This is a genomic window from Chryseobacterium sp. PMSZPI (assembly GCF_002835665.1).
Taxonomy (GTDB): domain Bacteria; phylum Bacteroidota; class Bacteroidia; order Flavobacteriales; family Weeksellaceae; genus Chryseobacterium.
The window spans coordinates 1-46,044 of sequence record NZ_PIZV01000069.1 but is presented as its reverse complement, the minus strand read 5'-3'; the positions used below and the strand labels follow the sequence as shown (position 1 = coordinate 46,044).

General features: G+C 34.5%; 40 protein-coding genes and 11 tRNA genes. 39 read left to right on the top strand and 12 right to left on the bottom strand.

Going from position 1 to position 46,044, the window contains the following annotated elements; translation table 11 throughout:
* The first annotated feature begins 288 nt into the window (after positions 1 to 288).
* The 4 genes from CW752_RS13740 to CW752_RS13725 all read left to right on the top strand — a co-directional run bounded on the left by CW752_RS13740 (position 289) and on the right by CW752_RS13725 (position 5,425).
* On the top strand, positions 289 to 1,158 hold the full coding sequence (locus CW752_RS13740; protein ID WP_228401778.1) for a helix-turn-helix domain-containing protein: 870 nt from the start codon (positions 289 to 291) through the stop codon (positions 1,156 to 1,158).
* 333 nt (positions 1,159 to 1,491) lie between these two features.
* The gene (locus tag CW752_RS13735) at positions 1,492 to 2,415 is read left to right on the top strand and encodes an alpha/beta hydrolase (protein ID WP_101240269.1); all 924 of its coding nucleotides are present in this window, start codon (positions 1,492 to 1,494) and stop codon (positions 2,413 to 2,415) included.
* A 371-nt stretch (positions 2,416 to 2,786) separates the two neighbouring features.
* Positions 2,787 to 4,367 carry a Na+/H+ antiporter gene (locus CW752_RS13730; RefSeq protein ID WP_101240268.1) on the top strand — a complete coding sequence of 527 codons (1,581 nt, stop codon included), beginning with the start codon at positions 2,787 to 2,789 and terminating at the stop codon, positions 4,365 to 4,367.
* Positions 4,368 to 4,372: 5 nt separating this feature from the next.
* The gene (locus CW752_RS13725) at positions 4,373 to 5,425 is read left to right on the top strand and encodes an MBL fold metallo-hydrolase (protein WP_101240267.1); all 1,053 of its coding nucleotides are present in this window, start codon (positions 4,373 to 4,375) and stop codon (positions 5,423 to 5,425) included.
* A 107-nt stretch (positions 5,426 to 5,532) separates the two neighbouring features.
* Here CW752_RS13725 and CW752_RS13720 read toward each other — a convergent pair whose 3' ends face one another.
* Both CW752_RS13720 and CW752_RS13715 read right to left on the bottom strand, forming a co-directional pair.
* Positions 5,533 to 6,186, bottom strand: coding sequence for a response regulator transcription factor (locus CW752_RS13720; RefSeq protein ID WP_101240266.1), 654 nt, complete (start codon positions 6,184 to 6,186; stop codon positions 5,533 to 5,535).
* 4 nt (positions 6,187 to 6,190) lie between these two features.
* Positions 6,191 to 9,202 carry an ATP-binding protein gene (locus tag CW752_RS13715; RefSeq protein ID WP_101240265.1) on the bottom strand — a complete coding sequence of 1,004 codons (3,012 nt, stop codon included), beginning with the start codon at positions 9,200 to 9,202 and terminating at the stop codon, positions 6,191 to 6,193.
* A gap of 227 nt (positions 9,203 to 9,429) precedes the next feature.
* Between CW752_RS13715 and CW752_RS13710 the strand changes: the two genes are divergently transcribed.
* On the top strand, positions 9,430 to 10,146 hold the full coding sequence (locus CW752_RS13710; protein WP_101240264.1) for a hypothetical protein: 717 nt from the start codon (positions 9,430 to 9,432) through the stop codon (positions 10,144 to 10,146).
* 186 nt (positions 10,147 to 10,332) lie between these two features.
* Here CW752_RS13710 and CW752_RS16940 read toward each other — a convergent pair whose 3' ends face one another.
* Both CW752_RS16940 and CW752_RS13700 read right to left on the bottom strand, forming a co-directional pair.
* Positions 10,333 to 11,172 (bottom strand): DUF4822 domain-containing protein, encoded by an 840-nt coding sequence (locus CW752_RS16940; protein WP_185117631.1) that lies wholly within the window; start codon positions 11,170 to 11,172, stop codon positions 10,333 to 10,335.
* 215 nt (positions 11,173 to 11,387) lie between these two features.
* A complete protein-coding gene (locus CW752_RS13700) occupies positions 11,388 to 12,866 on the bottom strand; it encodes a serine hydrolase domain-containing protein (protein ID WP_101240263.1) in 1,479 nt (492 codons plus the stop codon).
* 166 nt (positions 12,867 to 13,032) lie between these two features.
* Between CW752_RS13700 and CW752_RS13695 the strand changes: the two genes are divergently transcribed.
* Both CW752_RS13695 and CW752_RS13690 read left to right on the top strand, forming a co-directional pair.
* Positions 13,033 to 13,686, top strand: a complete 654-nt coding sequence (locus CW752_RS13695) for a hypothetical protein (protein ID WP_101240262.1) — start codon at positions 13,033 to 13,035, stop codon at positions 13,684 to 13,686.
* A 372-nt stretch (positions 13,687 to 14,058) separates the two neighbouring features.
* Entirely contained in the window at positions 14,059 to 14,844 is a 786-nt protein-coding gene (locus CW752_RS13690) for a TatD family hydrolase (RefSeq protein WP_101240261.1), read from the top strand.
* Positions 14,845 to 14,945: 101 nt separating this feature from the next.
* Here the strand turns inward: CW752_RS13690 and deoD are convergent, their stop codons facing one another.
* Entirely contained in the window at positions 14,946 to 15,656 is a 711-nt protein-coding gene (gene deoD, locus CW752_RS13685) for a purine-nucleoside phosphorylase (protein WP_101240260.1), read from the bottom strand.
* Between the two features lie 278 nt (positions 15,657 to 15,934).
* On the opposite strand from deoD, the gene CW752_RS13680 reads away from it, so the two are divergent.
* From CW752_RS13680 to CW752_RS13580, 23 genes are all read left to right on the top strand, one after another.
* Complete coding sequence (locus CW752_RS13680; RefSeq protein WP_101240259.1) at positions 15,935 to 16,324, top strand: VOC family protein; 390 nt, start codon at positions 15,935 to 15,937, stop codon at positions 16,322 to 16,324.
* A gap of 305 nt (positions 16,325 to 16,629) precedes the next feature.
* Complete coding sequence (locus CW752_RS13675) at positions 16,630 to 17,277, top strand: hypothetical protein (protein WP_228401776.1); 648 nt, start codon at positions 16,630 to 16,632, stop codon at positions 17,275 to 17,277.
* Positions 17,274 to 18,407 (top strand): AAA family ATPase, encoded by a 1,134-nt coding sequence (locus tag CW752_RS13670; protein WP_101240258.1) that lies wholly within the window; start codon positions 17,274 to 17,276, stop codon positions 18,405 to 18,407. Before CW752_RS13675 ends, CW752_RS13670 begins: the two co-directional genes overlap by 4 nt.
* Positions 18,380 to 19,123 carry a hypothetical protein gene (locus CW752_RS13665; RefSeq protein WP_101240257.1) on the top strand — a complete coding sequence of 248 codons (744 nt, stop codon included), beginning with the start codon at positions 18,380 to 18,382 and terminating at the stop codon, positions 19,121 to 19,123. The genes CW752_RS13670 and CW752_RS13665 overlap by 28 nt, the downstream gene beginning before the upstream one ends.
* Positions 19,114 to 21,492, top strand: a complete 2,379-nt coding sequence (locus CW752_RS13660; RefSeq protein WP_101240256.1) for a hypothetical protein — start codon at positions 19,114 to 19,116, stop codon at positions 21,490 to 21,492. Before CW752_RS13665 ends, CW752_RS13660 begins: the two co-directional genes overlap by 10 nt.
* Positions 21,482 to 23,179, top strand: a complete 1,698-nt coding sequence (locus CW752_RS13655; protein ID WP_101240255.1) for a hypothetical protein — start codon at positions 21,482 to 21,484, stop codon at positions 23,177 to 23,179. The genes CW752_RS13660 and CW752_RS13655 overlap by 11 nt, the downstream gene beginning before the upstream one ends.
* Positions 23,172 to 24,191: a hypothetical protein gene (locus tag CW752_RS13650; RefSeq protein WP_101240254.1), complete on the top strand. Its 1,020-nt coding sequence runs from the start codon at positions 23,172 to 23,174 to the stop codon at positions 24,189 to 24,191. Before CW752_RS13655 ends, CW752_RS13650 begins: the two co-directional genes overlap by 8 nt.
* A 153-nt stretch (positions 24,192 to 24,344) precedes the next feature.
* The gene (locus CW752_RS13645) at positions 24,345 to 24,473 is read left to right on the top strand and encodes a penicillin-binding protein (RefSeq protein ID WP_101240253.1); all 129 of its coding nucleotides are present in this window, start codon (positions 24,345 to 24,347) and stop codon (positions 24,471 to 24,473) included.
* 575 nt (positions 24,474 to 25,048) lie between these two features.
* Positions 25,049 to 25,121, top strand: a tRNA-His gene (locus CW752_RS13640).
* Positions 25,122 to 25,130: 9 nt separating this feature from the next.
* Positions 25,131 to 25,204, top strand: a tRNA-Arg gene (locus tag CW752_RS13635).
* Between the two features lie 4 nt (positions 25,205 to 25,208).
* A tRNA-Arg gene (locus CW752_RS13630) sits at positions 25,209 to 25,282 on the top strand.
* 6 nt (positions 25,283 to 25,288) lie between these two features.
* Positions 25,289 to 25,360 (top strand) — tRNA-Asp (locus CW752_RS16775).
* Positions 25,361 to 25,427: 67 nt separating this feature from the next.
* A tRNA-Pro gene (locus tag CW752_RS16770) sits at positions 25,428 to 25,499 on the top strand.
* A 99-nt stretch (positions 25,500 to 25,598) separates the two neighbouring features.
* A tRNA-Ile gene (locus tag CW752_RS13620) sits at positions 25,599 to 25,672 on the top strand.
* Between the two features lie 6 nt (positions 25,673 to 25,678).
* Positions 25,679 to 25,750, top strand: a tRNA-Asn gene (locus CW752_RS13615).
* 273 nt (positions 25,751 to 26,023) lie between these two features.
* Positions 26,024 to 26,105, top strand: a tRNA-Cys gene (locus CW752_RS16765).
* Positions 26,106 to 26,596: 491 nt separating this feature from the next.
* A tRNA-Glu gene (locus CW752_RS13610) sits at positions 26,597 to 26,668 on the top strand.
* A 252-nt stretch (positions 26,669 to 26,920) separates the two neighbouring features.
* Positions 26,921 to 26,993: transfer RNA gene (locus tag CW752_RS13605), tRNA-Phe, on the top strand.
* Between the two features lie 98 nt (positions 26,994 to 27,091).
* Positions 27,092 to 27,163, top strand: a tRNA-Gln gene (locus CW752_RS13600).
* A gap of 88 nt (positions 27,164 to 27,251) precedes the next feature.
* The gene (locus CW752_RS13595) at positions 27,252 to 27,737 is read left to right on the top strand and encodes a ribonuclease H-like YkuK family protein (RefSeq protein WP_101240251.1); all 486 of its coding nucleotides are present in this window, start codon (positions 27,252 to 27,254) and stop codon (positions 27,735 to 27,737) included.
* 86 nt (positions 27,738 to 27,823) lie between these two features.
* Complete coding sequence (locus tag CW752_RS13590; protein WP_101240250.1) at positions 27,824 to 28,201, top strand: cyclic-phosphate processing receiver domain-containing protein; 378 nt, start codon at positions 27,824 to 27,826, stop codon at positions 28,199 to 28,201.
* Positions 28,198 to 29,211, top strand: coding sequence for an RNA ligase, Rnl2 family (locus CW752_RS13585; RefSeq protein WP_101240249.1), 1,014 nt, complete (start codon positions 28,198 to 28,200; stop codon positions 29,209 to 29,211). Before CW752_RS13590 ends, CW752_RS13585 begins: the two co-directional genes overlap by 4 nt.
* 88 nt (positions 29,212 to 29,299) lie before the next feature.
* A complete protein-coding gene (locus tag CW752_RS13580) occupies positions 29,300 to 29,851 on the top strand; it encodes a 3'-5' exonuclease (RefSeq protein ID WP_101240248.1) in 552 nt (183 codons plus the stop codon).
* A gap of 285 nt (positions 29,852 to 30,136) precedes the next feature.
* Here CW752_RS13580 and CW752_RS13575 read toward each other — a convergent pair whose 3' ends face one another.
* Genes CW752_RS13575 through CW752_RS13565 form a run of 3 tightly spaced genes read right to left on the bottom strand, consistent with a single transcriptional unit; the run spans position 30,137 to position 31,345 of the window.
* The gene (locus CW752_RS13575) at positions 30,137 to 30,565 is read right to left on the bottom strand and encodes a DUF1330 domain-containing protein (protein ID WP_101240247.1); all 429 of its coding nucleotides are present in this window, start codon (positions 30,563 to 30,565) and stop codon (positions 30,137 to 30,139) included.
* A 5-nt stretch (positions 30,566 to 30,570) separates the two neighbouring features.
* Positions 30,571 to 30,912, bottom strand: a complete 342-nt coding sequence (locus tag CW752_RS13570) for a GIY-YIG nuclease family protein (protein ID WP_101240246.1) — start codon at positions 30,910 to 30,912, stop codon at positions 30,571 to 30,573.
* Between the two features lie 7 nt (positions 30,913 to 30,919).
* Positions 30,920 to 31,345 (bottom strand): MarR family winged helix-turn-helix transcriptional regulator, encoded by a 426-nt coding sequence (locus tag CW752_RS13565; RefSeq protein ID WP_101240245.1) that lies wholly within the window; start codon positions 31,343 to 31,345, stop codon positions 30,920 to 30,922.
* A 543-nt stretch (positions 31,346 to 31,888) separates the two neighbouring features.
* Between CW752_RS13565 and CW752_RS13560 the strand changes: the two genes are divergently transcribed.
* The gene (locus CW752_RS13560; RefSeq protein ID WP_101240244.1) at positions 31,889 to 34,588 is read left to right on the top strand and encodes a DUF6493 family protein; all 2,700 of its coding nucleotides are present in this window, start codon (positions 31,889 to 31,891) and stop codon (positions 34,586 to 34,588) included.
* A gap of 3 nt (positions 34,589 to 34,591) precedes the next feature.
* Positions 34,592 to 35,935: an SWIM zinc finger family protein gene (locus CW752_RS13555; protein WP_101240243.1), complete on the top strand. Its 1,344-nt coding sequence runs from the start codon at positions 34,592 to 34,594 to the stop codon at positions 35,933 to 35,935.
* Positions 35,936 to 35,995: 60 nt separating this feature from the next.
* On the opposite strand, the gene CW752_RS13550 is transcribed toward CW752_RS13555, so the two are convergent.
* The 3 genes from CW752_RS13550 to CW752_RS13540 all read right to left on the bottom strand — a co-directional run bounded on the left by CW752_RS13550 (position 35,996) and on the right by CW752_RS13540 (position 37,388).
* Positions 35,996 to 36,445 carry a VOC family protein gene (locus CW752_RS13550; RefSeq protein ID WP_101240242.1) on the bottom strand — a complete coding sequence of 150 codons (450 nt, stop codon included), beginning with the start codon at positions 36,443 to 36,445 and terminating at the stop codon, positions 35,996 to 35,998.
* Between the two features lie 165 nt (positions 36,446 to 36,610).
* Complete coding sequence (locus CW752_RS13545; protein ID WP_228401774.1) at positions 36,611 to 36,979, bottom strand: helix-turn-helix domain-containing protein; 369 nt, start codon at positions 36,977 to 36,979, stop codon at positions 36,611 to 36,613.
* Positions 36,960 to 37,388 (bottom strand): helix-turn-helix domain-containing protein, encoded by a 429-nt coding sequence (locus CW752_RS13540; protein ID WP_101240240.1) that lies wholly within the window; start codon positions 37,386 to 37,388, stop codon positions 36,960 to 36,962. Before CW752_RS13540 ends, CW752_RS13545 begins: the two co-directional genes overlap by 20 nt.
* 586 nt (positions 37,389 to 37,974) lie before the next feature.
* Between CW752_RS13540 and CW752_RS13535 the strand changes: the two genes are divergently transcribed.
* Positions 37,975 to 39,513 carry a SulP family inorganic anion transporter gene (locus CW752_RS13535; protein WP_101240239.1) on the top strand — a complete coding sequence of 513 codons (1,539 nt, stop codon included), beginning with the start codon at positions 37,975 to 37,977 and terminating at the stop codon, positions 39,511 to 39,513.
* A gap of 135 nt (positions 39,514 to 39,648) precedes the next feature.
* The gene (locus tag CW752_RS13530) at positions 39,649 to 40,656 is read left to right on the top strand and encodes a TerC family protein (protein ID WP_101240238.1); all 1,008 of its coding nucleotides are present in this window, start codon (positions 39,649 to 39,651) and stop codon (positions 40,654 to 40,656) included.
* Positions 40,657 to 40,715: 59 nt separating this feature from the next.
* Here CW752_RS13530 and CW752_RS13525 read toward each other — a convergent pair whose 3' ends face one another.
* Positions 40,716 to 41,723 (bottom strand): catalase, encoded by a 1,008-nt coding sequence (locus CW752_RS13525; protein ID WP_101240237.1) that lies wholly within the window; start codon positions 41,721 to 41,723, stop codon positions 40,716 to 40,718.
* Positions 41,724 to 42,132: 409 nt separating this feature from the next.
* Between CW752_RS13525 and CW752_RS13520 the strand changes: the two genes are divergently transcribed.
* From CW752_RS13520 to CW752_RS13500, 5 genes are all read left to right on the top strand, one after another.
* Positions 42,133 to 42,567, top strand: coding sequence for an FKBP-type peptidyl-prolyl cis-trans isomerase (locus tag CW752_RS13520; RefSeq protein ID WP_101240236.1), 435 nt, complete (start codon positions 42,133 to 42,135; stop codon positions 42,565 to 42,567).
* Positions 42,568 to 42,717: 150 nt separating this feature from the next.
* Positions 42,718 to 43,668, top strand: coding sequence for a hypothetical protein (locus CW752_RS13515; RefSeq protein ID WP_101240235.1), 951 nt, complete (start codon positions 42,718 to 42,720; stop codon positions 43,666 to 43,668).
* 66 nt (positions 43,669 to 43,734) lie between these two features.
* Entirely contained in the window at positions 43,735 to 44,145 is a 411-nt protein-coding gene (locus tag CW752_RS13510) for an Rrf2 family transcriptional regulator (RefSeq protein WP_101240234.1), read from the top strand.
* 54 nt (positions 44,146 to 44,199) lie between these two features.
* Positions 44,200 to 44,853, top strand: coding sequence for an NAD(P)-dependent oxidoreductase (locus CW752_RS13505; protein ID WP_101240233.1), 654 nt, complete (start codon positions 44,200 to 44,202; stop codon positions 44,851 to 44,853).
* 16 nt (positions 44,854 to 44,869) lie between these two features.
* Positions 44,870 to 45,970 (top strand): MBL fold metallo-hydrolase, encoded by a 1,101-nt coding sequence (locus tag CW752_RS13500; protein ID WP_101240270.1) that lies wholly within the window; start codon positions 44,870 to 44,872, stop codon positions 45,968 to 45,970.
* Positions 45,971 to 46,044: the final 74 nt, after the last annotated feature.

The following is a 46,044-nucleotide window of genomic DNA, read 5'->3' as shown; positions in this document are numbered from 1 at the left end:
ATTCTTTTTAATAAGTCTGATGTTAACTTTCATAATAAATTGATCTTATTTTAGTCAACTTATTTCAGGGACGTACAACGTACATAACTTCCAGCCTCCCTCTTCCAGTTTCCAATAACCTAAATCTTAATTTCCTTAACCCAAACTCAGGCTATATTAGTATTTATTATACTGAGAATTGTGAAATAGCTTTTTTAGTAAACCGTAAAATGTATCCTTTTTTCCTTAATTTGTATCATAGGGAGATGATTCAAAATATGTAATTTTACTTTATTATTGGGAAACTGTATGATGAATACAAAAATATTAAGCATACCGGAATTCAGTCGATACCTGAACGTTGACGGATTAAAAAGTGATGATCTCCACATTGTGGACTTTCAGGAACATCAGGATTTAAGGTTGAAGTCCGAACCGGTAACAATAGATTTCTATCTTTTGGCAATCAAACCACCTATGGATCAAAAGTTGGTCCCTTATAGTTTGTTGGAAGACCAATCCGATTCATCCTATCTGTATGCCGACTGTCCTCAAAATACCTTAGAATGGGAGATTGCTCCCCCTTTTTCCGGTCTTTGCATTATGATGAATGCCAAATATCTTGAAAAATATGCGAAAGATTACAGCTTTGTTCATTACAACAACCATGAAGCCCTTTTTTTAACGAAGGAAGAAGAAATGATTTTGGGAGATCTGTTCAGAAAAGCTAATCATGAATTTCAAAAAGAAAACTACTCAAGAACGGTTATTATCTCATATGTTAACCTGATTTTGACCTATGTAAAAGAATTTTATGACAGACAATTTGATACCCGAAGCAATATATACCACAAAGTAATCGATGAGTTTTATAAAAATCTGGACAATTATTTCCGTGAAAATGATAATGTGGCAGGATTACCTTCAGTAGCTTATTTTGCACAGAAAAGTAACCTTTCACCCAATTATTTCGGCGATTTGATCAAGCACTTTACAGGAAAATCTCCATTAGACCATATCCATGATTATGTGGTAAAACTGGCAAAAGATAAATTGAAAAATACCACTCTTTCCGTAAGTGAAATATCCTATAACCTTGGATTCGATTACCCCAACTATTTCGCCCGATTCTTCAGAAAAAAAACAGGACTATCCCCCAAGATTTTCAGAAATCAATAAAATACATCAAGGCCGTTTTGATTTTTTAAGGAGCTTTATCCTGCTATTCACTCATACACCTCGCTCCATGCTGTATCCCGGCCATGCTGCGGGGTAACCGTTGCTATCAGAGCAGGGATATATACTCAGATATGTGGTCGCCTATGATCTGGAATCCATGTTATTCGTAGCTCATATAAAATAGGTAAAATGTATCCGTCTTCAGGTAAACTGTCTCCGTTTTAAGGCTATATTTCTATCTACCTTTGACTTATCAAAAAATGAAAAGTAGAGACAAAAAAATTAGTTTCATGCTTCTCTCTAAAATACAATAACAAATAAAAATACAAAGTCATGTCACAAGAAAAAATCAGTATTAAAAACGGAAACGGGCAGGGAATTATCCTATCAGCAATTATTAATTATCCTGAAGGATTTGATTCCAATAAAAAATACCCGGCAGTAGTTGTTTCTCATCCCGGTGGTGGAGTGAAAGAACAAACAGCAGGTTTATATGCCAAAAAACTATCTGAACACGGGTTGGTCACCATTGCTTATGATGCTTCTTTTCAAGGAGAAAGTACAGGAGAACCCCGCCAATTGGAGAATCCATATATCAGAACAGAAGATGTAAGTGCTGTGGTCGATTACCTTACCACATTGGCTTATATTGATACGGATAAGATTGGAGCAATGGGGATCTGTGCAGGAGCCGGCTATACAGCAAACGCTGCAATTAATGATCATAGAATTAAAGCAGTGGGAATGGTAAGTGCAGTAAATATCGGTTCGATGTTCAGAAATGGCTGGGAAAATAATGTTAAGGATGCAGAAGCATTACCTTATTTATTAGCAGGCTCCAATGCCCGAACAGCAGATGCAAACAGTACAGAAATACAAAAAATTCCGTTGGCTCCAATGAAAGAGGAAGATGCACCCAATGAAGAATTAAGAGAAGCTTGGGAATATTATCATACGGATCGTTGTCAATCCCCTACAGCTCCCGGATTTGCAACAACAAGAAGCCTTTCTCAAATAATTTCTTATGATGCTTATAACAAGGCGGAAGCGTTCTTTACACAACCATTATTAGCAATCGTAGGAAGTGTGGCGGGAAGCGCATGGATGAGTGATGATTTGCTAGGGCGTGCTGCATCTGCAGACAAAAGAAAATATATAATAGAAGGTGCCAACCATATGTCTTTATATGACAGAGAAAATTATGTGAATGAAGCCGTTGGAGAACTTGTTCCATTCTTTCATGAAAAATTAGCTTAAAAAGCTTTATAAATACTGCTGTACGGCAGTTATTTTGATATTTTAACGTCAGCTCAGAGTAAAGTGGTTTTGAAGCCGGGAGCTGGAAGTGATGAAGGCTATAAAGAATAACTATTCATCTTTTTTATTGATCTTAAGGCAAAATTAATGATGTCATAGGCTATCAATCATGATAACTGAAAGTAACTTCCAGCTTCCAACCCTTTTCTTACCCCGATCACAAGTGATTTTAGCTCAAAATGCACAACGGGTAGTAGTATATAAGACTTAAAAAATGTGAATTTTTCCAAAGCGAATGCTTATATTTATTTTTCTATTGAGATTAAAGCCAAAAAATGATATAATTGGGTTTAAAAATTAATTGAAAGACAATGGTGGAAAATTTTATTTATTACTTAGGATTGGTTCTGGTAATTATTGGCTCTATTATGCTGGCCAATCGTTTAAGAGTTGCATATCCCATTATACTGGTTATTGCAGGATTGTTGATTAGTTTTATTCCCGGCTTACCGCCTATAACGATTGATCCTGAACTCATATTTATTATTTTTCTTCCACCACTTTTATATGAAGCTGCTTTTGCCGTTTCGTGGAAAGAAATTTGGAAAATGAGACGTATCATTACCAGTTTTGCCTTTATTGTAGTTTTTCTTACAGCAATATCAGTTGCTTTTGTAGCTAATTCATACATCCCGGGTTTTTCCCTGGCATTAGGCTTTGTGTTGGGAGGAATTGTCTCTCCGCCGGATGCAGTGAGTGCGGGAGCTATTTTAAAATTTGTAAAAGTTCCCAAAAACGTTTCAACAGTTTTAGAAGGAGAAAGTTTATTCAATGATGCATCATCATTAATCATTTTCAGATTTGCCATGCTGGCGGTAGCGACAGGACAATTTGTGTGGCAGGATGCTACTTTGAGTTTCGGGTGGATGATATTCGGCGGGCTGGGAATCGGTGTGGTTCTCGCTTATATCTTCTTGAAAATTGAAAAAATATTTCCTACAGATGTCAATATGGATGCAATACTTAGTCTGGTAGCTCCTTATGTGATGTATATTGCTGCCGAAGAAGTCCATGCCTCCGGAGTATTGGCTGTTGTAAGTGGTGGGCTGTTTCTTTCCATACGGAGACATGAAATTTTCAGAACTTCAGAATCAAGATTGAAAGGATCCAATGTCTGGGAAAGTTTTGTATTCCTGATCAATGGGATTGTGTTTTTACTGATCGGATTAGACCTTCCTGAAATTATGGTAGGTTTACATAAAGAAGGTATTAGTTTATCTGATGCTATCGGGTACGGGCTTATCATTACAGCAGTACTGATTGTAGTTCGTTTTCTGGCCTCTTTCGGAGCACTCTTTACCACCTTGATCATGCGAAATTTTATCAATGTAGCGGATAGGAATCCGGAGATGAAACTCCCGGTTTTGATGGGGTGGACCGGAATGCGTGGAGTAGTTTCCCTGGCGGCAGCATTATCTATTCCGGTGATGATGGAGAACGGGCAGCCTTTTCCGCACCGTGATTTAATTCTCTTTATCACTTTTGTAGTGATTTTGGTGACTTTAATTCTTCAGGGATTAACATTACCAACGCTGATCAGAAAGCTCAATCTATCCGAATCCAAAGAAAACCATATGTCCGAAGAAGAATCAGAACACTTTTTGCGAAAGGGAATGCGTAATGTTGCTTATGATTATCTTAACGAAAACTATAAAGAAAGAAGAAATGAAAATGAATATTTTAACAGATTAATGGATCGATGGGAGCAGGAAGATAAAGAAGATGCTACCCATATATTGTCTGACGAAGCGAAAGAAATCTACTTCGAAACACTGGAACAACAACGAATCTGGCTTCGGGAAGAAAACCGAAGAAACATGAATATTGATGAAGAATATATCCGACATTATTTAACAAGGCTGGATCTGGAAGAAGAAAGACTTAGAATGTAAAAATTATGGGAACGAATTTAGTAAAACAACTTGGGCAATTTCCCGATGAAAAAAGAAAAAAATATTTCAGTACACTTCCCAATTATGCCAACGGGAAATTTCAGAATATACTGCCAACGCCTGCTTTGTTGGAAGGTGAGAGCATGACTAAAGTTCTTTTGGATACTTTGTGTAAAGTAGAAAATACATCACCGGGAATGACTCTTCCTTTTGTGGTGACAGATCTGAAAAAACTCGCCCGTGAAGAAAATATTCTGGTATGGTTTGGGCACAGCTCATATTTCATACAAATTGATGGTAAACGTTTTTTAATTGACCCTGTTTTCAGTGGGAATGCTTCCCCTATGCCGGGATCCATAAAAGCATTTCCTGGGTCCGATTATTATAAACCGGAGCATATACCCGATATAGATTTTTTGCTTATTTCCCACGATCATTGGGATCATTTGGATTATAAAACCGTTCAGACTTTGAAAGAAAAGGTAGGAACGGTCATCTGTGGTTTAGGAGTAGGTCAGCATTTTGAATATTGGGGATGGAATCCTGAAAAAATTATTGAAAAAAACTGGTGGGAAAGTATTGACCTTACAGAAGGCTTTACATTGACCCTGACACCTGCAAGACATTTTTCAGGCAGACTATTAAACAGAAATATCTCACTCTGGACTTCCTATGTTTTGAAAACCCCTACGAAAAATCTCTTTCTGGGTGGAGACAGCGGCTATGGAACCCATTTTACAGAAATAGGAAAGAAATACGGGCCATTTGATTTAGCCATAATGGAATGTGGGCAATACAATGAAAAATGGCCATATATCCATTCTTTACCGGATCAGATTATAAAGGAGGTGGAAGAGCTGAAAGCTAAAAACTTTATTCCTGTACACAATTCAAAATTTAAACTGGCACAGCATCCTTGGTATGAGCCTCTAGAACTGGTTTCAAAGTCTGCGGAAGAAAACCATCAACGGATCACCCTGCCGGTGATAGGGGAGAAAGTTAGTCTAGACAATCTGGAGCAGACCGTGTGGAAAAAATGGTGGGAAGAATATTGGTAAACCATATTTTAATTCATAAAAATGAAGAAGCCATAAGATAAAATATTACATTATCCGGATAGGTTAGAATACACATTCGATCCAATCCGGATAACATAAGAAATCGACTAGGCTACATCATGAGATGATTGGATAATTTTCTCTATAGTTGTACGATGTTTTTCGTAGAGTTTGATGATATCTACGATGGTTTTGATATGAAGCTTTTCAAAAATTCTTCTTTTAAAAGTACTTACCGTTGACATTTTAAGGTTCAGAATATTGGAAATCTCGAGATTACCATTGCCTTCAGCAAGAAGCTGGAATACCTGAAGTTCTCTTTTCGATAGATTATAAATAGAAACAGGTTCTTTTTGTTTGTTGACAAGGAGATAGAGAACCTCCTGTGGATAATAATTCCCCTCTCTAAAAATTAAAGTAACCGCATCTACTACTTTTTCACTTTGTTGCTTGTTGAGGTATCCATCAGCACCTTCATGGATGTATTGTACAGCTGTTTTCTCGTCGTAGGCAGAAAAAATCAAAATTTTACTATCCGGAGATAATTCCTTTAACTCTTTAATCATACTCAGGTACAAGCTTCCGGGCATATCAATATCAAGGATAATCAGATCATACAATGTAACTGAAACTTTTGTTTTTACATTTTCGTAGTGTTCGGCAAAGTCTATTTCAAGTCCTTCATACGTGGAGTGCAATAGCAGTGAGGTTCCCATTCTTACAACATAATGGTCGTCGGCAATAAGTATTTTTTTTTGCATTTGGTTATGGTTTTTGTATTGTTATTTCGACTCTTGTTCCTTTAGGATGATGAGGTTTAAACCGAATACTTCCATCAATCTTTTTCAATAGCTGAATAACGAGATGGAGCCCAAGCCCCTGACTTTTGAAGGAAGAAGGTTTATTTTTTATATTATTGATCAGGCTATTATAATATTCCAATACATCTTCTTTCATTCCAACTCCGGAATCGGTTACACTGATTATAATCTGATATTCTTTCTCTTCAGCATTCAGAATGATTTCACCTTCAAAAGTGTTCTTTACAGCATTGTCCACAAGATTATGGATAATGGCAGACATCATACTTTCATTGATATTTAATACAATATTAAGGGGCGCAATATTATTAATTATAATGTTGTTTTGAGCTGCAATCTGTGCAAACAGATTTTTTTTCTCTTCCAATATCTCTGAAATGGAATATTCATTTTCCTGATACTTCTGAGCTTGGCTGCTGAAAAGCTCAGTATAGTTTTTTAAGTTTAAAGTAAATTTATAAAGCTCTTCAGAAGATTTGTGAATAGTATCAAAATATTGTTTTTGTAGATTGATATTATCAGTTTCAGAAAGTTTTTGAGACATCACGGACAGATATTTAATCGGTGTGGTAATATCGTGATTAATGGTTTGGATGAGGTCTTTTTGATATTCCGCTTCATTTTTCAACTGATCTTGTGTGATCTTTAGTTCGTCATTTTTCTGATGAACGATTTTCTTCAATGTGGTATTCTTTTTTTGAAGGAATTGAGTTCTTAATCTGATTAGAAAAATAATTAGCCCTATAAAGATAAGGATGACCACAGTGCGAAACCATGTTGTTTGATAAAATAATGCCGGAACATTGATTAGTATTTTTTTATAGGTAAAATGGCCTGTTGGAGAAATCAAAGTTCTGATATATAAAGTATAGAGCCCGGGCGAGAGATGGGGAATACTATATTCTCTGTTTCTCAGCTTATTCCATTTAATATTATTCTCTTCATTCCGAAATCCTGCTTCCATATAAAGATTATCATTATTTGAAAAATAAGGAGTATCTATAAAAACAGAAGTATCTTCAAAATCATTTTTCAAATTCAGGGTATCTTTGAAATAAATAAAATCGCTATTTTTTATTTTGGCTCTTTCAATATAAATGTTCTTTGCTTTTGGATAATAAGATGGAGTTTGCAACGGATTAAAAAATACATATCCGTCCATTGAAGGCAATACAAAATCTCCATTTTCAAGCTCGGCAAAGCAGGAAGAAGTACCTGCTCCATTGAATTCATTAATTTTAAAACCGTCATCCTTGGTATACCGATAGTAAAAAACTTTCTTTGTATTGTTTTTTGCATACTCCAGGAGACTGCTTTCGGGAACTTTAAATAATCCATTATTAGAAGGAATCCAGAGAAATCCCTTTTTATCTCTGATCACATTATGGGGATAAGAAAGATAAGCGTTTTCATCATAAGGCATCTTGATAAGCCGGTTGTTTTTGAATAAATAAAAACCTTTACCTCTCGTAATGATCCAGACATTTCCACTTTCTGTACTTATAATATTTTTGACATTCAATGATGGAGTACGAATCTTTTTAATGGTTCGTTTCGACTTGGAGACAAGATAAAGACCATCGATGAGTCCCACAAGAAGACGATCATGGTCAATGTGCATGGCGCTATAAATAAGATTGTCGAATGGGAAAATATATTCCGGTTTATCAAAATTGGAATCTTTATAAATTACCAGGTAAAATCTTATATTATCAGAATGAAGCTGCATATAAGATTCCCGGTCTTTAAATACTAGTATTGGAAAACGTGTTTTATCAGATGATAGAGAGTCATACTTTTTATAGTCGGGAGCATATCTTCTATAAATTCTATGATTACTGCTGCTTACAAATAAAATATTTTTTTTCTCATCATATAGAGCTCCCAGCTCATCAAAGGTATTGAAGTGATAATCTTTGACTAGTGAATGTCTTTTAAATATCCTTCCCTGAATGTTGATGATCTGATCTTTACCAAAAGGAAGCATGGTATATTGTACCCTGTATTCTACAGTAGGGGCCAGTTCGGGAGTGGTGAAAGAAGGTATTTTGATGATATTCAAACCTTTGTTTACAGTTCCCAAATAAATAGATCGGCTTTCTTTGTCAAACAGAATACTGTAAATAGAAGCAATGTCTATATCTGAATTTTTGAGGCGAATGAGTGGAATTGCTTTTAATGTCCCGTTTTGTAATGTTGAAATATAGATAACCCCTTTGTTGATGATGAAATTTTGATTTATTGTTTTTTGCCAGTAAATTCTACTTGCAGGGTCTGTATAAAGAGGATCATCACATGGGAAATCAGATATTTTATCCGCTTCAAATTGAATTATCTTTTTCCTTTCAGGATCTCTCAGAAATAAAGTTTCCCCAAATCCAAAAAAGTTTTTCAGATTTTTCATTTTAAATAAGAAAGGAATTGTGATTTCTTCAGAGGAATTCTTTTTTAAATAAACAATATTCTTCCCATCTTCAAAAAGGTACATTCCTGATTTGAATCCTATAAATGCTCTTGAAGGTGAAGTGATCGCGAACTGTGAATTATTTTTGCTGAAAAAAATATATTCTTTGCCTTGATGATAGATTCTGTTGACATCTTCTTTTATTTCCTGTGAATCCGGTTTATAAACTTTTATTTTCCGATTCTTAATCACCAGATATTCCCGTTCTGCTGCATTTGGAATAACAATATGATCTGTTTGAGGCTGGCCAAGAAAAAAGAAGAAATTAAAATTGGAAATCTTAAGGTTTTTATAGGTGATAAAATCTTTCCCATCATACCTTACAATACCACCATCTGTTGAAAGCCATATAAATCCGTACTTATCTTTGATAATATCTTTGATACTGTTTTGCGGAAGCCCATTGTCTGTATTATACCAGAAAGACTGATACTGTTGCCCTAACAAAAGCAGAAAGGGAAATAGGCTAAACAATAATAAAAATCTTTTCATCTAAGAAAAATACACTTTGTAATAGCAAATTTAATGTTAACATTTAATATAATGTTCGAATTTATTAGGATTTTTTCTACAAAAGGTAGTTTTTTTCTTACGATCCACATACCATATTTTTTTCCTTTGAAAACTAATTTTACACACGATTTATCGAGCTTGAAATACTTAGAAATTAAAAAGATGTTGTTTTAAAGAAATGATCAAAAAATTAAAAACTTTACACTATGAAAAATAAATTTGTTTTGCTGGTTTCCCTTCTTATTTGGGGAATCTCTATAGCCCAAGTTGGGGTAGGAAACAATAATCCCAAAGTAAATCTGGATGCCAGGACTTCCGGAAATTCAGCCATTGCATTCGGAGACACAAATCAAACGGCAACGATTGCAGGAGAAGGGGCCATGAAATATGATACCACTACCAAACAAGTCTATTACAGCGATGGAACAAGCTGGATGCATATGGCCGGAGCTCCTAATAATGCATTTATTCCTAAAGTGGTAGCAGCAGGAAAGACAACTGTTGTTCAAAATACACTACCAGGAGGTGCATTTTATAAATGGAATTTTGGAAGTATTTTGGCTGATGATGGTAACTGGAGTGCTGGCAGCAGTATTTATACAATCCCAGTTTCAGGTTTTTATCAGTTTTCACTGGCAGGGGGAATTACTTCGAACAAACTTCAGAATACTTCAAATCTTGTAGTCAACATTAATGACAGTAGTAATACTCAGGCTTATGTTTTTGCTACTACTGCCAATTTTGCACCAGACGCTATCTCATATAAAGGTGGAACTATTGTTCTTTATATTAATACTAACTCAATAGTGTCTTTTGGTTCTACGCATTGTAATGGGTGTAACAATACAGGGCAAGGGGGAAATACAGAAACTTATAGTTCACCTGTTGGAGCAACTTTTTCAATTTCATTCTTAGGATCGTAATAAAGGAATGTTCTTAATATTTCTTGAAAAATACAAGCGTTTTCATGGCATGATAAATCTAAAGATAGCTTAGTATTTATATGCTTTTAATTAGTCCCGAACCTGCTGAAAGGCAGGTTTTTTTAAGAGGTGAAAACAGAACCCTGCCAAAGTTGGCAGGGTTCTTCCTTATTATAAAAAATAATACTATGATGGTTCCTTATGGCTTACCTTAGTATGGATGATATCATAAAATACAGCCGGATTGGTAGCATCGGGTGTAATTCTGTAAGTGAATGTCGTTTCATTCAGAACCAGAATATCAACAACACGGGTAAAGGTTGGAGTTGTAAGCGTTCTCTTTTTTCCATCCGGAGAGATAGACCATGTACCTTCAGAACGAAGAACATCATTTAGTCCAAAGATTTTGAAGGTTCCATTAGCTTTAAAATAAGAATATCCTACATATCCGGCTACGTTGTTATTATCTAATGCTACATTGTTCCCGTCTTTATCTTTAGCTCCTGTGGTTTCCCAAGGCGTAGATGCCAAAGTAAGTTGACCATTGCTTGGCTCGGCATGAGAAGTTCTTGTATGGATGATGTCATAATAAACAGATGGATCAGCAGCATTAGGGCGGATTCTGTATGTGAATTCATTTCTATTTAAAACAAGAATTTCAACATCACGAGTGAAAATAGTCGTTCCGTCCGGGTTTAAGGAGGCAATGGTTCTTGTTTTTCCCTGGGCGTCTACAGACCATGTTCCCATTGATCTCAACACATCATTCAGTCCATAGATGGCAAAATTTCCATTGGCTTTGAAATAGGCAAAACCTACATATCCTGCCACGCTAGCATCTGTTAACGCAACATTTTTTCCGTTTTTATCTTTAGCTCCTGTGGTTTCCCATGGCGTAGAAGATAAGACTTGTGAGGGAGTCTGCTGGTCGATAATAATCTCATTGTTATCATTTGAACATGATACAAAAGATGCTGATAAAAGTACTGCTGCAGATAAGTAACATAATTTTTTCAGTGTATTCATAAAGGGTATTTTTAAGTCTGTGCAAACATATCCCTTATTAAAATCAAAACTTTGTATAAAATATCTCTTTTGTTGTAGAAAACATAACTTCAGGTTTTTAGTTTTATTGAATTTGCAAATAATGTCGATGGAATGTATGTAATAATTAGATGGGAAGTTGGACGTAAAGAAAAGGAGAGGCTGTCCCGTAATCTGACAAACGTAACCGCTTAAATCTATTGTATTGTTGTGGCTTTTGATTCAGACTTTAATATTTTAAGCTGTTCCTCAGCATTTGCATTTGCTGGATTTAGCTTGAGCGATATCTCATAATTTTTGATAGCAGCTTCTTTTTGCCCATCGATCATTAAAGCTTCCCCATAACTGTCAAATACATTCCATGCACTTGGATATTCTTCTGTATTAATTCTAAAAATGGCAATTGCATCTTTTATCCGGGTTTTATGAATAAGAGAATATCCAAGGCTATTTAGTTCTGTTTCCATATTTGTGAAATCATATTTGTCTTTTTCTTTAGATTTTATTTGTTGAAAAAATGAAATAGCCTTTTCGATAGACCCATTATAAGCGATTTCTCCTACTTTATCTATAGCTGAGGCTTTAGGCTGTTCATAGGGCAGATCATGGAGAATTGAAAATATCCTGTTACCGATTGGATTTAGATCTATTTCATAACTATTGTTGATAACTGTATTGGAAAGAAGGATGATCGTTTCATTATCTTCCATATTATGTAGTATTAGAGACCGAAACCCATTAATGCCTCCTGTATGGGTGGCAAATGTAACGTCATGATCCATCCCGGGTACTAAAATTTTATTGACTATGATACCACAAGCATACTTATTGATATAAGGGGTAAACATAATTTTTTTATTTTCCTGAGATAATAATTTTCCTCCATAAAGAGCCTCATTCCATAGCAAGAGATCTTCAATGGTTGAATAAATACCTCCTGCCGAAAAAATACTTGAATTAATATTGATATAATCTGCGTTGGAATATGTTCCATAACTGTAATTATATCCTTTAGCTTTGTATTTTATTAATGCTTCTTGGGTTTCTAGCCCACTGTTTTTCATTCCAATAGCATCAAATATGTTTTCTTGGAGTACTGTAGCATAAGGCTTTTTAGTGATCATTTCAATAATTATCCCTAGAATATAATAACCAGAGTTGCTATATGCATATTTTGACCCTGGTTCAAATTGAAGATTTTCGCTACAAAATCTTTTTACAAATTCTTCCCGTGGGTAATTGTGGAAAATAATTTCAGAAAAAAAATCAGTTCTATTAGCATAATCCGGAATGCCGGAACTGTTAGTTAAGAGTTGATGAATCGTTACTTTTTGCCCGATATCTTTTCTGTAATAAGGCAAAAATGCAGATATAGGATCGGTAAGTTTCAGTCTTCCTGATTCTTTAAGCTGCATAATCAGCATGGCCGTAAATTGCTTGGTAAGAGATGCTATCCTGAATTTTGTATCAACAGTATTTGGAATAGAAAATTCCCTATCTGCATAACCATATTCTTTTTTGAAAATGATTTTGCCATGTTTTGATACAAGTATATTTCCGCTAAATTGTTGTAAATTACTATACGATTTTAGCAATTCATCAATTTGTTTAGCTTTATTCTGAGCATTGAATGGAATAAAACAAATAAATACCAGAATAATAAATGTTGTTTTCATCGGAATACATTTAATGATTACTAATAGAAATAATTTTATCCTTACAATATTGGATAATCTAATTTGTAATATATTGTTTATCAATAGGTAATGGTTTTGTATGGAAATGTTACAATGAAATTTGCCTTTTAGAAAAGAAAAACAGTATTTTGGCTAAAATTTTTTAATGACCAGGTTAAAATTGTACACACCATTAATTTCAGAAGCCTGGCAAAGGACGTATCAGAATATCTTATCAGAAGAGCATTTGGGAAGATTAGAAGAAAACCTCCAATGGTTTAAAACCAATCTCCGGGTATGGGATTTGCCCTATTTTAATGAAGAAATACAAATCAACAGACAGGAAATCTTTGAAAAGTTTATCTCTATTCTTGAAAGCAATCATTCTGATGAGGTAAAAGCACAACTTTTAGAATTAATTCCCTTTGAAAACTGGCTTATTGTATTAGGGCAAAGGCTGACTTCAGCAAGTATTTGCGATGAAAATGCAATTCCACCTCCTAAATCAGTTTTGATTAAAGCTTGCCAGGAACCTTTTAATAATGAAATTACCATTGCACAAAGAGCCTGGGAAAAACATGTTGGAAGGATAGATGATGACTTTTGGGGTGAAATTAAGGGAAACAATCAACAGAAGCAGGAAAAAGTGATGGGTAAAATTCATTACATTCTTGAACATTCAACCTGGTGGAATGTTTTCTATCATTATAAACATGAACTGGTTTTTGAAGTCAGAGAAAAAGAAGGACATGGAATTCGTTGGAGCCATGGCGGTACAAAGCTGATTGGCTTTCTTGAAACATTCATTACAGACGAATGATAATTTCATAGAGATTAAAAAAATACCCCACAGTATAAGAAAAATTTGTAGACAAAAATCTACAAAAATCAAGTATAATTCTACATGTTTTTATCAAAAAAAACGGTTGATATTGAGGATATTTGTTCTGAAAAAATTTATTAAATCAATCAGGCATTAACTTCTAAAAACACACAAACATTTATCGTAATAATTAATTATACTCTATGATAAAAATGAATACGTTGTAACCCTCGACAGCTGTATAATAATCAAGTAACAGCTTGATTTCATCAGGGATATTTTTTATTACGTAAATACATTGCGTATTGTTTTGGTAATTTTGTGGCATTAACTTTTCACAAAATGAATAACAAAACAATATAAAAACAAATGAATATTTACATTGATATTGGCATAAATCTGACCAATAAACAGTTCTTTAATGAACATGATGAAATTATCAACCGAGCCCTGGATCATGGCGTAGAGCATATGGTTCTCACAGGAACAAGTATCCGGGGAAGCAAAGAATCTGCTGAAATAGCAGAAGAATATCCTGATATCTTATTTTCAACAGCGGGAATACATCCTCACGATGCAAAATCTTTTAATCAGGAAAGTATCAGCGAACTCCGGAAATTATTGAAACAGAATCATGTGATTTCTGTAGGAGAGTGCGGACTTGATTTTGATCGTGATTTTTCTCCAAGACCTATACAGGAGAAATGTTATAAAGCTCAGCTTGAATTAGCTATAGAAGTCCAAAAACCTCTTTTTCTTCATGAAAGATCAGCTTTTAAAAGGTTTAATGAAATTACTGATGAATATCTTATTCAATTACCGAAAGTCGTAGTACACTGTTTCACCGGAACATTGAGTGAAGCGAAAGTATATCTGGATAAAGGATTTTACTTAGGATTTACAGGTGCAATCAGTGATGAAAGAAGATTTAAGCATTTGGAAGACGTTATAAAATACATTCCGCTCGACAGAATGATGATTGAAACCGATGCCCCGTTTATGCTTCCGAAGAATATGCCCCGAATTCAAAACAGACGAAATGAACCTTCCTTTCTGCCTTATGTGGCACAAACCATTGCTCATTTAAAAAGAATAGACATTTCTGAAGTTGCAGATGAAACTACAGAAACTGCCAGACAATTTTTCAAATTATAAAAAAGAGCTCTACTCATCAAGTAAAGCTCTTTTTAGTACATTATATTGATACATCTGCTTTGTTAGCTTTCTCAGCTTCCTTAGCATTTTTACCTCTTATCTTATAAACTCTTAATTGCTGATTCTAAAGCCAATTCCATCATTGGTTTTAAAGCTGTTTCCCTTTCGTCAGCAGAGATTTTTTCATGAGTTGGGATAATGTCAGTTACTGTAAGGATTGTAGCTGCATTTTTTCCTAAATGTTGAGCGTTTGCAAATAGTCCGAAAGCTTCCATTTCTACCGCAGGGCAGTTGTACTTTGTAGCAATTTCAGGAGTAGCAGGGTCTTTTCTGTAGAAGATATCACTACTGTGAATGTTGATCGCTTTAGCGCCTAAAGATAATTCCTTAGAAGTCTCATTGATGGTATTAAAAATATTTCCTTGGTGAGAAAGGATCTCATCTTCAATTCCCCATGCATACTTGGCATAAGTACTTTCGCTGGCTGCATTTTCAATATTTAAAATATCAAAAAGTTTAAGATCCGTGTTATAAGCACCACAAGTTCCGATTCTGATGATCGTATCTACTTCATATTCTGTAAATAACTCAAAAGAATAGATTCCGATACTTGGGAATCCCATTCCACTGGCTCCTACAGTAATTTCTTTACCTTTATAAAGTCCGGTAAAATAAAAGATTCCTCTGGTTTTACTTACCAGTTTGGCATTTTCTAAATAATTTTCAGCGATATACTGTGCACGAAGCGGATCCCCCGGCTGTAATACTACTTTGGCAATTTCTCCTTTTTTTGCACTGATGTGAATACTCATAATTTTATTTTGACTGGCGCAAAGATAATAACTTTTAGATTGTTCCCGTCATTGCAGGGAGTGAAACAACCAAGCGATTTTAAATAAACAGAACATATAAGATGTTCGGAATAAATATTTTAAATAACGTGATATTGAAAGTCTTTTAAAAATATCATATTCTTTAGGTTAAAATTTAAATCCGGTAAATACAGAACAATAATAGAATAATACAGAGCAGGTATGGTGAAATGAGGGCTATTACTTTTGCAGTATTCAATCAATTAAAATTCAATAAAATGAAAATTGAGCACATTGCCATCTGGGTAAAAGATCTTGAAAGATCCAGAGCATTTTACCAGAAATATTTTGGAGCAGCTTCCAATGAAAAGTACCATAATTCTGTCAAAAATTTCCAATCCTACTTTTTAAGTTTTGATAATGGTTGCCGAATTGAAATTATGACGAGACCAGATATTAAAGAAAGCAATAATTCTTACGAAACCCAGCAGTTTGGAATTATACACTTGGCATTTTCAGTAGGAAGCAAAGAAAAAGTGGATGAACTTACGGAAACTTTAAGAAAAGATGGATATAAGGTTGCCGGAGAACCCCGCACAACAGGAGACGGTTACTATGAAAGTGTAATCCTCGATCCGGAAAACAATATCATTGAAATAGTCGCTTAATCTGTCATTACGAGGAGCCTTGGGCGACGAAGTAATCTCATACAATATTTGTTGAAAAGTAAATAAGAGACTTTATAAAGTATTCCACTTTTAAGGTACGACTAAAATTTCAACAAATATGATATTCCATATTTATTACCACGAAAGCACGAGTGATTTTATTCGTGCATTAGTGGCAATAATCTGCAACCTTTCTAGCTTTAATTTATTTCCCATTTCTTGTTATTAAAAAAACAAAATACCATTTAACGCCAATACTTTAGTTAAAAATTTTATTCTCTGCGAAATAATTTTATTTTTGTTAGATGATGGAAACCAAGTCACCGTTTTTAGATACAATCTTTTTACTTCGTAAAGAAGAATGTATAACTCTTTTTTCAAATTTACAGACAGTTTCGCCTCAGGAAGAAGCGGAAGCAGGAGATTATTTTGAAACAGAATTTGAAAAAGAAAGGCTTGAATTTTTATCCGACCAGCTGATCTGTAATAAAGATACAGCCATATGGGCCGCAAAAATTCTCTATCATAGTGCACAGCTTTATCTCATTAGAGAAAATACACAAAAAAATATCGAAAACCTTATTCCTGAATATAGGGGAGTAAGGGATATTTCCTGTATCCTTTCGGCAGATCTGTCACTGAGATTTTTACCCCAGATAGTGACAGCCTTATATTCGATAGATCCGGAGGATCCTTTGATTCCGATGCTGGAAAATATTCTGACCGAATTTCACTATTCCGGAATTGGATACGACCTTAATCTTGAAAAAATAAATTGGGAAGAAGAACTAAAAGACAAAACGTACAGGAAATTATATCTGGAAAGAATCGTTGAAAAAAAAGATTATAAACTGGCGGAAATCCCGTTGATCAATAAATTGCTTATCGCAGAATTTGGAATGCATAAAGAGGCATTCTGGAGAGAATTAAAAATAATAACTGACAATCAATGACCCAAAATATTAATAAACTCAATACAGTCCTTGCCTATGTAAAAGATACTTTCGTGGGTAAAAATGATGTGGTGGACCTGCTTGGAATTTGCCTTTTGGCAAGAGAGAATGCTTTTTTGTATGGACCTCCCGGAACTGCAAAATCTGCCATTGTAAGAACTCTGGCAAAAACTGTAAAAGATGGGAAAAACTTTGAATATTTATTAACCCGTTTTACAGAACCCAACGAAATCTTTGGTCCTTTTGATATCAGAAAATTAAAAGAAGGAGAACTCCTCACCAATACGGAAGGGATGATGCCTGAGGCTTCTATGGTTTTCCTGGATGAAATTTTCAATGCCAACTCGGCAATTTTGAATTCACTTTTAATGGCTCTTAATGAAAAGATATTCAAAAGAGGAAAAGAAACCAAACACTTACCGGCATTGATGTTTGTAGGGGCAAGTAATGTTTTACCGGAAGATGAAGCGTTGAATGCTTTATTTGACAGATTCCTGGTAAGAATCAACGTAGACTATGTGAGTCCTGAATTATTGCAACAGGTACTTCTGGCAGGAAGAAAGCTTGAAAATGAAGAAGAAACGGAAATTCCGGAAATTCATGCAGAAGAGATCAAAGAACTTCAGAATTGGTGTAGGGCAATAGATCTTAAACCTATTTATGAAGTATATCTGAATACAATTATGAGTTTGAGAAATACGGGAGTTACCATTTCAGACCGTAGAGCCGTAAAACTTCAAAACCTGATTGCAGCAAGTGCCTTAATTTGTGGGAGAAATGAAGCCGTTGTTTCTGATCTTTGGGTATTGAAGCATATTTGGGATACTGAAGAACAGATTGAAATTCTGGAGGGAATCATTAATAGAATTATCGAAAAAGATGATCACCCGAATTCCCATCCACAGGCTATGCAAAACAAAACTCCTAATCCGGAAGAAGTAATGAAAGATGTGAAAATCCTTGTAGATAAATGGAATGAAGGAATGCTGAGTTTTGAAGAGCAAAATGTAATTAAAGACAAACTGAGATACCTGCAAACCCGTTGTGATTGGATCAGAAATCAGGAACAAAAGCAATATATTCAGCAAGAAATTGAAAACTTATGGCAGAAGATTCTTCAAAGCATATAAAAGAATTTTGGGCAGAACTTCCCCGTGCAGACGAAGACTTTCTGGGCTCAATCAGAGACTGGAAGAATATTCATATTGCAGTGGATGATGAAACAGTTTGGCTAAAAGGATTTACCGATGAGCAGGCAATATCTTCAGAGATACATCAGATGCCTAAGTTTTTGTTGTATGAATTGCGGGAAGGTCTTCTTTTCAGAAAAGATGCTCTGGTTCCAAGTAAAAGAATGAGAACAGGTTTGCTTTGGACACCGATAGATAAGGCCTTACAATTAAGTTTTCCGGCTTCTAACCAAAACTATTTTGGAATCGAAGAAAAAGTTCAGATCAGATTAAAAGAAAGCAATGAAGAACAACCGGTAATCGCTTTACTGTGCAAAATAGCTGATAGTAAAGAAAGTGTAATGCAGTTTCCAAAATTTAAGCTTGAAAAAATAGAATGGACAACAATAGGAGATAAGGCTTTATTTCTGGGAACTCCACTATTAAGCCTTCTCGGAAAAGCATATTGGACAAAAGACAAACATTTACTACCGGCGGGTTTTGATTTTGAATTTAAAAACCTGAGTATCTATTTGCAACAAAAATATAATGAAATGTCAGACGGTTGGCTTTTATGGGATGAAAACGGAAATTATCTTCCAATAAAGGATAGCGATTTCCGTACATTATCCATAAGCTCATTCCGTCTTACTGAAAAATCAAGAGAATGGAATTAAAGGCTTATTTTCAATCCTATGATCATTATTTCTGGGAATGGAAAACTGATGAAGATGTTCCCGGAGATTCGGGATATCATGACAATAATCTCATCTCGGTTCCGGGAGTGGGAGCTATTGCCTACAGACCCTATGTGATAGAGGTTCTTAAAGAACTTCAACCACAGGGATGGCCCCCATTCGGTGCATTGCTTATGGTTCTATATGCAATGCAGGAAGGATATACAGATTTTGCAGGACCTTTAAGACGGACAGCAGGTTTATACAGTGTTGGGAATTTTAATTTCAATGTAGACAAGGAAATTGAATTCCTTGAAAAAATAAAACAGCTGCCTAAGACTTACAAACAAGGACAGAATAGAATTATCCTGTTACAGACTTTATTTAAAGATGGTCACAATAGAGTAGCTTCCGTTTTTGCAGATGCATGTTTAAGAATCTATTATAAAAGACCACATGAGCTTGCTAAGAGTGCCGAAAAACAACATTTTGATCCATCAGTTTTAAATAAGGATTTAAGTGCACTCAATCTCAACGAAAAATTTCCCACTGTTCAGTCTATCATCGATGCTATGAAAGGACTTATTGAAGAGCCTGAATTGGATGATGAAGTAGCAGAAAAGAATACAACTGCAGATACAGACAAAGACTTTATCAGAGAACTGATTGAAGAGCCTAAAACTTTTCAGATAGGAAGCCTCATCAAAAGAATCTGGAGTGGTTTGAAAATTCCGATGCGTCATCTTTCTCCGGGAGAGCAGCCTATTGGAGGAATTTCAGATATGACGAACAAAGGAGATCTGAATAAAATGCTTCTTTCCGAATTTGCCAATGAAGATGAGGTATTTATGAATCGGGTAGCTAATAACGAAGCGCTTTATATTCAAAGAGAAATACCGCCTGAAGAAAATATCTTTGAAAGAGTGATCCTGATTGATACTTCCCTTAGAAATTGGGGAACTCCGAAAGTATTGGCTTTTGCCTCCGCTATTGCCGTCATCAAGCATCCGAAAGCCCACTCAGAATGTAAGGTTTTTGCGTTGGGACAAGCAGGGCTTCCGATTTCTTTGGATAAAGTGGAAGAAGTCATTGAAAATCAGAATCAGGTAAGTCCTGTTTTAGAAGTTTCGGAGGCTTTAGAAAAGTTTTTTAATGAAGAACATACCGAAAAAGATATTGAAGTTTTCTTCATCACTCATCAGGAGAATCTTAATGATGAAAAAATCCGGAGAGTTATTCATCAGAACAGAGACCGACTTAAATTTTTGGTAACTACGGCTTCAGACGGGGAAATCAATTTTTATAAACATCATAAAGGAGCGAGAAAGCATATTCAAAAGATAAAACTTCCACTTCAGGAATTATGGGCCAATCCGCCTCGACAAAAACAAACTGTCGTCAATTTTAATGGGAAGAAAACAGATCTTCCAGAAAATTATCCGATTTTATTTCCAACACCGATTAATAAAATTGCCCAGTTTTTATATGAAGGCGAATTTTTTATCCTCAGTTCGAAAAAACAACTGTTGAAGACCTATTTATCCGATAACTATTATGACAGACATTCCTATGATTATTATAAAACATATCATGGTTGTGAAGTTTTGTTTGAAAATATTTCTGTAAAACCGAGAGGACAGTTTGCGTTGGCAAGAAATAAGCAACAACAATTTGTTTTATGTCAATATCAGTATGATAAAAAATTAATTTCCAAACTGAATTTAAATACAAGAGAATATTCAGAGCAAAATATAGCAGGATTAAATATTCCCAATACCTATGATCTGATTTATTTTGGTAAAAACTTTTATCTGTATCAGTCTGCTAATCCCCTGTTGTATAAAATAAATATAGAAGGGAACATTTCTGTGGAACCTATTTCTACTAAAGATAGAGAGCTGGATAGAAATAATACTAAAGCAGAAGCAGAAGTCGCCAAACTCAACAGAAGCGGATTAAAAATTATCAATAATTTTAATAAAATCGGAATCAATGAAAACCATCATCTGGTTATTTCCGGAAACGAACTCAGCAGTTTATACGAAAACTCATTGAACCTTTACAAAAACAAAGTCGATATTAAGGTTTTCGCAGAGCAGAATAAAAATAAATTTATATTTCCCGATGGAAGTGAAATTATTACAGATGCACGGGGAATGATGACTTTTAGAAGCAGTAATAAAGGAATTGAAGAATTTTTTATCCCTTCCACAGCTTATGGGTTTTTAGCATTGGCTACCCACACAGAATTTGGAGGATCAGAATATTACCTTCCGGAAAATACTTTATTGAAAGTAAAAACAATGGATGAAATGTGTTCCCGATTTTTAAAAGCGTTTATAGAGCAGATTTTGGATTATGGAGCTTAGAATTAAACCTTTCCCGAAAAATAATTATCCTAAAAAAGGACTTCTGATCAGAGGTACCTCACCTGTGGTGTGGCTTCAGGAAATGGAAGTGCTCGGAATACATTTAAATCAATTACAAGCCTACGCTATTCCCGGAACACTTCCGAATATACTATACGGATGCTTTCTTGTTTTTAATGATCATGCTCCGCAGGAAATAGGAAAAAATGCTTACTTCCAATGCGTGGATAATAAACTTTTTATCCCGGAAAACACAATATTTTATCCCAGGATTAATCCTGAAGATTGGGACCAACTTGATTCCCGATTTCTTGTGATGCATCCCGAATTTGGAACGGTAAGATTATCAGAAACGATTGATTGGCTGGAATTGATCCAGGATCCGGAGAATATACATGAGACAATCAGAAAACCATTGAACGGTGTAAAAATTCCTAAGAAGATAGAAAGCTATACGGTGGAAATGGATGATGATAAAGTCTTGGAAGCTTTGAAACCCAAACAAAGTGAAGAAGAGTGGATGAATAACCTGCCATTCGACCTGAAGAAAGTGATGGCAGGAAATAAAAAAGAAATTGAAAAGTATTTAAAATACATTGAAAAATATCCGGAAAGAGCAATAGAATTGGGAGTCCCTTTAGACATTATGGGAACCTCCAGAGGAGATGGCTCCGAACAATTTACCTGGTTAGAGAGCCTATTTGGGAGCAATACAGATGGGAAGCCCGAAACAGCAAGTACTCGAAATTTCCGTAAAGTATTCTGGGCAGTTATCGTAATTGCTATTGTTTTAAGGATTATTTTACCTTCAAAAACAAATGATTCAGTACAAGAAGAAACAGGGCCTTCTTCCGGAAAAATCTTTACCGATGCAGCAAAAGATCCGTCTGATATGATTGCTTTCCGGTCCGGTGTTTCTGAAATTGATCAGAAAATTGACTCCATGTATTTTTATAAAAGAAGAGGTTTATCCAATGAGCTTCTTACAGCCGGGATGATGGAAGCCAAAAATGATAAAGAAAAAGAAAAATATAAAAAGGCTGGTGGCAGAAGTGTAAATGAAATCGGTCACGATATTGAAAAACTAGGGAGTAAAGAACAAAAAAGCAGAGATTCTCTTAAAATAATTTACAGTAAAAAGATTACAAAACATCTCGTTGAAAGAACCGAAAGCCTTAAACGCAAGATTTCAGATTCCCTGAAACAATATACCAAAGGAAAACCTGTAAATGGGGAAGTTGTAAAATATCTTTTAAAGAAAAGACAGGTTCTGATGGCCGATTCTTTGGGGAGATTGTATGGAACCATTGATCTCTCAGATCCCTCGGTATACCATGGGAAAAATTCAAAAGTAAAAGGAGTTGATACAGGAGGGAATTTCTTAAAAGAAGAAGCTCCGGTTTTAGATATCCTATATCTGATCATATTAATGATAGGAGGAGTAGGGCTTTATTCTTTTATTTTTAAACGCAAAACACTGAGCCTTGGTGGGGATAATGTACCCGCCTGGATCAAATTGGTTTTGATAGCCATCCTTGTCGCAATGTTGGTATATTTATTTTATCCGTTGGTAAAAATGTTTGGATACAACTGGTTTGTATGGGTGCTTGTGATTTGTGTAATGCTGCTTCTTTACCGTTTGTTCAGAGAAGATAAAACCATTTTAAATTCCGAAGACGATGAATAAACAGAAGTTTATAGACAAATTTATGGCCGCCTTTGTGCTGTTGGCTATGTTTAAGATTATCGGAATCGTAGCACAACTATTTCATGAAAGTTTCTGGAGTGTAGTAGGGACTTTGGTGATTTTTCTTGTTGTAGCCTTTATCATTCTTCTTGTTATTACTTCTTTAAAAGACAAAGAACAAAATGAACGCAATGCCCAAAAGAGAGGAGGAGGTGGAGGAAGCTTCTATCTGGAAACTTCATTGTTTGACCGAATCAGAAACAAATACGAAGAACTTGCCGAAAAATATATTGCCGAAAAAGACTATAAAAAAGCAGCAAAAGTCTATATGAATCTGTTACAGGATAATTACAGAGGAGCTAAAACATTAGAAAACGGAGGGTTTTATAATGAAGCTGCCGCAGTTTATCTTAAAAAATTAAAAAATAAATCTGATGCGGCAATCTGTTATGAAAAGGCCAAACAATACAAAAAAGCCATTGAGCTTTACAAAGAAATGGAGCAGAAAGAAAAAGTAGGTGATCTTTATAAAGAAATTAATGATCTTAAAAATGCTCATACCTATTACCAAATGGTGGCAGATGATTATACAACCAATAATCAGATGGTAAAAGCTTCATTAGTCTATCGGAAAAAAATGGAGAAAACGGATGAAGCACAGAAAGTATTATTGAAAGGTTGGGAAGAAGATAAAGATGCATTCAATTGCCTGAATAACTATTTTGCTAATATTTTTGATGTTAAAAAATTAGAATCGGAAATACAGAACCTCTACAAAAAAACGCCGGATTACAAAAAGATCAGCTATCTGGAAGCGATGAAACATGAATTTAAAAAAGATCCGAAGCTACAAACCATAACTAAGAATATTGCATACGAAATCATTGCAGAAAAAGTAGGAACCCGTTCAGAAATTGTGAACGAACTGAAATATTTCAATCCGGATGATGAGGTAATCCTCAAAGATATTTCAAGATTTAAAACAGGAAGGAATAAAATGTTTAGAAATTGAGAAATAATAAAAAGACTTTGTGTTTAAAAAAATCAACCTTACAATATTGATGTTTAAGCATTAGAAAACCTTTAATAGAAGATGTTTTAATACCCTATTCTGTGAGAATTATAAAATAATGACAAAAAAGATTTATCTTTGCACCAGAAAATTATGACAATACAAAGAGCACATATCAATGTAAATCTATGCGATAGCCCTTCACCAAAAGGATTATTCGGATATGAATGTATGATATGGAATGAGGTAAAATGTGCTGACTTTGGAAATTATTTACTGTAAACTCGTAAAAATTTAATCAAAATACTGCAGAAACGCCTCGATTTTTCGAGGCGTTTTTTGTTTTTTAGGTCAGAAATTATTTAGAATGAAAAAAAATAACCATAAACATGAAAATTTTTTAATCAACAATGAAACTTTAATACAATAAAATAGAGTGATAAGCAACCCGATGAGAGACAGTCATTTAGGTCATTAAGATATCTGCGAAATATCGCGGACAGAAATCTCTCATGCTGAATTTCATGTGTAATTAATTGATTTTCAGATTATTATAATTAAAATTTATTTGCAGGTCTCAAAAATTCATATTTACTTTGCAACCGAAAATTGAAAGCAACAGGTTTTCAGGATTCAATCAAAAATAATGTAAAAGCAAAACAAAAATAAAATGAAACAATTACATCACATATTCAATCAATATTCAAGACTGTTCGGACAGGAGCCGGCAGGAGCTGTGTGTATTTTTGATCGTGAAATTGTGGATAAAAGGTGCTTATATACGTGGGTCAGTTAATGATCTTTTACGTTAAAAATAGTTGAGCGCCTCCCAAAAAGAGGCGCTTTTTATTTTTTATGGTTTCTTTAGCTTATTTGGTAAAGCGCCGGTCTGTGGAACCGGAGAACAGGGTTCGATCCCCGAAGATACCCAAAGTATATAATCTTATAGCTCAATTGGATAGAGCATCGGTTTACGGCACCGAAGGTTGAAGGTTCGAGTCCTTCTAAGATTACTACGGCTCCGTAGCTCAATTGGACAGAGCATGGGTTTTCTAAACCCAGGGTTAGAGGTTCGAATCCTTTCGGAGTCACAAAAAGGTCTATTGAGGTAATGGCTAACCTGCCCGACTGTCTCTTGGGCACTGCGAGTTCGATTCTCGCATAGACCGCGAAGATTCATGGAAAAATTCAATTCCGACTGTCTCTTGGAAAAGAGTTTTGAAGTGAGTCTTAAAACTGGAAAGATAACGGTGGTTGTTTACCCGTCTTGGACGCGGGAGGTCATAGGTTCGAATCCTATTTTCCAGACGAAAAAAATGAATAAGTCAATGGTGAATCTTGCTTTGCAAGTGAATTTGAAAATTGACCACCAAGCGGATTGGCCATTCACTATTCATCAATTAAAATGATTTCGTAGCTCAAGTGGTTAGAGTGTCGGTCTGATACACCGGAGGTTGAAGGTTCGAGTCCTTCCGAAATTACAAAATGATTCTGTAGCTCAATGGTAGAACACCGGTCTGTTAAACTGGAAGTTGAAAGTTCGGGTCTTTCCGGAATCACAGATAACTAAATGTTAATTGTTTCAGGGGAAAAATAAAAGTTTGTTGAGAGCATAAGATCTTTATACCAAACACAAAAATACAGACAAGCTTTTTTCTTTCTCAATATAACAGTTAGAAGTTATTGCAAATATGATTAATAAAATTTTAGGTAGAAATATAAGTCTGTCCAGCGCAGAAGTTCAAACAAAAAAAATTGGATAGACTTTGTTTTTTGAATAATAGGCATTAAAAATTACTCATTAGCCATTGCTTATTACTCATATTAAACCTGATGGTTCGCCGAAGTGGAAGAGTCGGGGCGGTCTGCAAAACCGTTGTGTAAACTGAGTGGGTTTGAATCCCATAACCATCTCAATGTAAAGCTGAAATTGGGAGTGTTACAACATCATTCATCAATGATAGCTGAAAAAATATCCTTTATTAAGAAAAGAAAACGTCTGTCGAGCGCAGAAGATCTTTAAGCCAAAACACAAAATACAGACAGGCTTTTCTTTTTTAATGATGAATAGTGAGCAATAAGTAATTAATAATAGGAGCGTAGTTTTTATCATTACTCATCATCAATTACTCATTACTCATAAAAAACCGCTGATAATGTAATGGCAGCATGCAGGAAATGTACTCTTGTTGTTTAGGTTCGATTCCTGGTCAGTTGGTCAAAAAAGAGAAAATATTAAATGCTCAATATAATTTTCGAAAGAAAGGCTTGTCAAGCGTAGAAGTTCTTTTTGTTAAGCAAATTTAAAGACAAGCTTATTCTTTTTTTAAATGAATATAGGCAATCAGTAATGAATAATAGAAAAGTAGTTTTCATTATTACTCATTACTTATAATTATAAGAACGCTCTATTCGTCTAACGGTAAGGACGTCTGCCTTTCGAGCAGAAAATAAGGGTTCGATTCCCTTATAGAGTACTGGATGTGAATAACTGGTCAATCTTGAATTGATAATAATACCATGAAAGTTCAAATGAATGATACATTGGCCAGTTACCATTCACATAAAATAAAGAAAAGAGAAAAGGGCTGTCGAGAGCAGAAGATCTTTATTAGCCAAATATGAAATATAGGCAGCCTTTATGATGAATAATGAGCAATAAGTAATGAATGATAGAAAAGTAGTTATCATTAGTACCCATCACTCATTACTCATTACTTATAAAATAGGGAAGAGTGGTGTACTTGGTGTGCACATTAGTCTGAAAAACTAAGGGTACAGGTTCAATTCCTGTCTGTTCCACAAACATGAATGATGAATAATGAGCAAGTAATGAATGATAGAAAAATAATTTTCATCATTACTCATTACCAATTACTTATTACTCATGAATTTAAATCTGATTCATAGTGTAATTGGCAGCACACAAGACTTTGACTCTTGTTGTTCAGGTTCGAGTCCTGATGAATCAACAATAGGAATTAGAAACGAGAAGCCGGAAAATGGCTACCGGAAGATCAATTATCAATAATCATTTATCAATTAAAGTATGTAGAAAAAATGGAAACGCAACAACAAACATGGCAGAATATGAATGGAAAAATTTTCCAGCACTCTATCACACAGCTGGTAGAAGAAGCCATTATTCGCGAACAGGCAAACGGACATCGTCTGAAAGTATGTGTGGGATCAGATTCCCATGTATACGGAGAAGCTATTAATTATGCTACGGCAGTAGTATTTATTCGTGAGGGAAAAGGAGCGTTTACCTTTATCAGAAAAGAAAGAGAAATACAGAATATCAGTATCAAAGAACGAATGCTGAATGAGGTCAACAAATCCGTAGAAATCGCTTATGCCATTTGTTCTATTCTGGAAACTTATGATGTGGAAATGGAGGTACACGCAGACATTAATACCGACCCTGACTTTAAATCCAATGTAGCGTTAAAAGATGCTATGGGATACATTCTGGGAATGGGGTATGTGTTTAAAGCAAAACCTTTTGCATTCGCAAGTTCTAATTGTGCTGATGTGATGGTTTAAAATAGTTGGAAGAGGGGAAGTTTATAGCAATACAATACTAAATTATCGCTCTCTGGCTTCCCAACTTCCATCCTTAAAAATATACAATGAAAATGATAAAAAGATTATTATTTCTGGATGATATAAGATATCCTATTGAAGCATATCAGTATACCAAACAGGATGTTTTCCTTAGAAATGACTGGCATATCGTTCGAAAGTATGAGCAGTTTGTCAACTGGATTTTAGAAAAAGGACTTCCGGAAATGATTTCTTTTGACCATGACCTTGCAGATGAATATTATCTGAAATTGGATCCTCAGAAATGTGTTGAAAAAACAGGATACGATTGTGCAAAATGGCTGATAGAATACTGTATGGATAATAATATAGATTTACCAAAATTCTATTGTCATTCCATGAATCCTGTGGGAAAAGAGAATATTGAGAGCCTTTTAAAAAACTTTAAAAAACAAAAAAAATGATTTTCAAAACATATAACTCAATAGAAAATGCTTACCAAGCCCGTATTATCGAGCAGATTAGGTTACAGGGATTTGGAGATGAGATTTTCATTGTGCAGGAGAAAGTTCATGGGGCTAATTTCTCTTTCTTTACCAACGGTAAGGAAATTAAAATAGCAAAGAGGACTTCTTTTATAGAAAAAGACGAAAAGTTTTTCAATGCACATCAGATATTGGAACGTTACAGGAAAAATGTTATTAAAGCGTTTCATAAAGTTAAAAAATCCTATCCAAATGTTGAAAACATAATTATTTACGGTGAATTGTTCGGCGGTGGTTACAAGCATAAAGAAGTAGAACCGGTAAAAGATGCTGTGAGGGTACAAGCAGGTATTGAATATGCTCCTTACAACGAATTTTATGCTTTCGACATTAAATTGAATGGAATCACCTATTTGGATACAGATATGATCAATTCAATTTTTGAAGAAACCGGATTTTTTTATGCTAAAACATTATTCCAAGGTACTTTGGAGGAAGCTTTGAAGTTTCCGAATGTTTTCAATTCTAAAATTCCGACATGGTTAGGATTACCGGAAATGAACAATATGTGTGAAGGTACCATCATCAAAACTTTGAAAACTAAATACTTTGGAAACGGTGCAAGGGTCATTCTGAAAAATAAGAATGAAAAGTGGATCGAGAAATCCAAAATGGTTAAAAAGCAGGAGAGAACAACGCAAAAACACATTTGTTTCAGTGATAAAGCTCAAAATATTTGGGATGAAATTCAAAAATACGTGACTGAAAACCGATTGAATAATGTGTTGAGTAAAGTTGGTGAATTCGAACCTAAAATGAAAGGAAAGGTTATTGGTCTTTTTGCTCAGGATATTTTTGAAGATTTTGGAAAAGATTTTCCGGAAGCTTTTAAAACCATCGAAAAAGAAGAACAAAAAAGAATCAATAAGAAGCTGAATACTTTAGTTATTGATTGTATTAAAGAAGAGTTGATGACTCTTAAAAGCTAGTTTCGGTGATTTTTATCGAAACTTTTTTCATGTAAAAGTCTGACTGAAAAGTCAAATGATTGCATTAAACAACAAAATGTAAAAACAAATGAAAACAACAGAAAATATATTAATAGTAGACCTGGAAGCGACATGTTGGGAAAACCGGCCGCCAAGAGGACAGGAAAGTGAGATCATTGAGATTGGGGTTTGTATTATGAATGCAAAGACCGGTAAGATCTCCAAGAATGAAGGAATATTGGTGAAACCCCGGCATTCAAAGGTGAGTCCATTTTGTACGGAACTTACTACGCTTACACAGAATATGCTGGATCATGAAGGAATTATGCTGGACGATGCTTTTGATATCCTGCGGGCAGAGTACGATTCCGAAGAACTTACATGGGCAAGCTACGGAAACTATGATTTGAATATGTTACAGAATCAGGCCCGAAGATTCTATACAGATTATCCGATGAGTGACGACCATATTAATGTAAAAACATTATTTGGAGAAATTCATCCTACAATCAGAAAAAGTGTCGGAATGAACAGAGCTTTAGGTGAACTCGGAATGACACTGGAAGGTACCCATCACAGAGGTGTGGATGATGCAAAAAATATTGCGAAAATTCTCCACTGGTGCCTGAAAAACTATTAGAATGAACTCATTCATTAGCCTTGAGAGGCTGCCTCAAAAGTGTCATTCTGAACACAGACTGAAGGTCTGCGAACGAAGTTCTGAAATGCAGTGAAGAATCTCATATAATTTGGTTGTCAAAGAGATTCTTCCTTCGTCAGAATGACAAAAGCCAAATTATTTGGCTTTTGAGGAGACAGCCTCTTTTTTATGATAGATCCGGAAATCAGAACAATATTATTGTTATTTTCTTTGCCCAATATTTTGCAGGCTAAATTGACTTCCCCAGTTTTAATTGTCTCCATTTTATTTATTAAAAAGAACTTCTTCCAATGGTAACAACCTTGAATCCTCAATAGCAGCAGTTCTGTGTCCCGTAATTTTCATATAGTCTTCGTTTTGCTCGAAACTAAAAAAATCATTAACACTGTTTTGTTTGATCAACATACAAATATCCCAGCATTCATCCTCCGGGCCTATCAGAAATTGATCTCCTTTTCCAATAAATAAAATTTCTCCTCCATTTGCTTTTAAAAAAGGTTCTGCTTCTTTGATATAGATAAAGTAAGCCTCTCTACCGCTAATTGGCTCTTTAGGTTTCAAATCAGGGTGTTTAGAATAATCCGCTTCTTTTTTTAATCTTATTAAATTGAGGTTTACAATGCTGCCCTCTATCTTTTTCTGAAATAGATGTTTTCCGGCCTCAAAAGTGGGAGATAAATATTTTTCCGACATATGTTTTAATATAATTCAGTTTCAATGGTAGAAATAAAAGCTTGCTCCGCTTTTAATATTTCCTGACGCTCATTGATGTATTTATTTTCCTGTGGTTCAAGGATGACAGCAAAATCAAAACTAAAAACTTCAGCTCCATATTGGACCCAGTCTTTTTGTAATGATGTATTATGGGTAAATAGTCCACTGTTTAATAAAAACTTCATTTTGTTAACCAATGCTTCCAAATTTAGAGATCCTTGAATATACTGTTTCCCATTGATGTTATTCTTTAGAGAAAGAACTCCCATCGTTATTTTATGATTTTTAGCTTTTTCTCTGAGCTCTTGTTTTAATGTATTTTTCATTGTTCAATTATTGTATGTTTCCACCTAATTCGAATAAGAGGTCGCTCACTGTTTTTAAAGATTTACTTTTTTTAGAAGAAAGAATTTCCTTGGCGATATTTTCGGCTGTTACTTTAGCTTCTTCAAATACTTTCTTTCCGCTTGGTGTAATCACCACGTAGCTTACTCTTGCATCCCTCTCATTCGTTTCTCTTGAAACAAGCCCTATCTTTTCCAAAGGGTTTAATAAACGGGTTACTCCTGAGGCGGTGAGCCCTATTTTTTCGGCCAGATCAATTCTACGCATTTTACTATCGGAAGATGTATTGAGGATATAGAGAATCACAAAGTCATTGAATCCCAGCCCATGTACGCTCAAAGAATCAAACTTTCTTGCAATTACCGATTGCAGTTTGTTAATGTTGATTAAAAATAGTAATTCAGAATTTATCATTGAAAAGTATTTGATTTGTTAAGTAATTTTACTTTGCAAATATATGTATTTTAATGAATTGTGGTTTTTTAATTTTAACATTTTTTATAATTTTTGAACAGGTGCCTGTTTTCGATGCTTTTATAGGAGTAAATAACAGAGATTAGAAATACAGTAAAGTGTAAAGCAAAAGAAAGAGGAAAAATCTGATATATTTTTTCATTTGTTTCATATTTCTAAAGACAGAGATTTTTTATTGTTTAGTTAAATTAAGTGTCAGAAGTACTTTCATTAACTTAATATTTTGTTAAAAAATTCACTTTTTAGGGATAATTCACTGCCTGTCAATCAATTTTTGTTATTTTAGCCGAAAGGAATGAATTGGTACTTATTGACAAGGAGTTGTAATTGATAATCTGAACTATAAAATCTTCGAAATATTTCATTATTTAAAGAAATATTATCCAACAGATAGAAAGAAATTGTTGCTCTTTTACAAAACGTATTATAAAGAATGGGAATGAAAAAATAACCTGAGAAAATTATTTACCAAATTGAAAACAAATGAAAGAAAGACTTTATGAGATCCTTAATGAGGAAAAAACACATGAGATAATCCCTTTTTTGAAGCAACTTAGCGCGGAAGAAAGAAAAGCCCTGGTCCCTACAATTAAGAAAATGAATCGGGAGATAAGTAAGATTGTAATGACTAAAAATTCTTACCATACTGCCGGCTCTACAGAGCAACATAGCATTATTGATATCGCTTCATTTGTATGTATGGATCAGAAAACCTTTGGAAAAAATTACTGGAGTCTTTTCCGTAATATTGATCAAACGGAACAGATATTAGAATGGGGGTGCCCGGTTTGGTTTTCTGACTTTATCAACGACTCCGTAGAAGCAGAATTTACAGCTTTTAATTATCAACATATTTTAGGATGGACAAAAAAAGGTTATGTACAGCCTAAACCTGAATTGTTGGGACATCATCTAAGTAACTATCCCTCAGACCTGGATCAAAATCCTGAAACCTTAAAAACTCACTTTTGGTATTTATGTGAATACCCATCCAAATCGCTGCCTTTTCGTAAAGAATGGCTTCCGTTGGTTCAAAAGCTGGTCTTAGAACAAAAGATTGAAAGAAAAAGATTCCTGAAAGAATGTCTTCTGGCATCCAACAGAAATTTTAATAAAAACGTAACAGGATGGTTTATGGACTCATTTACAGCCCTAAAACCAACTGATGAAGAATTGATTGATCTGCAGAATGAATTATTAGCGGGTTTAACATCAGCACAATCAAAAGCGGTCAATACAATATTGGGACATCTGAAGAAGATTGTATCAAATCCTGCATTTAAAAGCAATGAATTTTCACATTATCTCCCTAATTTATTAAGCTCAGAGATAAAAACAGTAGTGGTCTCCAGTTTGATACTGACAGAGAAAATTTTCCAAAAGAAAAAAGTAGACCCGGAAATGCTGGGAGTTGCTTTAACGAGCGCCTTTGTAAGTAAAGATGACGGCATACAGTCTAAAACAGCAAAGATCATACTGAAATATATTGCTGCTTCTGAAAATATGAGAGAGGCACTTGCCCATTATTCTGAAAATATATTAACGAATGTCCGACCACTTTTGGCAAAATATATAGAAGAGAATCAATATGAACTGGAAGAAGACATTATCATCGAAAGATTATCTTTAATTACAAATGAAAATCAGATTAAAGAACCGGAAAGTTTTGAAGATCTGATGTTTTTGCTTCCTATAGCAATAGAAAATCCAGGTACCTATTATTATGATATTGCTTTGGCAGGACTTATCCGTTTTGCTCATGAAGCCAATACGGAATCTGTAAAATTAATGGAGCCTGTATTTCAGAAAGCCTGTAAAACCATTGCAAGATGGGAAGTTCCTTATTTTAATGTTTTACTATGCAATCTGATCATCAATTATGGATTAAGTTTATTGGAAAAATTTCCAATACAACTGAAAAATATTGAGAAGATATATCAAAAAACTTGTGAAGACGAAGCAACAAGAGAAGTTTATTCCAATTATCATAAAAAAATAGGTCCCATAAAAAACATTGGAGTGGAAAATCTGGCAATGACTGTCTTTAAAGAAATTGCAATAGATGTTTACCATAAAATACAATCGGGAGATCAGATTCCGTTATTATCAACGATGACCCATTCTCCTTGTTGGATAGCTCCTTTCAAACTGATAGAAAGATTGGAGATTTATCAAAATAAAAAAATAGAACCTAATAGCTTAGATGTTCAATTGGCGCTTCAACGTTGTGCATTGGAGAATACTTCCGAAGTATTGAAACAGGTTGAAAGAAGATTAAAAGGAGAATATAAAGAACTCTTGTTATTCTTTTTTAATAAAAATGCTTCACCAAAAGGAAAAATTGAACATCCTTCATGGTGGATGACAGCCGGAATTACGCGTTCTCCGGAAATCGGGTTTAAAGAATTTGAAGGACTGGGATATGATCATATTCCTAAAGAATTCTTTTCAGGGATTTATAACTGGAAAACGATTGATAGTAAAAAGAACTCATATTATCCCGTTGAACTGAGCATTGCCATCCCCAAATATCATCTTGAAAAAAGAAAAAATAAACTGTTTCTAGAATACTTCATAGCTGAGCAAAAAAGCTTTTCGGAAATCCCTGCCTTTATGGGAAGTTTCCCTAATACCCCGGCAAATGTTTTGGCTAAAGTTACTAAAACATGTTTGTTCTATTCCGGAATAGCAGAGGTATATGAACGAAATCTGGTTTTGAAAACAGCACAATTCCTTTACCAAATTAAAAGACCGCTGAATGAAATGGGATACCTGTTTTTAGGCACTATTTTTCTGGACGGTGACAAAACCATCAGAGGGATTGCTGCAGAAATCTGGCTTGAAAAGGTTTCTCATCAAATGATAGATAATGTGCAATTGGGGAAAGTAGTGGGAAACCATGAAAAATTAGAATGGGCACCTATCAAAAGATTAACAGATCTCATCCAGCATCACATGCTGAACATCAGTAAGAATCATAATCAGGCATTAGAATGCTTGATATCAAATATACTGCTTCAAATGGAAAGTCCTGTTACCAATTTGAAAAAATTGCTGGAAGTCTATCATGAGGTTCTGGCTCTAAACCAATCTCAAGTCAATGGAGAAGTAAAGGACAAACTAAATAACTGGAAAGAAAACTCGAGTCTGAAAAAAATCTGCAATCTCCTCCTTAAGAAATAAATTATGGAAGATACACTTACTTACAATTATTCACGGTCATCATCGTTAGAGAAAAAAGATGATCTGGAAGAGCTGTTTCTTGCGAAGTGCAGTGAGATACAGAAGAATACTGATGTTCCTTGTTTCTTCTGGGGAAATGTAGATCAGCCCTTTATTCTGGCACGATGCTTGATTGCGCTCTCAAATATCGTAAAATCTAATTTTAGCTTGTCACCATTTCAAATGGCCCAGCTTAAAGATCCTATCGTAACAGCTGGAAATCAAAGGTTACGTTTCGAAGGGTTCTCTCATTGTGCAGGTGTCTATGCCAGAGTGGATGTGTTGCCGGAAGGCTTGGATGGAGAGTTTTTAGAGAACGGAACAACCAATATAGATTTTAACCAGCCCATGATAACCGCTTTGGGATGTATCCGTCCCAATGAAAAGATTATGCTTTCTGTAGGAGAAAAAGAAGTTGGTTTATATAAAGGAGAAGAAAAAGTGGTAGAAAGAAAGGTTCCGTTGCCTGTGAAATGGATTAAGGGGCTTGGGACTGTTCAAATCTATTTGTCAGAATCACAAAAGGTACATACATTCAATAGAATTCAGACTCAGCAACTATTCCGAGGGATGCCTAAAGGAGTAGTAAAGTCTGATTATTATTTGATTGTAAGAGGAAATAAGCCGATATTTTCTCCTGTCAAATCAACAGATGCCGTTTGTATCGGAGGTCTTCATAGACTTCGCTTGTTGGAACCTCTTTTACCTTATATTGATCATGTGCAGGTTTTTTCACATCCTAACATGAAATCAACAACATGGCAATTAAGTTTAGGGCATATAAGGTTTAGTTTCTCTTTGTCAAGAGAAAGTTGGAGAGGCTTTTCCGGAGAAGGAGCCATTCTGGAAACTTTATCGGCAGATATACCGGATGAATGGGTGGATGCTTTAGATAAATATGCTTATGCCAATCAATCCTTTACTTCTACAATATTGGCTTTGGAGGAAAATATCGGATTGAAAAAAATAGATAATCTCACAGGAAGACTGGCTGCCATGGGGTTACTAGGATATGATCTGGATAATAATGAATTTTTCTACCGTAGGTTACCTTTTAAGCTCAATCGTATTTTGAGTTTAAATCCCCGTATGAAAAATGCAGAAAAGCTGATTGAAGAAGGTAAAATTCAAATTTTAAGCAATAATAAAGAAAGAACAGAAGCCAGAGTGGAAGGTACAGGAGTACATCACACCGTCATTGTTGAAGAAGACAAGGAACGCTGTACCTGCGAATGGTTTGGTAAATATCAGGGTGATAGAGGACCATGCAAACATATTTTGGCAGTAAAGAAACTGATCAATATTTAATTAAAATAAAACGTTGCCTCACCAATCAAATTATTTGACTTATGAGGCAACGTTTTTTCATTATTGTTTTTGCTGTATCCATTCATCATAAGTAAGAACTCCCAATTCAGGTTTTCCTTCGCCTTCCAGAATAGAGATAAATTCAAGTTGGTTGCCGTCGGGGTCGTTAAAATAAATAGCCAACGCAGGCATCCAGGCAAATACCATAGGTTGAATGCTGCCGTTTTTTAAAAAGTTATAAGGTTTTAAATCTTTCTTTTCTAAAAATTCTACGGAATAATTCAGGATATCTTCTAGAGTGCTGGTAAATGCAAAATGTCTGGTTTGAAGGTTTTCTTTTTGTTCCCACAACCCAAGCATAAATTCCTTTTTCTGACCAATCCATAGAAATGCAATAGGCCTAGTTTTATCTCTATGAGCCAATTTCAATCCCAATACTTTCGTATAAAATTGAATGGCATTTTCCAAATTGCTTACCTGAACATGCGTTTCATATAATCCTTTAATCATAGCTCTGATTTTATTGAAAACAAAGCTATAAAACAGTAACCTGAAATTCTGAAAATATCAATTTCTTTATTGAAAATGAATAATAGAAGGATTTTATCAGGCAAAGTGAAGCAATCCCATCGTTTTTTTGTCATCATTTCCTTTTTTATGAAGAAGGTTGGTAGACTATTTACCGGTTTTTTTTATTGTATCTTCAAGTTCTTCTTCAAAAATGCTTTTCCATTTTGCAAGAGTAGTTCTGCTTATTTTGTATTTTCTAGACATATAACTGGTAGAATGCCCATGCTTCTTTTGATATTCAAGAAGTTTAAGCATTGTTTTTTTATCATATGTTTTGAGTTTTTGGTTTTCCTTGGATTGTTTAAAAAGCTTTTCATTAAACTTCAATACATCTTCGCTGGTATGAAGCTTTTCCAGAAACTCCTTGATTTTGGGATCTTTTAATTTCTCAGGGTGTTCCATCCTAAGCATATCCAGGTAAATCTTTTTATAATTGGGACGCATGTCGTATCTTTTATCCGTTAGTAGTATCACTTTTTTGAAGCCACCTGTGGAGCGTGCTTTTAGGAATAGAGTATTCTTTGATGACTTCACTTTGCGTCATTTCACCAGACAGAACTCTTTTCATGATAAACTCTTTAATTTCCTGAGTGTAAATGTTTTTTCTGAAATAAGGAATTTTTTCAGATTTCTGTTGATTTTTATTAACTGCCGCCGGCGGAGCATATAAAATTAAATGTGAACTATAAAGTCTGAAAAAGTCATATTCTAATAACTTACTCCATCTCAGAAGAAGATCAGCATCTATTGATTTACTGTTATACATCCTTTCGACAGCTTCTTCATCTCTGCCCAGAAATTTGCATATTCTTTCGATGGTTATTTCATTTTCATCAACCCTCTCCTTAATAAATTTTCCAATATGAATCTCTTTATATAACATTTTTGTTGAATATTATCTTTTGTTAAACTGCTTATGCATTCAAAAGAAAAATAGGTAATATATATTGTTGCTTGAGGAAATATAAGCTGAAATCTCAGGTCATTTATGAACAATCAAAAATGATTAAAAGAATGTATAATGTTAAAAGGATGTATTTATTGTCGCTTTAATTTATTGATATATTCCTTATTTCCATTTGGTTTACCAATTCTTCATCTATTTCAAACTTCTTTTTTTCTACCATTTGTGTAAATAATATATAACCTATTAAAGTTCTTTCATGCGATCTCTTTATTCTAAGCTTTTATATATTGCTTTACTGAGTAGGCTTATTGACAGTCAGTATTTTATGGGTTTTGGCTTCCAATAAGCAATAAATAATCCGCTTTATGAGTTTCAAATTTAAACAAAAAATTATAAGTTGTAGTGTGAATAATCATAAAAAAGTTGCATAATGAACAAATTTTAAATAGAATTAACATAATATGTAAACAGATGTGTGAATTATTATAACCCGTAATTTCATGAAAAAAGATAAGAAAGAAAAATTGTATACCATCGAGTAAGTATATAACTTTGCTGTTCAATGAAAAATTCCATTAGCTTATTCGATTTTTCGAAGAAAATAAATTATAAAAATGAGTTATTGGCTGGCTTTACCGTTGCCATGACCATGATTCCTGAATCTCTTTCATTTGCTATTCTTGCAGGGCTTTCGCCGCTTACAGGGCTTTATGCAGCCTGTTTAATGGGATTGGTGACAGCTATTTTAGGAGGCCGTCCCGGTATGGTTTCCGGGGGAGCAGGAGCTACCATCGTTGTATTAATTGCATTGATCAAATCTCATGGAATTGAATATCTTTTTGCTACTGTAGCATTGGCCGGAATTCTTCAAATATTGGTAGGTGCTTTTAAGCTTGGGAAATTTGTCAGACTTATTCCACAGCCGGTTATGTACGGTTTTTTGAATGGGTTAGCCATTATTATTTTTATGGCACAGATTGAACAGTTTAAGATTACAGATACCAATGGGGTTGTAAGTTGGCTTCAGGGAGTTCCTTTATACATCATGGGAGGTTTAACTGCTCTGACAATTGCCATTGTTTATTTCTTCCCAAAAATTACGAAAACAATCCCTGCATCGTTGGCTGCTATCATTGTAGTGTTTGCTGTGGTAATGGGATTTAATATTCATACAAAGACCGTAGCGGATATTGCCCATATTAGTGGGAGTCTGCCAAGTTTTCATATTCCGGGTATTCCTTTTTCATTGGAAACTTTACAAATTATCTTTCCATATGCTTTAATTATGGCAGGAGTTGGTTTGATTGAGTCTCTTTTAACCCTTTCTATGGTAGATGAAATCACTAATTCTAAGGGAAATGCAAATAGAGAATCAGTAGCTCAAGGAGTTGCTAACATTACTAATGGATTCTTTGGAGGAATGGGAGGTTGTGCGATGGTTGCCCAAACATTGGTGAATCTTAATGCAGGATCAAGAGCCAGATTATCAGGGATTATTGCTGCCATGATGATTTTGATGATTATTTTGTTTGGCGCTCCTGTGATAGAAAAAATTCCGATGGCGGCACTGGTAGGAGTTATGATGATGGTGGCTATAAGCACATTTCAATGGGTTTCTATAAGAATTGTGAATAAAATGCCTAAGTCCGATATATTTGTAGGCATTACCGTTGCTTTAATAACTGTGGTACTTCATAATCTGGCATTGGCAGTTTTGATCGGAGTGATTATTTCTGCTCTGGTTTTTGCATGGGATAATGCAAAAAGAATCCGTGCAAAAAAGCATATTGATGAAAACGGGGTAAAACATTATCAGATATATGGACCTCTATTCTTCGGTTCTGTAGCAACATTTACAGAAAAATTCGATTCAATAAATGATCCGGACGAAGTGATTATAGATTTTAAAGAAAGCCGAATTGTTGATATGAGTGCTATTGATGCTTTAGATAAATTATCAAAGAAATACAAACAACAAAATAAGATCGTATACCTTCGTCATTTGAGCGAAGATTGTCGCAAAATGTTAAAAAATGCAGAAGCCATAGTAGAAGTGAATATTCAGGAAGATCCAACCTATAAAGTAATGCCTGAAAAATAAGGGAAATGGGGAGTGTAAGCACTCAGAATGAATTTTGCTTCACCGGTAAATATTTGTATCTTGTACAATTATTTCTTTGATCATATAATAACACAATTTACACAACTTCACGTGGAAAAACATAATATTTTAGACATGCATCCCGGTCTGGTCTGGGGATTTGGGATAACAGTTGTTATCATGTTGCTTTTGGATCTAGGGGTTTTTAATAAAAAAAGTCATGAAGTTTCATCCAAAGAGGCCACCATCTGGAGCATTGTTTGGATCTCCCTGTCTATGATCTTTTCAGGAGTAGTGTATTGGGCCTTCAATACAGATGGGACACCCGAAAGTCATGCTGTAGCTATAGAAAAATTTACACAATACCAAGCTGCGTATTGGATTGAAAAAGCACTTTCTGTAGATAATTTATTTGTGTTTATCCTGGTTTTCGGTTTCTTTAAAGTACCGAAAGTTCTTCATCATAAAGTTCTTTTCTGGGGAATTATTGGAGCATTGATCTTTAGGGCAATCTTTATTTTTGCAGGAGTAGGACTTATCAATCTAACCTATCTTCCTGAAATGAATGTTTTTGGAACACCTGTTAAAATTAATGTTGTGATGACATTGTTCGGTTTATTCCTTGTATATGCAGGAATTAAATCTTGGGGTGGTGGTAATGATGATGAAGATGAAGATTATAGCAATACAGCAGGGGCCAGACTTATTAAGAGTTTCTGGAAGGTTTCGGATAAATATGATGGAGATAAGTTTTTCACCATTCAGAATGGAATTAAAATGGCCACTCCGCTTTTAGTGGTAGTAGGGGTCATAGAATTTACAGATGTTCTTTTTGCTGTAGATTCCATTCCTGCGATCTTTGCGATTTCTGATGATCCGTTTATCCTTTATACATCGAATATTTTTGCTATTTTAGGATTAAGATCATTGTATTTTCTATTGGCTAATTTTATTTATATGTTCAGCAAACTTCCGTACGGATTGGCTGTAATCCTGACTTTTATTGGAATTAAAATGCTTATTGCCCCTTGGTATCATATCCCGTCTCCGGTTTCATTAGGAATTGTTGGAGGAGTACTGATCATCTCTGTCCTTGTCTCTATCATGTTTCCGGAAGAGAAAGAAAATATAAAAGAAAAATAAAAGTTTTGAAAATATTTGAATGGCCCTTAAGACTCTAATCTTAGGGGTTATTATTTTTATTAACTTCCTTTTCCATGCAAAAGTTTATTGATCTTTCTTCTCGTCTGTATTGATACTTTATAAGCTTCATCGCGCAATTTTTGTATTTTTCCTACAGGTTGAAAAATCAGTTTACTTTCAAAAGGATTAAAAGAAAGCGTTTCATTACTACAGCTGCGCGGGTCTAATAACGAGTCTTTATCGATTCTTACTTCACCAATTTTAATGTAAGGTGAATTTTTCCATTCCACATTAAGTTTGTTGATGGGCTGATCCTTCAAGTCATAACAGAATTGAATGAAAACATCGGCAGAAAAATCGTTTGTCTGAAAATAATTTTTCAACGTCTTTTTTATATTCTGCTTTTTACCGATATTTTTATCTACGAATTTAGGCCCTAATTTAATTTTGATCATATGATCTCCAAGACGATAAGCTCCCACAGAATAATAATCAAATGAAAGGATAAAATCATTCTTTTTACGAATCAATTGTAAAATGTTTTTTAGAAAAGAGCCCGATAAAACCGAAGGAATTGTTTTAATCAGCTGAACAATGATAGAAAATAAACCACTCCCTTTTTTGAGGTAAGATCGATTAACTGCTGTAAATAATTTCAGAAACGTGGATACGGAATTAATTGGAAACAAAGGGAAATTGGCAAGTGGAAAATTAGCTAACAATCCTCCCTTTTCATCTTTGATTTGCACGGCAAAACCATAAGCAGGAATATCTTTTCGAGTATTTTTAATTTTTAATTGGGCATTGGAAAGCCTAATAATAAGATCAAATTTTTCCTGATCAAAAAATGGTTGCAATGACTCCGGAATACTGTGATTAACCCAAAATACACCTTTTGCAATAGCATAAGTTGTAGCATGAGCATTCCGTGTAGCATAATTGACATCGCTTATAGAAGAAGATTGTTCAACGAAATCTGCTATAGACTTTTTATTGATTTCTAATAGCTTTTTCTCCTCTTCATTAAGTTCGTCGAACTTCTTATTATATTTTAATGGATTTGGCATTCAGTTTTTAAATTCAATTATAACGCCAAGTTTTGAAATCTGTGTTAACGGAGTATTACAATTGTTTGAATTTTAATTTAGCTGAAATCTAGTATTTAAAGAAAATCTATAATTTTATTATAAAGACTGTTTAAATTGTTTTGCTTTTTGCACCACAAATGATTTTGTAAACTTCATTATAATCTTCGAAATAAACACATTGGCTTCCTAATCATTACTTTGCTTTCTAATTTCAAATAGTGTTTTGTTTTGCCACGAATGACTCTAATGTACGCGAATTTTTTATATTTAAAATCATTATCATCTGCAAAATCAGCGTTTTATGTGAGAGAAATAGACACATTAACTTTCAAAATCATATGTCTTAGCCTCAATCCAAAAAGCATTATCTTTGTAAAAAAATAAAATTATGGGAGTAGCAGATATGTTATTTAAACGTAAAAAAGAATTGGCAGAAAAGAACCTGAAAGATGGTAAAGAATATATGGAAGAATATGGTAAGAGAGAAAGTGTTGTACAATTACCAAGCGGCTTGCAATATGAAATTATTACAGAAGGAGATGGGGCAAAACCAGGACCTAAATCTACTGTAAAATGCCATTATCACGGAACTACCATTTCCGGAAAAGTTTTCGATAGCTCTGTAAAAAGAGGTACACCGGCATCTTTTCCGTTAAACAGAGTGATTGCAGGATGGACGGAAGCTCTTCAGCTAATGCCTGTAGGAAGCAAATGGAGATTAATTATTCCTCCACATTTAGCATATGGAGATCAACAGATAAGCAAAGAAATAGGACCAAACAGTACCCTTGTTTTTGAAGTAGAATTGTTGGATATAAAATAATATCAACTTAAAAATAGATTAAAAATTTACCTGAATTCAGGTAAATTTTTTTATTTGTATTATATTCGTATGGATGAATTGTAAAGATAATTGGTGTCTCCGATTATTAATAATTTACAATACTCCGGCCCTTGCACAAAATATGACTGAATGAAAAAATTCTTTTATCTTTTCACTGTTTTGAGTTTAATGACATCCTGTGTTTCTAAGAAGAATCAGGTCATTCAACAGAATATATTAACCCTTAAAGACAGTTATTGTAAAGCTCCCTTCAAATATAATTACAACAATAAGCTTCCGTCTTATAATTCAGATTCTATTTTAACGGCGAATAAAGACATTAAAGGAATGTTTACAGATCAAAGTATTTTGATTTTAAATGCTTTGAATAATCTTGATGATGTTCATAAAATTATTGAACTTAAAAAAGATTCTTCATTACAATCTCAGGTAAAGGTTTTGCAACTTAAAACGAAGATCAACAGTAGAATTACGATTGCTTTAACGGAGTTGGATGCCGTAGCTGCAGAATTTGATTGTGAAGGAGAGAGGGTAGCGCAAATTGGAAACTATGTGGATAACCTTAATTCATCCAGAAACAATAAACTTATTTTATATTCAATTATTGCAGGTGCCGCATCTTCTATTGCAGGGGGTATTGTGAAAAGTGACGGTTGGGACAACGCCATTGGGATTACGGGAGGAGTTTTAGGAGCCGGATTAGGATTGGCAACTCTCAACCCGAAAGGAAAAAAAGTAGAGTTTATCCATCAGAGAAATCTTTTAAGAGATATCTGGAGAGAAAAACTTGAGTCTCCTAATTTTCCACCATTTATTTGGTATATGTATACGGAGAAAAAGTTTTCAAACAGAGAAGAACGTTCTATTATCGGAAATATGAAATTAAGATGGCTGCATTATCAGTTTGATGATAATAAAACTGCAGCAGATCAATCGGTTATTTTTAGTGATGGAGGATATTATAGGGCAGATGATCTTCATAATCGCGCGGCAATGCTTAATCAGATGCAATCTGCAACCCGTACCATCAATCAAAATATTAATTATTTGCTTTTGGATTTGGATAAATTAATACTTTAAGAAAAATTTAACTGTAATAAAATTTGTTACATTTTAAAATTTGTCTATCTTTGCCATGTAATTATCATGAACAATACAAGATTTGCTACGGCAATACATATAATGACATTATTAGCAAAAAGTCCTCAGGAGTGGCTCACTTCTGAATGGATTGCAGGTAGCATTAATGTAAATCCGGTGATTGTCCGAAAAGAAATTGGCGTATTGAGAGCTGCAGGACTTATTGCCAGCAGACAAGGTAAAGAAGGAGGAAGCCAGCTTGCAAAAAATGCGGAAACAATCACAATATCTGAGATTTATAAAGCCGTAAAAAATACAGAAGTATTGGGAAAGAAAAATCAAAATCCAAACCCGGATTGTAGTGTAGGAAAGGAAATTAATAATCATTTAAATACATTATTTGAAGAAACGGATCAATTGGTTGTTAACTTTTTAGGAGATAAGTCATTACAGGAATTTACTGACCAGTTTGACTAAAATTTTTTAATTATAAATGTAACAAAAGTTATTACAGTTTAAAAATAAAACATTATGAAAAAAGTAGCAGTAATCGGTGCAACCGGATTTGTAGGTGCACATATTGTAACTGAATTAGCAGACAGAGGCTATGCTGTAGAGGCATTAGTAAGAGATGCATCGAAGGTAAAAACACAAGAGAATGTAACAGCAAAAAGCGTTGATGTGAACAATGTAAACGAACTGGCAGATGCTTTAAAAGGAAGTGATGCAGTAATCAGTGCTTTCAATGCCGGTTGGACGAACCCTAATCTTTACCATGACTTTTTGAATGGTTCAGAAAACATTCAGAAAGCTGTAGAAGAAGCAGGGGTAAAAAGACTGATTGTTGTCGGTGGGGCAGGAAGTCTTTATACCCCGGATAATGTACAAATCGTAGATACTCCTGATTTTCCGGATGCCTATAAACCGGGGGCAACAGCAGCAAGAGATTATTTAAACAAAATCAAAGAAAATAATACGTTAGATTGGACTTTCTTTAGTCCTGCTATAGAAATGAATCAGGCAAACGTAGGAGAAAGAACAGGAAAATACAGAACTTCACTAGAAACGCCTGTATTTGATGAAAATGGAAGAAGCCGTCTTTCAGTAGAGGATGTAGCGGTAGTTTTGGTGGACGAACTAGAACAGAATAATCATATCCGTGAACGTTTTACAGCAGCATATTAAATTTAAAAGAACAAAAATGGTAAAAAAGAAAATATTATTATTGATGACACTATTGGGTTTTTTGAACATAGTATGGGCAGGAAACCTGAAAGTAAAAGTATATAATCCCGGAACTAAGGCTATTTTTCCTATTACTTCTACCATTATTTATGGAGATAAGGACGCGATGCTTGTGGATTCTCAATTTCAAAAACAGTATGCAGAACAATTGGTCAAAGAAATAAAAGCAACCGGGAAAAACCTGAAAACAGTTTTTATTTCCCATAGTGATCCTGATTTTTATTTTGGATTGGATGTGATCAAAAAGGCATTCCCCAATGTGAAAATTATTTCAACAGCTCAAACTGCTTATCTTATATCTGTTTCGAAAGACGATAAGCTGGCTGTATGGAAGCCTCAATTGAAAACAGATGCTCCTTCAGAAATTATTGTTCCGGATGCGGTTACAGCAATTCCTGATCTTGAAGGAAATAAAATTGAGATCAATCAGAATCCTGAAGATCCTGCGCACAGCTTTCTTTGGATTCCGTCTTTAAAAACCATAACCGGAGGAATTTCTGTCTCAATAGGTTCTCACCTTTGGCTGGCAGATACGCAAAATGTAAAAGCTATTGATCAATGGATCGGGCAAATTGATGCTATGAAGGCTTTACAACCAACAACAGTGATTTCTTCTCACTTTGCAGAACAATCTTTGTCCCCTCAATCTCTTGATTTTGTTAAAAATTATCTTGAAAACTATAAAAAAGCAGTGACTGAAAATTCAACAACACCTGCTATTGTAGATTTCATGGTCAAAAAATATCCTAACCTTCCGGGGAAAGATGAACTTGAGATGGGAGTAAAAGTTTTTCGCGGAGAAATGGAATGGGATTTAAAATCACCTTACCCTGCAATTGGTAGAAAAGTGGAAGTCGATTTCGGAGCGGTGAAATTCCGTTTAGATTTTAAAGATAACAAAACAATGACATTTATCGGAACGGCCGGAAGTTCAAAGAATAGCACAGATACTGTAGAATATACAGCAGTAGAAGTGGCAAAAAATGTCTTTATGGTGTATTGGCATGAGCCTCATCTGGGCTTTAATGTAACCCATATTCAGGATTATAATAAATGACTAGTCCTAAATAAGCGTTACAGATTAATAGGATAAAATTATTAATAAATTATAAGATAGTTGTCGGTTTATTT

Excerpts from the sequence above, each read along its gene's own strand:
- CW752_RS13740 (WP_228401778.1), top strand. The coding sequence starts at position 289 with ATGATGAATACAAAAATATTAAGCATACCGGAATTCAGTCGATACCTG.
- CW752_RS13735 (WP_101240269.1), top strand. The coding sequence starts at position 1,492 with ATGTCACAAGAAAAAATCAGTATTAAAAACGGAAACGGGCAGGGAATT.
- CW752_RS13730 (WP_101240268.1), top strand. The coding sequence starts at position 2,787 with ATGGTGGAAAATTTTATTTATTACTTAGGATTGGTTCTGGTAATTATT.
- CW752_RS13725 (WP_101240267.1), top strand. The coding sequence starts at position 4,373 with ATGGGAACGAATTTAGTAAAACAACTTGGGCAATTTCCCGATGAAAAA.
- CW752_RS13720 (WP_101240266.1), bottom strand. The coding sequence starts at position 6,186 with ATGCAAAAAAAAATACTTATTGCCGACGACCATTATGTTGTAAGAATG.
- CW752_RS13715 (WP_101240265.1), bottom strand. The coding sequence starts at position 9,202 with ATGAAAAGATTTTTATTATTGTTTAGCCTATTTCCCTTTCTGCTTTTG.
- CW752_RS13710 (WP_101240264.1), top strand. The coding sequence starts at position 9,430 with ATGAAAAATAAATTTGTTTTGCTGGTTTCCCTTCTTATTTGGGGAATC.
- CW752_RS16940 (WP_185117631.1), bottom strand. The coding sequence starts at position 11,172 with ATGAATACACTGAAAAAATTATGTTACTTATCTGCAGCAGTACTTTTA.
- CW752_RS13700 (WP_101240263.1), bottom strand. The coding sequence starts at position 12,866 with ATGAAAACAACATTTATTATTCTGGTATTTATTTGTTTTATTCCATTC.
- CW752_RS13695 (WP_101240262.1), top strand. The coding sequence starts at position 13,033 with ATGACCAGGTTAAAATTGTACACACCATTAATTTCAGAAGCCTGGCAA.
- CW752_RS13690 (WP_101240261.1), top strand. The coding sequence starts at position 14,059 with ATGAATATTTACATTGATATTGGCATAAATCTGACCAATAAACAGTTC.
- deoD (WP_101240260.1), bottom strand. The coding sequence starts at position 15,656 with ATGAGTATTCACATCAGTGCAAAAAAAGGAGAAATTGCCAAAGTAGTA.
- CW752_RS13680 (WP_101240259.1), top strand. The coding sequence starts at position 15,935 with ATGAAAATTGAGCACATTGCCATCTGGGTAAAAGATCTTGAAAGATCC.
- CW752_RS13675 (WP_228401776.1), top strand. The coding sequence starts at position 16,630 with ATGATGGAAACCAAGTCACCGTTTTTAGATACAATCTTTTTACTTCGT.
- CW752_RS13670 (WP_101240258.1), top strand. The coding sequence starts at position 17,274 with ATGACCCAAAATATTAATAAACTCAATACAGTCCTTGCCTATGTAAAA.
- CW752_RS13665 (WP_101240257.1), top strand. The coding sequence starts at position 18,380 with ATGGCAGAAGATTCTTCAAAGCATATAAAAGAATTTTGGGCAGAACTT.
- CW752_RS13660 (WP_101240256.1), top strand. The coding sequence starts at position 19,114 with ATGGAATTAAAGGCTTATTTTCAATCCTATGATCATTATTTCTGGGAA.
- CW752_RS13655 (WP_101240255.1), top strand. The coding sequence starts at position 21,482 with ATGGAGCTTAGAATTAAACCTTTCCCGAAAAATAATTATCCTAAAAAA.
- CW752_RS13650 (WP_101240254.1), top strand. The coding sequence starts at position 23,172 with ATGAATAAACAGAAGTTTATAGACAAATTTATGGCCGCCTTTGTGCTG.
- CW752_RS13645 (WP_101240253.1), top strand. The coding sequence starts at position 24,345 with ATGACAATACAAAGAGCACATATCAATGTAAATCTATGCGATAGCCCT.
- CW752_RS13595 (WP_101240251.1), top strand. The coding sequence starts at position 27,252 with ATGGAAACGCAACAACAAACATGGCAGAATATGAATGGAAAAATTTTC.
- CW752_RS13590 (WP_101240250.1), top strand. The coding sequence starts at position 27,824 with ATGAAAATGATAAAAAGATTATTATTTCTGGATGATATAAGATATCCT.
- CW752_RS13585 (WP_101240249.1), top strand. The coding sequence starts at position 28,198 with ATGATTTTCAAAACATATAACTCAATAGAAAATGCTTACCAAGCCCGT.
- CW752_RS13580 (WP_101240248.1), top strand. The coding sequence starts at position 29,300 with ATGAAAACAACAGAAAATATATTAATAGTAGACCTGGAAGCGACATGT.
- CW752_RS13575 (WP_101240247.1), bottom strand. The coding sequence starts at position 30,565 with ATGTCGGAAAAATATTTATCTCCCACTTTTGAGGCCGGAAAACATCTA.
- CW752_RS13570 (WP_101240246.1), bottom strand. The coding sequence starts at position 30,912 with ATGAAAAATACATTAAAACAAGAGCTCAGAGAAAAAGCTAAAAATCAT.
- CW752_RS13565 (WP_101240245.1), bottom strand. The coding sequence starts at position 31,345 with ATGATAAATTCTGAATTACTATTTTTAATCAACATTAACAAACTGCAA.
- CW752_RS13560 (WP_101240244.1), top strand. The coding sequence starts at position 31,889 with ATGAAAGAAAGACTTTATGAGATCCTTAATGAGGAAAAAACACATGAG.
- CW752_RS13555 (WP_101240243.1), top strand. The coding sequence starts at position 34,592 with ATGGAAGATACACTTACTTACAATTATTCACGGTCATCATCGTTAGAG.
- CW752_RS13550 (WP_101240242.1), bottom strand. The coding sequence starts at position 36,445 with ATGATTAAAGGATTATATGAAACGCATGTTCAGGTAAGCAATTTGGAA.
- CW752_RS13540 (WP_101240240.1), bottom strand. The coding sequence starts at position 37,388 with ATGTTATATAAAGAGATTCATATTGGAAAATTTATTAAGGAGAGGGTT.
- CW752_RS13535 (WP_101240239.1), top strand. The coding sequence starts at position 37,975 with ATGAAAAATTCCATTAGCTTATTCGATTTTTCGAAGAAAATAAATTAT.
- CW752_RS13530 (WP_101240238.1), top strand. The coding sequence starts at position 39,649 with ATGCATCCCGGTCTGGTCTGGGGATTTGGGATAACAGTTGTTATCATG.
- CW752_RS13525 (WP_101240237.1), bottom strand. The coding sequence starts at position 41,723 with ATGCCAAATCCATTAAAATATAATAAGAAGTTCGACGAACTTAATGAA.
- CW752_RS13520 (WP_101240236.1), top strand. The coding sequence starts at position 42,133 with ATGGGAGTAGCAGATATGTTATTTAAACGTAAAAAAGAATTGGCAGAA.
- CW752_RS13515 (WP_101240235.1), top strand. The coding sequence starts at position 42,718 with ATGAAAAAATTCTTTTATCTTTTCACTGTTTTGAGTTTAATGACATCC.
- CW752_RS13510 (WP_101240234.1), top strand. The coding sequence starts at position 43,735 with ATGAACAATACAAGATTTGCTACGGCAATACATATAATGACATTATTA.
- CW752_RS13505 (WP_101240233.1), top strand. The coding sequence starts at position 44,200 with ATGAAAAAAGTAGCAGTAATCGGTGCAACCGGATTTGTAGGTGCACAT.
- CW752_RS13500 (WP_101240270.1), top strand. The coding sequence starts at position 44,870 with ATGGTAAAAAAGAAAATATTATTATTGATGACACTATTGGGTTTTTTG.